Below are 44754 nucleotides of genomic sequence, written 5' to 3'. Positions count from 1 at the left end.
TCGGGGGGACGGTTACCACGGTGTGATTCATGACTGGGGTGAAGTCGTAACAAGGTAGCCGTAGGGGAACCTGCGGCTGGATCACCTCCTTAATCGACGACATCAGCTGCTCCATAAGTTCCCACACGAATTGCTTGATTCATTGAAGAAGACGAAAGAAGCAGCCCGAAATTGGGTCTGTAGCTCAGTTGGTTAGAGCGCACCCCTGATAAGGGTGAGGTCGGCAGTTCGAATCTGCCCAGACCCACCAATTTTGTGTGGGAAACGCCTGTAGAAATACGGGGCCATAGCTCAGCTGGGAGAGCGCCTGCCTTGCACGCAGGAGGTCAGCGGTTCGATCCCGCTTGGCTCCACCACTACTGCTTCTGAAGTAAGAGCTTAGAAATGAGCATTCCATCGTTGTGATGGTGAATGTTGATTTCTAGTCTTTGACTAGTTCGTTCTTTAAAAATTTGGGTATGTGATAGAAAGATAGACTGATGGCCACTTTCACTGGTGGTGATCAGGCTAAGGTAAAATTTGTGAGTTCTCTTAGTTGAGAAATTCGAATTTTCGGCGAATGTCGTCTTCACAGTATAACCAGATTGCTTGGGGTTATATGGTCAAGTGAAGAAGCGCATACGGTGGATGCCTTGGCAGTCAGAGGCGATGAAAGACGTGGTAGCCTGCGAAAAGCTTCGGGGAGTCGGCAAACAGACTTTGATCCGGAGATGTCTGAATGGGGGAACCCAGCCATCATAAGATGGTTATCTTGTACTGAATACATAGGTGCAAGAGGCGAACCAGGGGAACTGAAACATCTAAGTACCCTGAGGAAAAGAAATCAACCGAGATTCCCTTAGTAGTGGCGAGCGAACGGGGACTAGCCCTTAAGTGGCTTTGAGATTAGCGGAACGCTCTGGAAAGTGCGGCCATAGTGGGTGATAGCCCTGTACGCGAAAGTCTCTTAGTCATGAAATCGAGTAGGACGGAGCACGAGAAACTTTGTCTGAATATGGGGGGACCATCCTCCAAGGCTAAATACTACTGACTGACCGATAGTGAACTAGTACCGTGAGGGAAAGGCGAAAAGAACCCCGGAGAGGGGAGTGAAATAGATCCTGAAACCGTATGCGTACAAGCAGTGGGAGCAGACTTTGTTCTGTGACTGCGTACCTTTTGTATAATGGGTCAGCGACTTATTTTCAGTGGCGAGCTTAACCGAATAGGGGAGGCGTAGCGAAAGCGAGTCTTAATAGGGCGTCTAGTCGCTGGGAATAGACCCGAAACCGGGCGATCTATCCATGGGCAGGTTGAAGGTTAGGTAACACTGACTGGAGGACCGAACCGACTACCGTTGAAAAGTTAGCGGATGACCTGTGGATCGGAGTGAAAGGCTAATCAAGCTCGGAGATAGCTGGTTCTCCTCGAAAGCTATTTAGGTAGCGCCTCATGTATCACTGTAGGGGGTAGAGCACTGTTTCGGCTAGGGGGTCATCCCGACTTACCAAACCGATGCAAACTCCGAATACCTACAAGTGCCGAGCATGGGAGACACACGGCGGGTGCTAACGTCCGTCGTGAAAAGGGAAACAACCCAGACCGTCAGCTAAGGTCCCAAAGTTATGGTTAAGTGGGAAACGATGTGGGAAGGCTTAGACAGCTAGGAGGTTGGCTTAGAAGCAGCCACCCTTTAAAGAAAGCGTAATAGCTCACTAGTCGAGTCGGCCTGCGCGGAAGATGTAACGGGGCTCAAACCATACACCGAAGCTACGGGTATCACGTAAGTGATGCGGTAGAGGAGCGTTCTGTAAGCCTGTGAAGGTGAGTTGAGAAGCTTGCTGGAGGTATCAGAAGTGCGAATGCTGACATGAGTAACGACAATGGGTGTGAAAAACACCCACGCCGAAAGACCAAGGTTTCCTGCGCAACGTTAATCGACGCAGGGTTAGTCGGTCCCTAAGGCGAGGCTGAAAAGCGTAGTCGATGGAAAACAGGTTAATATTCCTGTACTTCTGGTTATTGCGATGGAGGGACGGAGAAGGCTAGGCCAGCTTGGCGTTGGTTGTCCAAGTTTAAGGTGGTAGGCTGAGATCTTAGGTAAATCCGGGATCTTAAGGCCGAGAGCTGATGACGAGTTGCCTTTAGGCGACGAAGTGGTTGATGCCATGCTTCCAAGAAAAGCTTCTAAGCTTCAGATAACCAGGAACCGTACCCCAAACCGACACAGGTGGTTGGGTAGAGAATACCAAGGCGCTTGAGAGAACTCGGGTGAAGGAACTAGGCAAAATGGCACCGTAACTTCGGGAGAAGGTGCGCCGGTGAGGGTGAAGCACTTGCTGCGTAAGCCCACGCCGGTCGAAGATACCAGGCCGCTGCGACTGTTTATTAAAAACACAGCACTCTGCAAACACGAAAGTGGACGTATAGGGTGTGACGCCTGCCCGGTGCCGGAAGGTTAATTGATGGGGTTAGCTAACGCGAAGCTCTTGATCGAAGCCCCGGTAAACGGCGGCCGTAACTATAACGGTCCTAAGGTAGCGAAATTCCTTGTCGGGTAAGTTCCGACCTGCACGAATGGCGTAACGATGGCGGCGCTGTCTCCACCCGAGACTCAGTGAAATTGAAATCGCTGTGAAGATGCAGTGTATCCGCGGCTAGACGGAAAGACCCCGTGAACCTTTACTATAGCTTTGCACTGGACTTTGAATTTGCTTGTGTAGGATAGGTGGGAGGCTTTGAAGCGTGGACGCCAGTTCGCGTGGAGCCATCCTTGAAATACCACCCTGGCAACTTTGAGGTTCTAACTCAGGTCCGTTATCCGGATCGAGGACAGTGTATGGTGGGTAGTTTGACTGGGGCGGTCTCCTCCTAAAGAGTAACGGAGGAGTACGAAGGTGCGCTCAGACCGGTCGGAAATCGGTCGTAGAGTATAAAGGCAAAAGCGCGCTTGACTGCGAGACAGACACGTCGAGCAGGTACGAAAGTAGGTCTTAGTGATCCGGTGGTTCTGTATGGAAGGGCCATCGCTCAACGGATAAAAGGTACTCCGGGGATAACAGGCTGATACCGCCCAAGAGTTCATATCGACGGCGGTGTTTGGCACCTCGATGTCGGCTCATCACATCCTGGGGCTGAAGCCGGTCCCAAGGGTATGGCTGTTCGCCATTTAAAGTGGTACGCGAGCTGGGTTTAGAACGTCGTGAGACAGTTCGGTCCCTATCTGCCGTGGACGTTTGAGATTTGAGAGGGGCTGCTCCTAGTACGAGAGGACCGGAGTGGACGAACCTCTGGTGTTCCGGTTGTCACGCCAGTGGCATTGCCGGGTAGCTATGTTCGGGAAAGATAACCGCTGAAAGCATCTAAGCGGGAAACTTGCCTCAAGATGAGATCTCACTGGAACCTTGAGTTCCCTGAAGGGCCGTCGAAGACTACGACGTTGATAGGTTGGGTGTGTAAGCGCTGTGAGGCGTTGAGCTAACCAATACTAATTGCCCGTGAGGCTTGACCATATAACACCCAAGCAATCTGTAGACTCGAAAGAGACCAGATTGCGGTGTGTGAAGACGAAAATGAACCGAAAGTTCGACGCTCACAAAACACCTAGCTGTCACATACCCAATTTGCTGAAGCGAGGCCATCTGGTCACGACTCAGTACCCGAATTTCTTGACGACCATAGAGCGTTGGAACCACCTGATCCCATCCCGAACTCAGAAGTGAAACGATGCATCGCCGATGGTAGTGTGGGGTTTCCCCATGTGAGAGTAGGTCATCGTCAAGATTAAATTCCGAAACCCCAATTGCGAAAGCAGTTGGGGTTTTGTTTTGCCCGCAGGAAAGTTTTTGCTCGCGTCAGCGAACAAATTTGCACAGTTATTTTCGAATCAGAACACTAGAATAGATCCCAACTTTTTCGGAGCCAGAGCCCTTATGTCAGATTCGGTTGACGCCCCAGGGCTGTCAGATTTACCGCTGGATGACTTGGTGGCCTGCCATGAGTGCGATCTGCTGATGCGCAAGCCCAAGCTTGCTCACGGCGAAAAAGCCCTCTGCCCACGCTGCGGTTACGAACTGTACGCTCACCGCCATAACGTGGTGCAGCGCAGCCTCGCCCTGGTCATTGCCGCGCTGTTGCTCTACGTGCCGGCGAACTTTTTACCCATCATGCAGCTCAATGTTCTCGGACAATCGTCGCAGGACACGGTCTGGAGCGGTGTGATCGGTCTGTTCAACACCGATATGCGCGGTGTTTCGGTTGTCGTATTCCTTTGCAGCATGGCGATTCCACTGTTGAAACTGCTGTGTCAGTTGATCGTATTGCTGACTATCCGTTTCAACATCGGACGCAGTTATGGCCTGCTGCTCTACCGCATTTATCACCACCTCAAAGACTGGGGCATGCTCGAGGTCTACCTCATGGGCGTCCTGGTCGCGATCGTCAAACTGGCGGACATGGCGGCTATCACCGTGGGCCTCGGTCTGGCGTGTTTCATCGGCTTGTTACTGGTTCAGGTCTGGCTCGAAGTGGTGATGTCGCCGCACCAGATCTGGCAGGCGTTATCAGGAGAAGATGCCCATGCGGGCGATTGATGCAGGCATTCTGATCTGTACCGAATGCCACGAACTGAACAGGCAGGATACCGACAGCGATGTGCAGACTTGCACCCGATGCGGCGCGCTGGTCCACGCCCGGCGCCCCAATAGCCTCGCGCGAACCTGGGCGCTGCTGATCACGGCCGCGATTATCTACATCCCGGCCAACGTACTGCCGATCATGACCGTCAGCTCTCTGGGCCAGGGTGACCCGAGCACGATCATGTCCGGCGTCATTCAGTTGGTGCAGCACGGCATGATTCCAATCGCCGCCGTGGTGTTCATCGCCAGCATCCTGGTGCCGACTTTCAAACTGGTGGGCATCGCGCTGTTGCTGTTTTCTGTACAGCGCCGCCAGCCGTTGTCCGCCCGTCAGCGGATCTGGATGTATCGGTTCATCGAGTTCATCGGCCGCTGGTCGATGCTCGATATTTTCGTGATCGCCATTCTGGTGGCGGTCGTCAACTTCGGCCGGCTTGCCAGTGTCGAAGCCAATCTTGGCGCCATCGCCTTCGCCAGTGTGGTGATTCTGACGATGCTCGCCGCTGTCACTTTCGATCCCCGACTGATTTGGGATAACACGGAGTCGGACGCCGACCATGACTGATTTGCCTGTAGCGAAAACCCGACCGGCTTCGAACTGGTCTGCCATCTGGGTGCTGCCCCTGATCGCCCTGATTATCGGCGGCTGGCTCGGCTGGCGTGCCTACACCGAAACCGGCATCGAGATTCAGGTGCGGTTTGAAAGCGGTGAAGGCATTCAGGCCAACAAGACCGAGGTGGTCTACAAAGGCATGCCGGTCGGCAAGGTGAAAGCCCTCAAGCTCGATGATGAAGGCAACTCCAAAGGTGTCATCGCGACCATCGAGATGAACAAGGATGTCGATCAGTACCTGAAGACCAGCACCCGTTTCTGGCTGGTCAAGCCGAGCGTGACCCTGGCCGGGATCACCGGCCTGGAAACCCTGGTATCGGGTAACTACGTGGCCATCAGTCCCGGTGAAGGCGAGCCGACCCGCAAGTTCAAGGCCCTGGCCGAAGAGCCGCCGCTATCGGATTCGAAGCCCGGTCTGCACTTGACGATCAAGGCCGATCGCCTCGGTTCGCTGAATCGCGGCAGCCCGGTGTTCTACAAGCAGATCAAAGTCGGGCAGATCAAAAGTTACGTGCTGTCGGAAGACCAGAGCACGGTCGAGCTCAAGGTGTTCATCGAACCGACCTACGCCAAACTGGTGCGCAAACACACCCGTTTCTGGAACGCCAGCGGCATCAGCATCGACGCCAACCTGTCCGGCGTGAAAGTGCGCAGCGAATCCCTGGCCAGTATCGTCGCCGGCGGTATTGCCTTCGCCACCCCGGAGAACCGCAAAGACAGCCCGCCCACCGATCCAAGTCTGCCGTTCCGTCTTTACGAAGACTTCGATGCGGCCGCCGCCGGCATCCGTGTGAAGGTCAAACTCAGCGATTTCGAAGGCCTGCAAGCCGGGCGTACCCCGGTGATGTACAAAGGCATTCAGGTCGGTAACCTGAAAGCGCTGAAGATCGATCCGGACCTGTCCAGCGCGACCGCCGAACTGACCCTCGATCCGCTGGCCGAAGACTATCTGGTGACCGGCACGCAATTCTGGGTGGTCAAACCATCGATCTCCCTGGCCGGCATCACCGGTCTGGAAGCGTTGGTAAAAGGTAACTACATCGCCGTGCGCCCGGGCGACAAGGGCGGTGCGCCACAGCGTGAATTCGAAGCCCGGCCAAAAGCCCCGCCGCTCGATCTGCGCGCACCCGGCCTGCACCTGGTGCTGTTCACCGACACCCTCGGCTCGATCGACGTCGGCAGTCCGATCCTCTACAAGCAGGTCAAGGTCGGTTCGGTGCAGAGCTATCAGTTCTCCAAGACACGCAAGCAACTGGTGATCGGCGTCCATATCGAGAAGGAATACGAAAACCTGGTCAACGCCTCGACCCGGTTCTGGAACGTCAGCGGCGTCACACTGACCGGCGGGTTGACCGGCGGTATTCAGGTCAAGAGTGAATCGTTGCAGACCCTGATGGCCGGCGGCATCGCCTTCGAAACGCCTCAAGCCAAGGCACCGCTGCAAAAGCGCATTCCGCGTTTCCGTCTGTTCGCCAACCATGATGAAGCGAATCAGAAAGGCGCCGTCGTCACCATCAAGGTCGATCGCGCGGACGGTCTGCGCAGCGGCACCCCGGTTCGCTTCAAGGGCCTGGATGTCGGCAAGATTGAAAGTGTCGACCTGACCGATGATCTGCAATCGGTAATCCTCACCGCGCGCATCACTGAAGTGCCGGAGAAGATCGCCCGGGTCGGCAGTCAGTTCTGGGTGGTCAAACCGGAGTTGGGTCTGATCAAGACCTCGAACCTGGAGACCCTGGTCACCGGCCAGTACATCGAAGTGCAACCGGCGGCCAAGAACCTCGGCCCGCAGAAGAACTTCGTGGCCCTGGCCAATGCGCCAGAGGTGACCAAGCAAGAGGCTGGCTTGAGTCTGGTACTGAGCGCTGCCCGTCGTGGCTCGCTGAAACCGGGCGTGCCGGTCACCTACCGTGAGATCACCGTAGGCAAAGTCACCGGTTACGAACTGGGCCAGACCGCGGATCGCGTACTGGTGCACATCCTGATCGAACCAAAATACGCGCCACTGGTGCGCAGCGGCAGTCGCTTCTGGAACACCAGCGGCGTCGGTTTCGACATCGGCCTGTTCAAAGGCGTGACCGTACGCACGGAGTCGCTTGAGACAGTGATTCAGGGCGGTATTGCCTTCGCCACACCGGACGGCGAGAAGATGGGCAACCCCGCGCGCGCCGAACAAACCTTCCCGCTGTTCGACAAATTCGAAGACGAGTGGCTGAACTGGGCGCCGAAAATTCCCCTCGGTAAATAATCGAGAGCCCATGAAAAAGGGCCGCGATCCAATGGATCGCGGCCCTTTTTTGTGCCCGTCAGTTACGCATCAAACCGCATCCAGCTCCGGCTCGTCCGCTTCGACATTGATCGTAGCCTTCACCACATCGTGGCGACGGATGTACTTCCAGTCCGCCTCGTCGATGTAGATACCGGCCGGGCCGCTGCCGCCTTCCAGGTCGATGGCGACACTGGCGCAGACCTGCGGCTTCACACTCGCCAGGATCGGCACGAAGCCCAGTTGCAGGCTGGTTTCCAGCAGAGCGGCCTGGTTCTTCTCGTCGATGTCCGCTGCCTCGTCGAGGTAGTACGGCAGACGCACGCGACCGGCCAGGTCGCGGTCCATCAAGTGCAGCAACAAGTACATGTTGGTCAGCGCCTTGATGGTCATCGTGGTGCCATTGGACGCCGCGCCATCGATGTCGGTGTGGATGACCGGCTGGCCATTGACCTTGGTGATCTCGAACGCCAGTTCGAACAAGTCCTTGAGGCCGAGCTGGTTGTGGTTCGCCGCCACCAGCCGCGCCAGGTATTCCTTGGCCTCTTCGTTCTTGTTGTCCTGTTCCGCACTTTGGCTCAGGTCGAACACCGACAGGGTTTCGCCTTCTTCGTACTGACCGGCGCTGTGGATGATCTGGTCGATGTGCTTGAGCGCTTCCTTGTTCGGTGCGAGTACGATGCGGAAGCTCTGCAGGTTGGACACCTGACGCTTGTTGATCTCGCGGTTGAACAGCGCCAGTTGGTGCTCGAGGCTGTCGTAGTCGCTGCGGATGTTGCGCAGGGTCCGCGCGATATCGGTCACGGCTGCACGACGGGCCTTGCCCAGGGTCAGGGCTTCGTCGGTACGGTGCGCGTAAGCGTTGATCAGCAACGACAGACGGCGCTCCATGTCGTCTTCACTGTCGAACTTGGCCACGCCTTTCAGGCGCACCTGCGCGTACAGCGCTTCGATCTGGCCGTCGGCGCGCAGCAGGCCTTGCCAGCTGTCCTGATAGTCGTTGAGCAGCGGCAGCAGGTTGTCCATCGAATCGTCGACCGGATCCATGAACGGCGTACCGAACGGCAGGTCTGCCGGCAACAGCTGACGACGACGCAGGGCATCGTCGAGGGTGCGTTGCTTGGCTTCCATGTCGGCAATCTGCCGGCCGACCAGTTGCAACTTGGCCGACAGTTGCTGGACGCGCTCGGTGAACGCATCGCTGGAACGCTTGAGTTCGTCCTGCGCGGCTTCCATCTGCGCCAGTTGTTCCAGCTTGTCGCCTTCTTCGGCGCTCAGGGTCTGGGTGCGGCGGAAATCTTCCAGCGCCTTCTGCGCATCCAGCACCTGCTGGTACAGCGCTTCGGTCTGGGTCTTGCTCGCGGCGCGGTCGGCGGCCACGGCTTGTTGGGTCTTGAGTTGCTTGAGCTCTTTTTCCAGACGCTCTTTCTGATCGCGCAACGCGGCACGGTCGGCCAAGGCCTGCAGAGCCGGCGGCTCGATGTGCGAGATGTCGATCGACAGGCCCGGCACTTCGAAACGCTCGCCCTTGAAGCCGTCGAGGATCAGCTCGACCGATTTCACCCATTCGCCATCGTCGTCGAGGGTGATGCCGTGTTCACCCAGCGGCAGGCTGAACAGCGCACTGTTGAACAGGCGCATCAGGCGCTCGACATCCTGCTGCGAGAACTCTTCGCGCAGACGTGCGTAGCTGTTGTTGTCGGCGTGATCGAGTTGCTGCTTCACCGACTTCAGGCGTTTTTCCAGATCGCGAAGACGTTCTTCCAGATCCTCGGCACTGAACTGACGGGACTGCGCCAGCGCACCGGCCAGTTCGTCGTGAGCGTCCTTGGCCGCCAGCAGTTGTTGCTCCAGAACCTTGACGTCATCGACCAGCGCGAAGCGGTTCTTCAGAACGGACAATTCGCCGAGCCAGCGCTGGATGCCGGAGATTTCCCGCTCCAGACGCATCAGTTCCTGAGTGCCGCCGCGCTGATCGTTTTGCAGATCGTCCTGCTCGCGACGGTAGTGCTCGGCCTGAATGGTCAGTTCTTCCTTGCGTGCCGTGGCGTAGTCCGACCAGGTGCCGAGCAACGAGTCGAGCAGCGGCGACAGGCGATGCAACTTGCCACGCAACACATCGCGCTGTTTCACGCCGTTGGCCAAGGCTTCGACCAACGGGCCGGCAGCCACCAGCGAGTTGTAGTCCTGTTCCATACGACGCACGTCGCGGAAGGCTTCTTCGCACGCCGCGATGTAATCGACGCTGCCGGAACGCAGGCTGTGTTCGAACGCATCGAGGAACAGCTGCTTCAGCTTGGCTGCGGTGATTTCACGCATGTGCAGCAGGTTGATGAATAGCGCGCGGAAAGTCTTCAGGCTCTGCTCGCTGGTGGAGCGCAGCGGGATCAGCGTCAGATCCAGCGGGATCGACGTGTGACCGCCAACCAGCAAACGACGCAGCTCATCCGGTTTCAGTTCGTAGGCTTTCAGGCCTTCTTTCTCAAGGTTGCTGAACAGCTCTTTCTGACGCAGGCAGGTGTCGTTCTTCTGGTAATGCGCCAGGTCGAGCTTGCCGGCATAGGCAAAGAACTGGTGACCGAAACCACCACCCGGGCCGCGACCGACCACGCCGATCACGTGCGGGCCGTGGGGCAGGTTCACTTCGACGAGGATGTAGCTGGTGTCGGAGGCAAAGTAGAAACGCCGGGATTGTTCCAGGCTGTACTTGCCGAAACTCATGTCCGACATGCGCGCCAGGATCGGGAACTGCAAGGCGTTGATCGAGGCGGATTTACCGAGGTTGTTCGCGCCGTAGACCGACAGCGGTTCTTCCAACGGGAACAGGCCAAGGCTGTAACCGGCGGTGTTCAAAAGGGCAAAGCGGCGGATGCCGTAGCGTTCCTGGCTCATGCGTCGGACTCCTGTTCTTCGGCAATGGCGCGGGCCAGTGCGTCTTCTTCGCTCTCTTCTTCAAACTCGGAAAGATCGAGCGGGTCGTCAGTGGCGAGGAATTTCGCCTCGGCGGCTTCGTCGATCAGCACCGGCGCCGGCAGCGGCAGAACGCTGTGCACGCTGGCCGCCAGATCGCGGTCTTGCTGAACCGACAGGCAGACGTCGAGGAAACGGTGCATCGGCGGCAGGAAACGGTACACGCCGTTTTCCTCGCTGGCGAAGCCGAGCTGAGTCATGCGGCGCATGATTTTTTCTTCGAGCTCTTCAACGGTCTGCACTTCGGCCTGGATGAACAGGTCGCGGTACTTTTCCAGCAGCGACGGCAGTTCTTCGCGGCCGAGGCTGCCGCCATCGAGCACGGCGATCGGATCGCGGCCCTGATCGGCCAGATGCTCGACGAGGATGAAGGTGAACAGCGCCAGACGCTGAGCAGTCTTGTTCACCGCCGCAGCGGCCATGTCTGGCACGAAGTAGTAGAAACCACGGGTGTCGCAGACCAGTTCGAAGCCCAGCGCCTTGAACAGCGTGCGGTACTGGTCCTGGAAGTTCGACAGTTGCGCGTACAGCTCCGGGTCGCGGCGGCTGACGTGGTAACCCTTGAACAGCTCGCGGAAGATCGGCGCGAGTTGCGACAGTTCGGATAGATCAAGATGCATTGGGGATGCTCGCAGAATCCTCGGCGGCGGTGTCGCCGGCCGAGAGCAGGGCGAAGGAGCGCAGGCTGACCTGGTGCTCGTGAGTGTGGTATTCGCGGCGTTCCAGACGCTCGCGCTTGAAGCGTTTTTCCCGCGACAGGCGCGAGAACCAGTAAAGCAATTCGTCGGTGGCGCCGTCCGGCTCCTGCTCCAGCAGCCAGGTCATCAGGTCCGGCATCGGCAGGGATTCTTCGCAGCGGTCGACCATCTCGCGCACGGTGCGCGGTGCGCGCGGGGCATCGCCAGTCTTCTGCGATTTGTGCGCCTTGGGGAAACGCGCCGGTTTCGGCTCGAAACGGGCCAGGGCGTAGACGTAGGCTTCAACCTGACTGGCGCTGCCAAGGAAGGTGCTTTGCGGCCGGGTGAACAGCGGCATCGCGGCTTGCGGCACGGCGTCGATTCCTTTGCGGCGGATCGCGGCCAGCGCCAGCGCAGCACCACGGGTCACGGCGTTGTGTCGGCGGGCTTCTTCACGTAGCGGCAGCAGCAATTCCCGAGCGTGACGCAAGGTCAGCTGGGCGCTGGTCTGCATTTCGAGGATGCGCGCGTGGGTGCGCAGCAGCATGTCGTCATCGACCAGATGGCCGAGGCGCTGCTGTTCGCTGAGCATCTTCAGCAGCACGGTTTCGACCTTGCGTACGCCTTGCTCGAAGGCGCCGTCGGCGTTCACCAGATCGATCATCGGCTCGACATATTCGTCCCACGTCGCCAGTACTTCGGCGTAACGCTGACGCAGCGGAATCTGCCGGTCGCTGGTCTTGGCCCGTTCGGCCACGGCCACCAGCGCCTGTTCGTCGTTGTCGAGTTTCTTCAGAACATCGCGCACGCGCATGTCGAGCAGGCGCAGCTGGCGGGCCAGATCATTGCCGTCACGGACGTCGAACGCATCCTGGATATAACCGGCCAGACGCTCGAGGTGACGCAGATAGGCTTCGATTTCCAGGCACAGGCCCAGACGGTGCTCGCGGCGCAGGTAGGCGAGGAAGTCGTGGATCTGCGCATTGAGCTCGAAACGGTTCGGGCTTTTCGCCACGGGAACCAGAATGTCGAGGCGGATCCACACGTCGAGCAGGCTGGTGATGTCCTGCGGCGTGCTGTCCAGTTGTTGGGCGGCCAGTTGCGTGCGCAGTTCGTTGAGGCTCAGGGTGCCCTGGTCGAAGTGCTCGCACAGTGGCTCCAGAAGTGCCCAGTGTTCAGCGAGGGCGCGCAAGACGCGCTTGGGTTCGATCATCGGAATGGCCGGCTGGTTGGCGATTAAAAGCCGCGATTGTACTGCATCACGAAGGATGCGATTCACTCTCGGGACGGGCTGTCGCTTTTCTTTGCGTCAAGGTATCGGTCAAGACTATCGATCAACAGCGCGCGATCTTGAGCGAAGGGCGGTAGAATCAGCGCACTTCAGTTATCCACAAGTGGCCGACCCTTGCTAATCGAGTCCCGCCGCCGCGCCTATTTGAACGCCATGCAGGTGGTCAACTGGCTGCCGCGCACCGAATTGCCCTTTGCCGCGCCGTCGCGGCCCGAGCTGCTGGACATGCCCGAGCCCGAGATTGCCGCACCGGTGATCCCGGCTACCCCGGCCGAAGCGCCGGAGCAGCCGGCCGCGCGTCCGGTCGAACGGCCGAAGATCGAGGTTCCGCGACCTTCGCTGGCCAGCACCCGCACGGGCGCCAAACCGGTCGAAGAAGTCGACGAAACACCTGTGGTGGCCAAGCCAGCGCCGGTGCCGCCACCGCGTTTTGCCCTGCAATTGCTGCGCGCCGGCCGTTGCCTGCTGCTGGTGGAGTTACCCACAGGCGAAGCCTTTCAGTCCCGCGATCCTGCTTATCTGTTGCTCAAGGACATGCTGCGTGCCGCCGGTCTGCCGGACGCGCCGCAGATTGTCGGTGAGCCGGTGCGCTGGCCATGGCTGAACCGCGGCACGATGGATCAGGGCCCGGAAGCGGCCCGGGATTTCGTCCAGGGTTTCCTGTCGGTGCAGATGGAGGCGGCGCCGTGCGCCTGCCTGTGGCTGATCGGCCTGCCGGCAGTGCGCTTTGCCGGTGAAGCGGATGCCGAAGCTTTCAACCGTGAATTGCAAATCGAGGGTCTTGGCCTGGCGTGGGCCGTGCCGGGGCTGGAATTGTTGATGGAAGAGCCACAGCGCAAGGCCGCCGTGTGGCAAGCCATGCGTCGGCTGATGGCGCGCTGGAAAGAATCGAATGAGTGACGCAGTATCGTTTCGCCCGATGACCGAGGCGGATCTGGACGCTGTGCTGAAGATTGAATTCGCCGCGTACAGCCATCCGTGGACCCGCGGGATTTTTCTCGACGGCCTGGGCAAGTACCAGATATGGCTGATGTTCGAAGGTGAGCAGCAAGTGGGACACGGGGTGGTGCAGATCATTCTCGATGAGGCGCACCTGCTCAACATCACGGTCAAGCCGGAAAACCAGGGCCGCGGGTTGGGGCTGACCCTGCTCGAATACCTGATGTCCCGCGCCTACGCCGCCGATGCCCGGGAATGTTTCCTGGAAGTGCGCGACAGCAACACCTCGGCTTTTCGCCTGTACGAGCGCTATGGCTTCAACGAGATCGGCCGGCGCCGGGATTACTACCCGGCGGTCGGCGGGCGTGAAGATGCCGTGGTCATGGCCTGCACGCTCGTCGACTGATCGCGGCAGGTGTCCTCAGCGCTTGCGATCCAGCGGATCGCGGCGCGCCAGTTCCGCTTCATCCAGCCCGTTGCCGCCGCCGATATCGTCCTCGTCGACCACGCTCAGATCCCAGTCGGCCTGATTGCCTTCTCCGAGTTCGTGGGCATCCCGGGCACCGTCCTCACGGATCAGGGTTTCCGGGCTCAGGTCATCGTCGGTAGGCTCGTGATCGGCGGTCGATGCCCCGGTGAAACCGGCTTCACGCACACGGTCACGGGGCATCAACTGTTCGCGCTCGCGCTCGGGCAGTTCATCGCCGATCTTCGCACTGGGCTGTTCGTCGTCGAAATCCAGCTCATGCACCGAACCCATGCGGTCTTCGTTATCATCGATGGGCTCCGGTTGCACCGCATCATATGGACGTCGTGAATCAGTCATGGCAATTCCTCATACTGTGGGCCTTACTGAGGTGGACTCACCGGGCGCACGAGAAATTCAAAGCAAATCACCCACGACCCCAGCGTGACCCCGACGGGCGGTCGACAGTCATACCAGCGCATCTTTCTTGAGGCCTTACAGCATGCACGACTTACAAGACCTGATTGATAACAACGAGCGTTGGGCTGACGCGATCACCAAGGAAGACCCGGATTTCTTCGCCAAGCTGGCCCGCCAGCAGACGCCTGAATATCTGTGGATCGGCTGCTCCGACGCACGGGTGCCGGCCAATGAAATCGTCGGCATGCTGCCGGGCGATCTGTTCGTTCACCGCAACGTTGCCAACGTGGTGCTGCACACTGACCTCAACTGCCTGTCGGTGATCCAGTACGCAGTGGACGTGCTCAAGGTCAAACATATCCTGGTGACCGGGCACTACGGTTGCGGCGGTGTACGGGCGTCGATGCAGGATCGTCAGTTCGGCCTGATCGACGGCTGGCTGCGTTCGATCCGCGACCTGTATTACGAAAAACGCGAAGAACTGGCCAAGCTGCCGACCGAAGAAGAGCAGGTCGACCGTCTGTGCGAGCTCAACGTGATCCAGCAAGTGGCCAACGTCGCCCACACCAGCATCATCCAGAACGCCTGGCATCGCGGGCAAAGCCTGTCGATCCACGGCTGTATCTACGGCATCAAGGATGGTCGCTGGAAGAGCCTGAACACCACGATCAGCGGTTTCGAGCAGTTGCCGCCGCAGTACCGCTTGCGTCCGGTCGGCGCGCCCTGATCGGTCGTTCAGCGTAAACCTTGCCGTCGCCGCCAGCTCAATAGATAGCGCTGGCCTTCGAGATTGGGTGATTCATCGTAACCGGTGATCCACCCTCGGCAGCGCGAGGATCCGCAACCGCAGGCGAACTGCCGCAGCAGTTTGTCTTCGGTGGCGGTGTAATCGATAGTCAGCCTTTCACCCTCCAGAATATCGCGCAGGGCCCACACCCATAACTCGCTCATGTCGAGAAAGGTGTTCGGGTCGCAGCAATGCTCGAACGCACCGCAAAAACGCGGATCGTAGAGGTGGATACCGGCCAGCAGTTGCCGGGTCTGCCGGCATCGATAGGGCAGAAGTTGGCCTGAAATCCGGCACATTCGGGTGATGCGCAGGAATGCCCGGCACGCTACGACAGCGGTGGCTACGCCCTCGGAATCGTGAACAATCTCGAAATCCTGCTTTGACGGAAATCCCATGCGCACGGGGAGCCCGGCAGAAGGATAAATGCCCTCGGTATCGCGTGCCGGTTTGCCCGGTAGTGCGTAAGTGTTCATAACGGTCCCTGTTGGCTCGTTGTCGCAATTTCCATCGACTGACATCCTGCCAGTCCTGCAACACGATCATTGGATCCAAGATCCCGCAAATCACACTAACGGTCTACTGTCAGATCTGACAGGCGAAATAGACGCTTTCCCGGGTCAGCCAAGGCTGACACGGGAAGAATGTCCGATTGATCAGAGGTGGGCGGCGGGCGCGGCCATGTCCGGCAATGGGCTTTTCAGCTGTTGCAGTTGGGATTTGACCGGTGCGGTCGAACAGGTTTTGTCCGCCTGTGCCACGGTCTCGTTGCGGATCGTGGTGTAGAACAGCTCGCAGGTCTTGGCTTTCTGCGTCACTTGCCAGGACTGGGTGCAGCTGTTGAGCAGTGTCTTCGGATCGGTGCCCGGTTTGCTGCCCATCCCGGCCTGCCAGCAGGCGGCGCTCAAGTCTTGCCCCATCACCTTCAGACCCGCCGCATCGGCCTTGGCCTGGGCATCGTCGCCGGTGTAGTTGCTCGGGTCGGCGGCGTACCAGATGTAGCTCGGGTGGTTGGATCCCAGCACCGGCACGTTTACGCCCGCGCTCGGGCTGATGGTCGCCAGGCCCAGTACATTCACGGTCGCACCGTATTGCTGCTTGATCCAGTTACGCACCGGCGCACCAAAGGCAACCATCGGCAGCACGGCGCCGCTGGCGTTCTGGCTGACCTGCTTGACCATGGTGGTCTGGTAATCCTTGAAGTAGTCGTACACGCCTTCCAGATCCTTGCCGGCGCTGGCGGGCGCGGCGATCGGGGCGATGTCGATGATGGTCTGGTAGGCCGGCGTCTGGTCGGCGGGGATGCCATTGTCGGTCAGCAGCGCGGCCCAGCGGTCGGTGGTGTTCGAGCGCAGGTAATCCTGGGCCTGGGTCAGCGAGTAATCCGGCGGAAAGTGCAGCAGCTCGACACTTTTGCGGTTTTCCAGGGCCATGCCCAGCGGCAGGAACAGGTACCAGCTGTACGCCCATTTGCCGTCGGCATTGAGTTTGCTGGCGCCGTTGTAGGCCAGATCGCCGGCGTCCAGCAGCGCGGTCAGCGGCTTGTCGTAGCCCGTCGGTACGCCGCTGATTTCGGCGTAGAGCTGATCGTTGTCGTTTTTCACCAGCACTTTGGCGTTGGTGTAGCCGTCGCGCTGCACGCTCTGGCTCAGGTAATGGGCGACGGTCTGCTCCAGCGTCCAGTTGCGAAAGCAGATCACGCTGCAATTGTTGGGGTAGGCGAAGAGGCGGGTGACGCGTTCGGTGCTGCCCAGTTTCAGGTCGACATCGGCGTGGGCCGCGGCGCTCAACGTGAGCGCCGCGAGGGTGAGGCCTGCGAGTTTCAACATGCTCAGATCCTTTTCAGCGAGGGTAAAACCTTGGTGGAGGGCAATCCGGCCCGCGTCTAGCCTAGCCGGGGAACAGGTGTTTCAGCGAATAACCAAGCTGACTGGCGAGAGTCACGCCGGTCATGACCACCAGAAACAGCAGCTGCAACGGGCTGAAATGCGCCCAGTGCAGTGCGGTCAGCCACGGGTGCTTGTCGCTGAACTCCGGATCGAGCGTGCCGATGCGCCGCTTGTGCCAGAGCCCGATCAGGATCACCCCGATATAGGTGAAGGCTCCCAGCCCACCGAGCATGACCGAGAACAGCAGGATCATGACGGCTTGCGGCACGCCATGGCGCAGCACGAGCCAGCGGGTATCAGGGTTCCATCGGCGCGGAATGATCCTTTCGGTCAACCACAGGTCCTGAACGATCAAATGGGCGCTGATCAGAAACCAGTAACTCAAGCCGATCCGGAAAAACCAGACAGGAACGCAGGCGAAGGCTAGGGGAATGACGATGCTCATCGCCGTGGTCTTGTGCTCGGCGGGCAGATAAAACAGCCACAGCGCCAGCGCAATCGCGGCCCATGAGCGCAACCAGGTTTCGGCGGCGATGTAGCGCGGCAGAAAGCGTCGCCAGTAGAAGACGTCGGCGTACGGCAAGCGGGCGAGCAGGTCGGGGAAGCGCCACTTGAGGGTTTCCGACAACTGCTGGCAGGCCTGCCAGTCCGCCGGAATGAACCGGGCGGTCATGTCTTTCTGCTGTCGCGGCTTCATCGGGCTGATCAGCATCCGCGCGGCCAGAGCGTCGGGCGACCCGTTGCGCTGATCTTCGGCCCGGGCACACAGGGTGTCGTAGAGGCTTTCCTGGTTGCAGCGCTCGATCAGCGCCTGCCAGAGCCAGTCCGGTTGCGGATGAATGCCCTTGGTGTCGTCCCAGCCAAATAATTGGGAGATACGGTCGAACAGCGGCACGCTCCACTCTGTGTCCTGCAGCAATTGCAGAATGATCTGCTGCCAGTGTTCCCGACGGTCGAACACCTGGAGCCAGGGTTGGGCCGTGTAAGACTTGAGCAGCGCGAGAAATTCGCGCTCGTTTTGCGAGGCGAGCAGCGTTTCCAGCGATTGCCGGTAATCCGTCAGCAATTCATTGGCGAGAATGCTGCGCTGCCCGTCGCCGATGACGATCTCCTGCCATGGGCCCAGCCAGCCGAGGTGCTGCACCGCCCAACGGGCAATCGAAAGGCGCAGCGCGGGATGATCGAAGCACAACGTCAGCAACAGTGTCTGGAACGCTTGCGCACAATTCTGTTGGCGCGCTTGCTCCCAGCGCTCGTCCAGATTGGTGTCCGAGAGGCCGTTCAGCAATTGCGATGCGGCTTCAATGGCCGGGTCGGCAGTCGGTTCCACGGGCTGCGGGTTCAGGGGCTGTACCCGCAAGGTCTGCGACTCGAGCGGTGCTTCGGGCGCGGCCGGGGTCACTGGTTCGAATAGCGCCGTAGGGTAATCCCACGCGTCGGTCCCGGTCTTCTGCAGCGGCTGAGCCATGGACTGCTCTTGCACCGCCAGCGCGGCGATCCCCGGAGCCAGCATGACGTCGCCGTGCTCCTCGGTCTCTTCGTTTTCCAGGCGCCATTGGGCAATCGACAGTGCCCGCTCATAGGCCTCGCGCAGGCGCTGGAAGCCTGCGGCATCTTCATCGGGGCGGAAGACTTTCAGCAGGCGCGCATAACTGCGCTTGATATCACGCAGCCCGGCGTCTTCGGGCAGTTGCAGGACAGACCAGCATTCCATGTCGTGCTTCCTTACTGCCAAGGGTTACGGTCGAGGGCGCTCAACTGCTTGCTCAGTTCGGTACGGGTTTCACGGATCTGCCGCTCGTCCTGGGAATCCAGCGCCTGCTGGAATTGCTTGGCCCAGTAGCCGATCTGATCGCGCAGGTCGCCCAGGCTTTCCTGATACAGACGTTCCAGCCGTGCACTGAGCAGGGTGTTCACCTGTTGCTCGCGCGGATGGATCTTCAATTGCTCCAGGGCTTGCAGACGTTGCTGGATTTCCTCGGGCGTCAGTACACCGGGGTTGTTTTCGATGACCAGCGAATGTTGCTGACCGGTCAGGGGAATGCTGACCTGGGCTTCCAGCAAACCGTTGTTGTCGTAGGTGAAGCGCACATCCAGCTCGACTTCGCCGGCCTTGCGCTTGGGCACCTTGATGTCCAGTTGGCCGAGCGCCACGTTGTCTTTAACCAGGCGACTTTCGCCCTGAAAGATTTTCACGACGACCTGTTCCTGATTGTCGTGAAGGGTCTGCACGGTTTTCACCCGGCTGACCGGGACGATGCTGTTGCGTTCGATGATCGGCAGGTAGTGGCCGCTTTCATACTGGCGACCGACCTGAGTGGAGGTCTCGATCCCCAGGGTGTAGGAGCAGACATCGGTGAGCACCACTTCTTCCAGCGCGGCCGAACGGGCCTTGAGCGCTGCCTGAATGGCGGCGCCTTGAGCGACCACTTGATCCGGATCGAGACTGATCGACGGGAAGCGGCCGAACAGCCCTGCAGCCAGTTTGCGCACCAATGGCATGCGAGTCGTGCCGCCGACCAGCAGGATTTCATCAAGGTCGCTGACGCGGATACGTGCGTCACGCAGGGCCCGCTCGATCGGCGCGCGCAGGCGTTCGAGCAGCGGCATGTACAGCGTCGCCATCTGCGCTTGGGTGATGGTCTGGGTCCATTGCTTTTCGCCGACCTGCAATCTGAATTCGGCGCTGGCGTCCTGGCCCAGTGCACGGCGCACACGCTCGGCTTCGCGGCGCAGCGGCTGGAGGATGGTGGAGCGCTCGGGGAAGTCCGACACGTTGCGATGCTGATCGATAAAGTGCTCGAGCAGCACGTTGTCGAAATCCTCGCCGCCGAGGAAGTTGTCACCGGCGCTGGCACGCACTTCCATGACGCCTTCGAAGAGTTCGAGAATCGACACGTCGAACGTACCGCCGCCCAGATCGAACACCAGAAACGACGTTTCCTTGTCCCGTTGGTGCAGGCCGTAGGCGAGTGCGGCGGCGGTGGGTTCGTTGATCAGCTTTTCGACTTTCAGGCCCGCCAGTTCACCGGCGATGCGCGTGGCCTTGCGCTGGGCGTCGCTGAAATAGGCCGGAACGCTGATCACGGCTTCCGTGACGGTCTGGCCGTAGGTGCGCTCGACGTCTTCTTTCAGGCTCTTGAGCACCAGCGCCGACAGCTCTTCAGGACGGAATTTTTTATCACCGAGGTAGACCTCCGTCGCACTGCCCATATGGCGCTTGAACAGCGACGCGGTCAGACGCGGATGCGTGTGCAGGCGTTCGCGGGCAGCTTGCCCGACCAGAATCCGGCCCTGATCGTCCAGACCCACCACGCTGGGTGTCAGGAACTGCCCCAGGGCGTTAGGCACCAACTCAGTGGCATCGCCGCGCCATACGGCAACAAGGCTGTTGGTGGTTCCCAGGTCAATCCCGACGATCATTGCAACGAACTCCCTTTGCGCTCAGACAAAAAATGAAACAGATATTGGGCGCGCAAGAATATTACCGAGGCAGTGGCGCGGTAAAGAAAGATGATGGCTCTGAGCCATTATTTAAGACAGGCAACCGCAGGAAGGATCGTTCGGGTCGCTTTTTGTCGAAGGGAAAGACAGGGCGCCGGAGCCGGCGCCCTGTCGTCATCGTTTAAGGCATGACGGGCGGCAGATACGAAAGCGTCGTACCCAGCGCCCACAGCAGCACCAGCACCAGCGGCGTGTGCACCAGCAATTGCACGAACGAGAAACCGATCAGATCCCGCGCCTTCAGCCCCAGCACGCCCAGCAGCGGCAGCATGTAGAACGGGTTGATCAGGTTCGGCAGGGCTTCGGCGGCGTTGTAGATCTGCACCGCCCAGCCGAGGTGATAGTTGAGATCGTTGGCCACCTGCATCACGTACGGCGCCTCGATGATCCACTTGCCGCCGCCGGACGGAATGAAGAAACCGAGAATCGCCGAGTACACGCCCATCAGCAGCGCATAGGTGTCGTGGGAAGCGATGCTGACAAAGAAGGTCGAGATGTGATGGGCCAGGGTCTGGGCGTCAGTGCCCTTGACCGTGGTCATCAGCGCGGCGATCGAGCCGTACAGCGGGAATTGGATCAGCACCCCGGTGGTGGTCGGCACGGCGCGCGACACTGCATCAAGGAAACTGCGCGGGCGCCAGTGCAGCAACGCGCCGAGCATGATGAACAGGAAGTTGTAGGTGTTGAGCCCGGAAATCGCGGTGATCGCAGGTTTGGTCGAGAACTCGTGGAACAGCCATCCGGCCGCCAGCAGCACCAGCAGGATGATCAGCAGCGGGCTGTGTTCCAGCCATTCGCCTGGACGGGTGCGCGGTTGCAGCGGTGGCAGGTTGAAGGCCGGGTCGATGCCGCAGGCCTTGGCATCACGCGCCGAGTTCGGGCCGGGCGCGGTGGCGTAGGCGATGATGATCGAAATCACGATCAGCGCCAGCAGCATCACTCCCGACTGCCAGAGGAAAATCGTCTGGGTGAACGGAATCACCCCGGTGATCGACAGAATCGACGGCGGCAGGCTGGCCGGGTTGGCCTGCAACTGCGCGGCGGACGACGACAGGCCCAGCGCCCACACGGCGCCGAGGCCAAGGTAGGCGGCGGCACCAGCGGCGCGGTAGTCCATTTTCAGATCGGTGCGGCGCGCGAGGGCGCGTACCAGCAGACCGCCGAACACCAGCGACAGACCCCAGTTGAGCAAGGACGCGACCATCGAGATCAGCGCGACCCACGCCACGGCCGAGCGGCCGTTCTTCGGGATCCGCGCCAGGCGATCGATCAGCTTTACGGCGGGCGGCGAACTGGCCACGACATAACCACCGATCACCACGAAGGCCATCTGCATGGTGAACGGGATCAGGCTCCAGAACCCGTCACCGAAGGCCATGGCGGCGTCGGTGGGTTTGGCGCCCATGGCCAGGGTCGCCAGCGCGACGATGATCACCGCCAGCGCGGCGAATACCCAGGAGTCGGGAAACCAGCGTTCGGCGAAACTTGAACAGCGCAAGGCAAAGCGCGCAGAGCGGCTATCTTCGATATCAACGGCCACGGGAATACCTCGGATTTTTATGTTTATTGTGGTCTTCGGGGCTTGGCCGGCCCGTCTGGACAGGTGCCAACAGTAAATCAACCGGCGGATTTTTGTGACCGTGTTTTGCCGAATCAGACTATGGTCTAACGGGTTGTCCGGCGGCCCGTTTGCGTAGACCATGGGCGCCTTGGTTTTTTGCCTGCCAGAGTTCTTTGCCATGACTGCCCATTCCACTGCCCGACCGGCGCCGTTCAGCCGTTCCGACTACAAGACCCTCGGCCTTGCGGCCCTGGGCGGGGCGCTGGAGATCTACGATTTCATCATTTTCGTGTTCTTCGCCCTGACCCTCAGCCAGCTGTTCTTCCCGCCGGAAATGCCCGAGTGGCTGCGTCTGCTACAAAGCTTCGGGATCTTCGTCACCGGCTATCTGGCGCGCCCGCTGGGCGGAATCCTGATGGCGCATTTCGCCGACCGGTTGGGGCGCAAGAAGGTCTTCAGCCTGAGCATCCTGATGATGGCGCTGCCGTGCCTGCTGATCGGGATCATGCCGACCTACGCGCAGATCGGCTATTTCGCACCGCTGTTGCTGCTGGCGCTGCGCATCCTGCAAGGCGCGGCGGTGGGCGGTGAAGTGCCGAGCGCCTGGGTGTTCGTGGCCGAGCACGCGCCGGCCGGCCATCGCGGTTATGCGTTGGGCTTTCTGCAGGCCGGGCTGACCTTCGGTTACCTGATCGGCGCGTTGACCGCGACCTTCCTGGCGCAAGTGTTCACCCCGGCCGAAGTGCTGGATTACGCCTGGCGTTATCCGTTTCTGCTCGGCGGCGTGTTCGGTGTGATCGGCGTCTGGTTGCGCCGCTGGCTGAGCGAAACCCCGGTGTTCATGGCGATGGAAGCGCAGCGCGAGGCGCGGGTCGAACTGCCGCTGCGCACCGTGCTGCGCGATCATCGTCTGGCCATGTTGCCGGCGATGCTCCTGACCTGCGTGCTGACCTCGGCGGTGGTGGTGTTCGTGGTCATCACCCCGACCATGATGCAAAAAACCTTCGGCATGACTGCCGGCCACACCTTCGCGTTGAGCGCGCTGGGCATTGTTTTCCTGAACATCGGCTGCGTGATCGCCGGCCGGCTGGTCGATCGCATCGGCGCCTGGCGTACGGTCATGCTCTACAGCCTGCTGCTGCCGCTGGGCATCGGCCTGCTTTATACCTGCCTGATCAGCGGCGGGGATTGGATCGGTCTGGCCTATGCCATCGCCGGTTTGTGCTGTGGCGTGGTCGGTGCGGTGCCGTCGGTGATGGTCAGCCTGTTCCCGGCGCGGATCCGCGTTTCCGGGATCTCCTTCACCTACAACATTGCCTACGCCGCCTGGGCCAGTGTCACACCGTTGCTGCTGATCGGTCTGATGCCGTGGAGTCCGTGGATCTGCGTGATGTTCTGCGCGGTGATGGGGGCGGTGGGCGTCGTCAGCGCGGCGTATTTCGGCTCGCGCATGCCGCGCGCAGAACAGTGTCCGGTGGCCGGCACCGCCTGAATTGTCGAGGCGTAACTATTTTTGTAGGACAAGCCTCAAGCGCTCTTCAGAAAAGATTTCCAAGGCCGATGGTTAGGCTGCATACCCGCTCTCCATCCAGTCCATCGGTGCTTTCCCATGTTCAACAAACGCCTGAAGCAAGAGCTGGCGGCTCTTCGTGAAGAACTCTCCAGCCTTCTGCAAGTGAAGGAGAGCCTGGAAAGCGAGATGCTGGTGCTCACCCTTGAGCCCGACGGACGGATTCAGTCGGTCAACCAGAATTTCCTCAGCGAAATGCTCTACAAGAACCACGACCTGATCGGCCGCGCCATCGAAGACATCGTGCCGGCCCATGTGAAGTCCGACGAGTTTCATCACCGCTTCAAGGCCGCTCTGACCCGTGGCGAGCATTTCGCTGGCGCTGTGCGACTTTCACGCGGTAATGGCGAAGAGGCGTGGCTGCGTTCGATCGTGCAGCCGATTCGCTCTTCGGATGGCCGGATCAAGCACTTCTCGATTTTCTCCAGCGACCTGACCCGCACCATCGAGGCCTCCCGCGAACACGAAAACCTGATCGGCGCGCTGGTGCGTTCGACCGCCGTGATCGAGTTCGACCTCAGCGGAAACGTGCTGAGTGCCAACGAACGGTTCCTGCAAGGCATGGGTTACAGCCTCGCGCAGATCAAGGGCAAACATCACCGCCAGTTCTGCGAGCCGGAGGAGTACAACAGCGCCGAGTACCAGAACTTCTGGCGTCGCCTGAACAACGGCGAATTTGTCGCCGGCCGTTTCAAGCGGATCGACAGCCATGGTCGTGTCGTCTGGCTGGAGGCGTCTTACAACCCGGTGCTCGATGCCAACGAAAAACTCTACAAAGTGGTGAAGTTCGCCACGGTGATCACCGATCAGGTCAATCAGGAACAGGCCGTCGCCGACGCCGCCAACATTGCTTACAGCACGTCCCTGCAAACCGACAGCACCGCCCAGCGCGGCACTCGTGTGGTGACCGAAGCGGTCAATGTGATGCGCGATCTGTCGAAGCACATGCAGACTGCCGGCGAAGGCATCGAGGCGCTGAACGAGCAATCCCAGGTGATCGGCACCATCGTCAAGACCATCAGCGGCATTGCCGAACAAACCAACCTGCTGGCGCTCAACGCAGCCATCGAAGCCGCTCGCGCGGGTGAGCAGGGCCGAGGCTTTGCGGTGGTGGCCGACGAAGTGCGGCAACTGGCTTCGCGCACCAGCCAGGCGACCGAGGAAATCGTCGGCGTGGTGCGCCAGAACCAGGACATGGCGCGCAACGCCGTGGCCCTGATGACCGACGGCAAGCAACAGGCCGAACAAGGGCTGGCGCTGGCGGCGGAGGCCGGTACGGTGATCGTCGAGATCCAGGACGGCGCGCAGAAAGTGGTGGATGCAGTCGGCCAGTTCGCCAACCAGCTATCCAACTGATGCGTGCAAGGCGAAGGGATGGTCGACGGCCATCCCTTCGTTGTTTTTATCCCGCTACAATCGGCTCTTTTTCCCGGAGCAGATCCCATGAGCGAGTCCTTCCGTCGCCCGGTTCCCCTGAACAAAGCCTACCGCCTGCTCAATCACGGGCCGACCGTGCTGGTCAGCGCCGCCCATGACGGGCAGCGCAACATCATGGCCGCTGCGTGGGCCATGCCGCTGGATTTCGAACCGCCGAAAGTCGCGGTGGTCCTCGACAAATCCACCTGGACCCGGCAACTGCTCGAGGCGTCGGGCACCTTCGTTCTCAACGTTCCTTGTGTGAATCAGGCAGACATCGTGCAGACCGTCGGCTCGACGTCGGGCCTGGAAATCAATCGCGATCAAGGTCAGGACAAGTTTCAGGCGTTCGGCTTGCAGAGCTTCGCTGGCGAGCAGGTCGAGGCACCGATGCTCGGCGGTTGCGTGGCCTGGCTCGAATGCCGGTTGCTGCCGGAGCCGCGCAATCACGAACAGTACGATCTGTTCCTCGCCGAGGTGATCGCGGCGCAGGCTGATTCGCGGGTGTTCAGCGATGGACGCTGGCATTTTGAAGGGCACGATGAGCTGCGCACGCTGCATCACGTGGCCGGTGGCAACTTTCTGAAGATCGGTGATCCGGTGGTTGGTAAAAGTCTGGATGCCTGACGGTTATTAATGTTTTGCAGCAATTAATTATTGTTATTCGATAATTTTAATCGTTAGGGTGGCGCTCACATTCATTCTTGTGAGGCTTTCCCATGACCACCTACGGGCTCGTGCAATTCAGTCGGCGCATGGCGACGGTGACGTTGATCCTGATCGTCGTGATGCTGCTGCTCAATGCTGTCATTTGGGTTTACCCACCGTTGGCGGAAAAGGAAAGCTGGGGGCTGGGGTTTGCGCTGACCGAGCGCCAGCTGTCACAAATGGCCGACACCGCCACGCTGTTTCCGTGGTGGCAGAAGCTGGGCGGGATCGTGCTGTCGAGCATTCCCCTGCTGGCGTTGGCGTCGGGCCTGAACCATTTGCGCCGGCTGTTTCAGAGTTACGCGCGAGGTGAGTATTTCGCCCGGGAAACAGCGGAGCATCTGGGCAAGGTCGGACGAGCCGTGGCGATCTGGGTGCTGCTGGATTTCCTCTGTGAGCCGATGCTCAGCCTGTGGGTCACCCAGAACGCGCCGGTCGGTGAGCGGCTGTTGACCCTGAGCATCACGGCTGCCTCATTCGTCGCGTTGTTTCTGGCCGCGTGCATTTCGATCATCGCGCGGATTCTGGCGCAGGCCAGTGAAGTGGATCGGGAAAACCGTACGTTTATTTGAGGTCCTCATGCCTATCGTGATTCAACTGGATGTGATGCTCGCGCTGCGCAAGGTCAAATCCAAAGACCTTGCAGCCGCCATTGGCATCACCGAGGCCAACCTGTCGCTGCTCAAACAGGGCAAGGTCAAAGGGCTGCGCCTGGCGACACTGGATGCCATCTGCGAGTACCTCAACTGTCAGCCCGGGGATCTGCTGGTCCGGGTGGCGGGGGAGGAGGGTGACGCCTGAGGGTTTCGGTTGCTGGCGAATTGGATTCATGGACCTACAAAAAAGGCTTACCTCTCGGTAAGCCTTTTTCAGTTGGCAGTGCTGATTCAATCCCCCAACGCTACCCCTTCACGCCGAGGATCTGCCCCACCTGCCAGCGTTGTCTTCTCCTGAGCATCCTTGACCCGCACGATGGCCTGGATGCCGCTGGTCATGTCGATTTCGTTGACGGTGTGGCCTTTGTCCTTGAGCGCCTGGATCAGCGTCGGGCTGAACTGGCCCTGTTCCAGTTCCGTCGGGCCGTTGCGGCTGCCGAAGTTGGGCAGGCTGATGGCGCTTTGCGGGTCGAGGTTCCAGTCGAGCAGGCCGACGGTGGTTTTGGCCACGTATTCGATGATCTGCGAGCCGCCGGGAGAACCAACGGTGGCGACGAACTCGCCGCTGTTGCGGTCGAAGATCAGGGTCGGCGCCATCGACGAGCGCGGGCGTTTGCCGGGCTCCACGCGGTTGGCGACTTTCTGTCCGTTTTCTTCGGGGATGAACGAGAAGTCGGTCATCTGGTTGTTGAGCAAGAAGCCCTGAACCATCAGGTGCGAGCCGAACGCTGCTTCGATGGTGGTGGTCATCGACACGGCGCCACCGAAGTCATCGACCGCCACTACTTGTGAGGTGGAAATGCGCAGCGGCGAGCGATCCGGCGCGTAGGCAACCTGCACGCCCGGCGGTGTGCCGGGTTTGGCGGTGCCCATGCTGCGTTCGCCGATCAGGCTGGCGCGGCTGGCCAGGTAACCCGGATCGACCAGGCCCTTGACCGGCACCGGCACGAAGTCGGTATCGGCCACGTATTGTGCGCGGTCGGCGTAGGCCAGGCGCTCGGCTTCGGCGATCAGGTGCACGGCTTGCGGCGCAGGTTCGATGCCGGCGGGTTTATCGGTTTTCACTGGCTTGAGCGGCGTCAGAGCCAGGCGCGGATCGCGGGTTTCCAGCGCCTGCAACGTACCGAGGATTTGCGCCACCGCGATCCCGCCCGATGATGGCGGCGGCATCCCGCAAACCTGCCAGCGTTTGTAGTCGGTGCACAGGGGCGCGCGCTCCTTGGCCTGATAGCGCTGAAGGTCGTTCAGCGACAGGCTGCCGGGGTTGGCGTGGCCCTGAACCTTGGCCACGATTTCTTCGGCGATCGGGCCTTTGTACAGTGCGTCCGCACCTTCGTTGGCGATACGTTTGAGAACGGCGGCCAGCGCCGGGTTCTGCAAGCGAGTGCCGATGGCTTTGACGCTGCCATCGCTGTTCAGAAAATACCTGGCCATGTCCGGCGAACGGCGAATCACCGGGTCGGATTCCAGCAGCGAATGCAGGCGCGGGGAGATCGCAAAACCCTGCTCGGCCAGTTTGATCGCCGGCTCGAACAATGTCGCCCACGGCAAGCGGCCGTGCTTTTTGTGCGCCAGCTCCAATGCACGCATTACCCCCGGGGTGCCGACGGAGCGTCCGCCGATCTGCGCCTGCGGGAACGGCATCGGTTTTCCATCGGCCTGCAGGAACAGCTTCTCGGTCGCGCCGGCCGGTGCGGTTTCGCGGCCGTCGTAGGTGCGCACCTGCTTGCCATCCCACAGCACGATCATCGCGCCACCACCGATCCCGGAGGATTGTGGTTCGACCAGGGTCAACACGGCTTGCATTGCGATGGCGGCATCGATGGCTGAACCACCCTGACGCAACATCTCGCGACCTGCCTCGGCGGCCAGCGGATTGGCAGCGGCGGCCATGTGTTTCTCGGCGTGGCTGGCTTGCAGGCCGGTGCGATAGCCGGAGGCGGCTTCCGGTGCCAGCGGCAGGGTCGAGGAGGGCGGGGCGTTGCAGGCCGTGAGGGCGATGGCGCTGACGATCAGCGTCAGGGCGGGCAGGCGAAAACGGTTCAGGGGCAGGGCTGGAAACACGCGGGGCTCTCCGTCCGTGGGATAAAAGTCTGACGGACTGTATCGACCGACCGTGTACGACGCAAACCGGAGGTATCTTTGTCCTTCATGCCTTGGCGGATTTTCTGTAGGGTCATGGGCAAACGTGAAGCCAGAACAATCAACAAGAGGCCGCCATGCACAACGAGTTTCCGACCCAGCCCAGCTATCGCGAACAGCGCGAGCGCTTTCTTGCCGCCGCGAAGGTGGCGGGTGCAACGCTCTCTTCGTACGCGCATCCGCTCAATGGGCCGTTTGGCGAGTCTTTGAGTACCGATGTCGCGGTGCTGGGAGATCCAGCGGCCAAACGGCGCCTGGTGGCGCTCAGCGGCACCCATGGAGTTGAGGGTTATTACGGCTCGGAGTGTCAGATCGATTGGCTGAAGCATTTCACGCCGGAGTCGCTGCCGAAGGATGTCGCGGTGGTAATGGTTCACCTGATCAACCCGTGGGGCACGGCGTGGCTGCGGCGGGTCAACGAAGACAACATCGACCTCAACCGCAATCACCTGGATTTCAACCGACCGCTTCCGGACAACCGCGCTTACGCGGCGCTCCATGAAATTTACGCCTGCACCGATTTGAATGGCCCCGAGCGACAAAAAGCTGATGCGTTGCTGGATGCGCAAATTGCCGAGCATGGCTGGCCGGCCGTCATGTCGATTGTCGAGGGTGGGCAGCACAGTCATCCCGACGGATTGTTCTTTGGCGGACTCGCGCCGAGCTGGTCGAATCGCACGCTGCATTCCATCATCGAGAATCATCTGGCCGGTGCTGAAACCGTGATGTGTTTCGACCTGCACACCGGCGCCGGCGAGTACGGGCATCCGATGCTGCTGACGATTACCCAGGCGCCGTATCCGGCACTGACCCAGGCGCAGTCGATTTACGGTCCGTGGCTCTACACGCTGCACACCGGCGCCGAAACCTTGAGTGAAACCGGCGTTGCCGCGACCGCCACCGGCTACACCTCGCAGGCACTGCTCAATGCGCTGCCGAATGTGCAACTGATGCCGTTCGTGATCGAGTGCGGCACTTATCCGGGGCCGGACGTGCATCGTTACCTGCGCGACGATCACTGGCTGCATCTGCATGGTGATCCGCTGGGTGCGACCGGGCGCGAGATCAAATTGAATCTGCTGGAGCAGTTCTATCCCGCCGATCCGGACTGGCGGGCGATGGTCGGTTTGCGCACGCGGCAGATCTGGACGAAAGGGCTGTCGGCACTGGCCGGATAAAAGAAAATGCCGGCTGACGATGGCCGGCACTTTTCTCGAGGCATAAAAAAACGGCCTACCTTTCGGTAAGCCGTTTTTAGTACTTGGTGGCTACACAGGGACTTGAACCCCGGACCCCAGCATTATGAATGCTATGCTCTAACCAACTGAGCTATGTAGCCAAGTGGCGCGCATTATTCCCCTGAAATGGAAAAGCGTCAAGCGTAAATTCAAAATATTTCTTCTTATTTTCAACCGCTTATCCTCCCGCGCCGAAAATCGGGGCGGGAGGGGCTTTCAACGCAGCTGAAATCTTCCGGTGTTGGCACTCAAGGCATGGCTGCCCTGGCTCAAGGTGTCCGCCGCGAGGTTCACGGCCCGCGCGCCTTCGAGCAGACGAACCGCCGCTTGATCGACCTGCTGGATATTGCCGCTGACCTCATCGGCGGTGCTCGCCTGTTCTTCTACCGCCGTGGCGATTTGCGCGAGGGTGTCGGTGACACTCTGCACGGCGCTGGCGATTTCCCCCAGGCGTTCGCCAAGTCCCGTGACCGCTTCCGCGTCCGATTGCGCTTGGTCGCAGGCAGCCTCCATCAGGCTCACGGCTTCATTGACCGTATTGCGCAGGCTGTCGACCGTGCCGGCGATCTGCGCCGTGGACGATTGCGTACGTTGCGACAGGCTGCGCACCTCGTCGGCCACCACGGCAAAACCGCGACCTTGCTCCCCGGCCCGCGCGGCTTCGATGGCGGCATTGAGTGCCAGCAGGTTGGTCTGCTCGGCGACGCCACGAATGGTGTCGACCACTAGTTGAATTTGCTGCCCTTGCTCGCTGACCCGACCGAGCGCTGCTGCAGTTTCGTTCAGGCGCTGATTGAGTTGCTGAATGCTCGCCGTGGTCCGTTGACTGTCACGGCTGCTGTCGGCAGCGATGCGCCGGGTGTGCTGGGCGCTGCCGGAAGCCTGTTCACAACTCTGCGCCACGCCTTGAGACGTCGCCGCCAGTTGCGTGGCCGCTGCGGCGATCTGGCTGATCTGCAATTGCTGCGCTTCGACTTCGCTGAGAGCGCCGCTGGAGTGATCGTTGAGGCTGCGCACCGCGTTGCTCAGTTGCGAAGTCTCGTGATCGACACCCAGCAGGCTGGTGCGCAATTGCACCACCGCCACGTTGAGTGCGGTGCTGATCGAAGCCAGTTCATCGCGGCCCACGACCGGCACTTGCAGGCTCAGATTACCGTCGCGCAGAGCCTCGGCCAGTAGCGTGATGCCGCTGGCGCTGCGACGGATCGAGGCTTGCAGGCAAACGAACAGATACAGCGCCGCCAGCAACAGGAAACCGAACACAGCCGCGACAATGATGAACTGACGAATCGCCGATCCGTGGTAGTCATCCAGCCGCTGATCCAGCGACACCAGCGATTGCTGGCGCAGCGTGGCGAGGTTGCCGAGCAGGGCATCGAGAGTGCGCTCGAATTCTTCAGGCTTGAGATTGATGCTGCCGCCGAACACGCCGTCATCCAGCACTTTCAGACCGGCATCCAGCTGCTTGAGGCTATCGTGATATTGCCCGGCCCAGCCTTGCAGGGCCGGCGGCAGACGCGCTTCGAGCAGGCTCGCGGTTTTCACCAACTGCTCACGGGCATCGCCGATGCGGCTGCGCAGGTCACGCAGTTGCAGACGGCTTTGCAGGGTGAACTGGCCGGATACCACCGACGCCTGGCCGACGGCTGCCAGTCGGCCGACACGTTCGATCAGGTCCGGTGCGTGCTGGGTGGAAATCTGCGTCAGCAGATAGGTTTCCAGCCACGGTGCGAGGATCAGGCGATTGTCCATCGCAATTTGTTCGCGCAACGCTTGCAGGGCGCTGAGTGCATTGGTGAAACGGTCGTAACCGTCCGGCCACCAACCGACACCGGAAAGGCTTTTCGAGTCCAGACCATTGAGCGCGGCTTGCAGGGCCTGATAGCGAGTCAGGGTTTCACCTTCCGCGCCTTCGGCTTGCAAGGCATTGCCCAGCTCCAGCGTGGCCTGAACTACGGCAGGTTGCACGCCATCGAAGGCGGCCATGGCGGCGAGGGTCGCTGGCGTCGGTTGACGGTTGGTTTCCGTGGCGCGCCAGCGGGCGGCGCGGTCGCGCTGGGCGGCGAGCAGGTTGTCGAGTGCATCGAGGGCGAGCAACTGCCGCACACCGGCACGTTCACCGGCGATCAGGTTGAGTTTGTCGCGATAGTCCTGGCCGATCATCAACAGGCTGCCGGCCAATGGCAGGATAAACAGCAGAAACAACAACTGGAATTTACGCGCGAAGCCAAACCGCCCCAGCAACCTGATCCCCGGTGATAAAAAAGCCTGCATGCCCCATGACTCCTCTGGACACCACGCACCATCGGCGTGCATCGCGGTCGTTGCGACCGGGATTGGTGCCCTGCTAAAAGGCCTCGAAAGTTCACCCTTGCCCGCTCTGTAGGCCGGCTCTGTAGCGAAACTTCCCATTCTCGATGCCCTTTGTAAGGGCGCCGCGTTCAAGCGGATAAGCAAGGCAAGATTCAGACCATGGCGTTGCGCTATCACTTGTGGCGCGACGACTGAATAGTTCGTTAGCTGGCTAAGGGGATGGCGCTGGCGCACCGAAAAATGGCACATTGACGCACCTGCCCGCGTGCACCCATCTGCAGTCCGGAAACTCCCATGGCTATCAGCAACGTTCAGACCGCCGCTGCCTCGGCGTCCGCTCCTCCACAAAGCAGCCCTTTGGTGATGCGCATCATCGGCGCGGTGGCGCTGGCGCATTTGATCAACGACCTTATCCAGTCAGTGCTGCCGTCGATCTATCCGATGCTCAAGGCCAACTATGGCCTGAGTTTCACCCAGGTCGGCCTGATCACTTTGACGTTTCAACTGACCGCTTCGCTGTTGCAGCCGTGGGTCGGTTATCACACCGATCGGTACCCGAAACCGTGGCTGTTGCCGGCAGGTTCCGTGTGCACGCTGATCGGCATTGTGATGATGTCGATGGTTGGCAGTTTCCCTCTTATCTTGCTGGCGGCGGCGCTGATCGGTATCGGCTCTTCGACCTTCCACCCTGAAGCTTCTCGTATCGCGCGGCTGGCGTCGGGCGGGCGCTTCGGTCTGGCGCAATCGACGTTCCAGGTCGGTGGTAACGCCGGTTCGGCTTTCGGCCCGTTGCTGGCGGCGGCGATCATCATTCCTTTCGGCCAGGGCAACGTGGCCTGGTTCGGGCTGTTCGCGGTGTTTGCGCTGTTCGTGCTCTATCGCATCAGCCGCTGGTACGCCCATCACCTGAACCTGTTCAAGCTCAAGGCCGGCCAGGCCGCCACGCATGGACTGTCGAAGGGCAGGGTGACCAGCGCGCTGGTGGTGCTCGGGTTGCTGGTGTTCTCCAAGTATTTCTACATGGCCAGCCTGACCAGTTACTTCACGTTCTACCTGATCGAGAAGTTCGACCTGTCGGTGGCCAGTTCACAGCTGCATCTGTTCCTGTTCCTCGGCGCGGTGGCGGCGGGCACGTTCTTCGGCGGGCCGATTGGCGACAAGATCGGGCGTAAGGCGGTGATCTGGTTCTCGATCCTTGGCGTGGCTCCGTTCACGCTGCTGATGCCGCATGTCGACCTGTTTTGGACCAGCGTCCTGAGCGTGGTGATCGGTTTCATCCTCGCTTCGGCGTTCTCGGCGATCGTGGTGTACGCGCAGGAACTGGTGCCGGGCAATGTCGGAATGATTGCCGGGGTGTTCTTTGGTCTGATGTTCGGCTTTGGCGGGATTGGTGCGGCGTTGCTCGGGCATCTGGCGGACATTCACGGCATCGAATACGTGTACTTCCTGTGCTCGTTCCTGCCGCTGTTCGGGGTGCTGGCGATCTTCCTGCCGAGAACCAAAAAGGCCTGACGGGCCGAATTTCAGGCACAAAAAAGCCGCGTATCAAACGCGGCTTTTTCATGGGTGCAGCTTTTACACGTTGAAGCGGAAGTGCATCACGTCGCCATCCTTGACGATGTAGTCCTTGCCTTCCAGACGCCATTTACCGGCTTCCTTGGTGCCGGCTTCGCCCTTGTACTGGATGAAGTCGTTGTAGGCGATCACTTCGGCGCGGATGAAGCCTTTTTCGAAGTCGGTGTGGATCACGCCGGCGGCTTGTGGTGCGGTGGCACCGACGCGGACGGTCCAGGCGCGGACTTCTTCGACACCGGCGGTGAAGTAGGTCTGCAGGTGCAGCATTTCGTAGCCGGCGCGGATTACGCGGTTCAGGCCAGGCTCTTCCAGACCCAGGGCCTCGAGGAACATGTCTTTCTCTTCGCCGTCGTCCAGCTCGGCGATTTCCGCTTCGATCTTGTTGCAGACCGGAACAACCATCGCGCCTTCTTCTTCGGCGATGGCCTTGACCACGTCCAGGTGCGGGTTGTTCTCGAAACCGTCTTCAGCGACGTTGGCGATGTACATGACCGGCTTGGTGGTCAGCAGGTGGAAGCCCTTGATGATCGCTTTTTCGTCGGCGCTCATGTTCTTCATCAGGCTGCGCGCAGGCTTGGCTTCGGTGAAGTGAGCGATCAGTTGCTCCAGCAGGGCCTTCTGCGCCACTGCGTCCTTGTCACCACCCTTGGCGTTGCGTGCGACTTTCTGCAGTTGCTTCTCGCAGCTGTCGAGGTCGGCGAAAATCAGTTCCAGGTCGATGATTTCGATGTCGCGCTTCGGGTCGACGCTGTTGGAAACGTGGATCACGTTCTCGTCTTCGAAGCAGCGCACGACGTGAGCGATCGCGTCGGTTTCGCGGATGTTGGCCAGGAACTTGTTGCCCAGGCCTTCACCTTTCGAGGCGCCGGCAACCAGGCCTGCGATGTCGACGAATTCCATGGTGGTCGGCAGGATGCGCTTCGGATTGACGATGGCCGCCAGAGCGTCCAGACGCGGATCCGGCATCGGCACGATGCCGCTGTTCGGCTCGATGGTGCAGAAGGGGAAGTTCTCGGCCGCGATCCCGGATTTGGTCAGGGCGTTGAACAGGGTGGACTTGCCGACGTTAGGCAGGCCGACGATGCCGCAATTGAATCCCATGGTGTTTCCCCTCGGATTAGAGTCAGGCCTTCTGGCTGTGCAGGTTTTTCATCGCGCGGTTCCATTCACCGGCGAGGATATCCGGCAGCACGCCGAGGGCAAAGTCGATGCTGGCATCGAGTTTTTCCTGTTCGGCGCGTGGCGCACGACCCAGGACGAAATTTGAAACCATACTGGCGACGCCCGGGTGGCCGATGCCGAGCCGCAGGCGGTGGAACGTATTCTGATTGCCCAATTGCGCAATGATGTCGCGCAACCCGTTGTGACCGCCATGGCCGCCGCCGACTTTGAGTTTGGCGACGCCCGGAGGCAGATCGAGTTCGTCGTGCGCAACCAGGATTTCTTCAGGCTTGATGCGGAAGAAACCGGCGAGTGCCGCCACGGCCTGGCCGCTGCGGTTCATGTAGGTGGTGGGAATCAGCAGACGAACATCCTGACCCTGATGCGAGAAGCGCCCGGTCAGGCCGAAATACTTGCGATCGGCCACGAGATTCACGTTCTGTGCGTGGGCGATGCGCTCAACAAAAAGGGCCCCTGCGTTATGCCGGGTCTGCTCGTATTCAGCGCCTGGATTTCCCAGGCCAACGATCAGTTTGATGGCAGTCACGATAGGGGCCCTTCCTTTGAGTGGTGGATAACATCGCCGCGATCAGGGAAGGCGGCGAAAGTGGACGAAAAATGCTCATTTACCATGGATGTAAACTCCGCGTTCCCGCCCGCTTTCTCGCTACGTTCCAGTCCGCGATGTTACCTGCTCACTCAGGCATGACAGAGTGAATTACTCTGCTGCGCCTTCTTCGGTAGCTTCTGGAGCAACACGTGGAGCGTGGACGTTGGCAACAGCCTTGTCATCGCCGTGTGCCAGAGCAACGAACTCGACACCTTTAGGAGCTTTGAGGTCCGACAGGTGAACGATGGTGCCGATTTCAGCGTTAGCCAGGTCGACTTCGATGAACTCAGGCAGATCTTTTGGCAGGCAGGAAACTTCGATCTCGGCAACAACGTGCGAGATTTCGCCGCCTTTCTTCACTGGAGCAGCTTCGTTGATGAAGTGCACAGGAACGATAGCGGTCAGTTTCTGGCCAGCTACAACGCGTACGAAGTCAGCGTGCATCACGTGGCCTTTGGCCGGGTGACGTTGCAGAGCCTTGATGATCACGTTTTGCTTGGTGCCACCAACGTTCAGTTCGATAACGTGGCTGTAGGCAGCTTCGTTTTCGAGCAGTTTGGCAACTTCTTTGGCCAGCATGCTGATGGATTCAGGGGCTTTGTCGCCACCGTAAACAACAGCTGGAACCAGGGCGGCGAGACGACGCAGGCGGCGGCTCGCACCTTTCCCCAGGTCGGAACGCGCTTCAGCATTCAGAGTAAAATCGTTCATTTTGTATCTCCAAAATAGCCATGACCGAGTGGCGTTTGCGACCAGCGCCGAACACGGTATGGGCAAAAAAGCCCCGCCCCGGCAGGAATGCCGGGGCGGGGCGCTTTTCGTCAACGAGACATTTCGAGAAGGGCAGGGCCCTTAACGGAACATCGCGCTGATCGATTCTTCGTTGCTGATGCGGCGAACCGCTTCGGCAACAACCGGTGCGATATCCAGTTGACGGATACGTGCACAGGCTTGTGCTGCAGCGGACAGCGGGATGGTGTTAGTGACCACCAACTCGTCCAGCACGGAATTTTCGATATTCTCGATGGCCCGACCCGACAGCACAGGGTGTGTGCAGTAGGCAAAGACCTTGGCTGCGCCATGCTCTTTCAGGGCCTTGGCCGCGTGGCACAGAGTGCCGGCGGTATCGACCATGTCATCGACCAGAATGCAGGTACGCCCTTCGACATCACCGATGATATGCATCACTTCAGAGTGATTGGCTTTCTCACGGCGTTTGTCGATGATCCCGAGATCCACGCCCAGGGATTTGGCAACGGCACGTGCACGCACGACGCCACCAATGTCCGGGGACACGATCATCAGGTTCTCGAAGCGCTGATCTTCGATGTCATCCACCAGAACCGGGGAGCCGTAGATGTTATCTACCGGAATATCGAAGAAACCCTGAATCTGGTCAGCATGCAGATCAACCGTGAGAACACGGTCGATGCCGACTACAGTGAGCATGTCAGCAACGACTTTCGCGCTGATAGCCACACGTGCGGAACGCGGACGGCGATCCTGACGGGCATAACCAAAATAAGGAATAACAGCAGTGATACGAGTAGCCGAGGAGCGGCGGAAGGCATCAGCCATCACTACCAGTTCCATCAGGTTATCGTTGGTCGGAGCGCAAGTCGGCTGAATAATGAAGACGTCTTTACCGCGAACGTTTTCATTGATCTCGGCTGTAATTTCGCCGTCGGAGAATTTACCGACAGAGATGTCACCGAGAGGGATATGCAGCTGACGTACGACACGCCGAGCCAGATCGGGGTTAGCGTTCCCCGTAAAGACCATCATCTTGGACACGCGCAGTACCTGAAGGCTGAGGGTATACCTGGATGAGTATAGGAAAATGGCAGGGGCGGCTGGATTCGAACCAACGCATGGCAGGATCAAAACCTGCTGCCTTACCGCTTGGCGACGCCCCTGTATCTGTTGCTTGCAAGTGCCGGGCACTTGGTTCCTTTAGAGCAGACTTTGCAGCTTGCGATGCAACATCGAAACGTTGCTTCCTTTCGCTACAAACCCTGTAAGGGTCTCTGTCAGAAGGGCCGAGACTTTATCAGCTTCAGCTTTGCTTGGGAAGCCCCCAAACACACAACTTCCAGTTCCGGTGAGTTTTGCTTCGGTAAAATTACCTAACAAATTCAATGCGTTACGTACTTCTGGATAACGCCTCGATACCACCGGTAAGCAGTCATTTCGACTGTTTCCCTCGGGAACGGGGCGCACTTTAATGGGCGGCGTGTTACGTGTCAACAATGGATCTGAAAAAATTTCTGCCGTACTAACAGAGACTTGCGGAACGAGCACGACATACCACGGTTCGGCGGGCTCGACCGGGGTCAGTTTCTCGCCGACACCTTCGGCGAAAGCCGCATGGCCCCGCACGAACACCGGCACGTCGGCGCCCAGTGTCAGGCCCAGTGCAGCCAGGCGATCTTCATCCCAACCCAGTTGCCACAAATGATTGAGGCCGAGCAGGGTGGTGGCCGCGTTCGAACTGCCGCCACCGATGCCGCCGCCCATCGGCAGGATCTTGTCGATCCAGATGTCGATGCCGAGCGAGCAGCCGGATTGTTCCTGCAGTTTCTTCGCCGCGCGCACGATCAGGTTGCTGTCGTGGGGCACTCCGTCGAATTCGGTGTGCAGGCGGATCACGCCATCGTCACGCACGGCGAAAGTGATTTCGTCGCCGTAGTCGAGGAACTGAAAAAGCGTTTGCAACTCGTGATAACCGTCTTCACGACGACCGAGAATGTGCAGCATCAGATTGAGTTTGGCCGGCGATGGCAGCGTCAGGCGTGGAGCGGTCATGCGTTATTGCCCCAATTTGCGCGGTTGCCAGGTCTTGATGACCAGCGTCACGTCCAGATCGGTGCCGTGCAGTTTGATTCGCTCGGGCAGCCAGTAACCGTTCTGTTCGGCATAGCTGAGGTATTCGACCTGCCAGCCATCCTGATCCAGATTGGCCAAACGGCTGTTGCCGTCCAGGGTCAGACGGCTTTTGCTGTCAGGTGCCGGGAGGCCGCGAACCCACCAGGCCAGATGCGAGACCGGCAATTTCCAGCCCAGTTGCTCTTCGACCAGTGCTTCCGGAGTCGGCGCTTCATAGCGGCCCTGATTCGCCACTTCCAGCGACACCGCACCCGGACGACCGGTCAGCCGCGCCGCGCCACGACCCAGCGGGCCGGACAGACGGATGTCGTAGTAATCCTGACGTTGCAGCCAGAACAGCGTGCCGCTGCCCGAATCTTTCGGGGCGCGAATGCCGATCTTGCCGTCGATCTGCCAGCCGTCGAGGCCGGTCAGGTGTTGTTTGTTCGCGGCCCACTCTGCCGGATTGCCGTGGCCCTCGACCGATTCGCGGGCGCCGAAGCCCGCGCAACCGGCGAGCAGGGCGATGAAACTGAAAACTATGACGTGGCGCAAAAACATGAGTTAAAGAGTCTCGGATCCGGTCAGGCGCTTGATGGTGCTGCGCAGGATGGTGCTGTCAGGCTGGTCCTTGAGGAACTTGCCCCAGATTTGTTTCGCTTCGCGCTGCTTGCCCTTGGCCCACAGCACTTCGCCCAGGTGCGCCGCGACTTCGTGATCGGGGAAGCGCTCGAGGGCCTGACGCAGGTATTTCTCGGCGTCTTCCAGATTGCCCATGCGGAAATTCACCCAGCCGAGGCTGTCGAGAACCGCCGGGTCTTCCGGGTTGATCTGGTGCGCCTGCTCGATCAGCGCCTTGGCTTCGGCGTAGCGGGTGGTGCGGTCGGACAGGGTGTAGCCGAGGGCGTTGAGGGCCATGGCGTTGTCCGGATCGCGCTTGATGATCAGGCGCAGGTCTTTCTCCATCTGCGCCAGGTCATTGCGTTTTTCCGCCTGCATCGCGCGGGTATAAAGCAGGTTCAGATCGTCCGGGTACTGCTGCAACGCTTGTTGCAGGACTTTCCAGGCCTTGTCGCCCTGATTGTTGGCGGACAGGGTTTCGGCTTCGATCAGGTACAACTGGATCGCGTAATCCGGCTGCTCGTCACGCTCGGCGGCCAGTTTGCTCTGGGCTTCGGCGGTCTTGCCGTTGTTCATCAGAATATCGGCCTGACGCAGTTGCGCCGGCAGATAATCGTTGCCCGGGCCGACCTGGGCGTACTCGATGAGCGCGCCTTGCGGGTCGTTGCGTTCTTCGGCAATGCGCCCCAGGTTCAGGTGTGCCGAGTCGATATGGCTTTCCCGGGCGATCAGGTCTTCCAGATAACCCTTGGCCTCGTCCCAGGCCTTGGCTTCCAGGCAGACCAGCGCCAGCGAGTAACGCAGTTCGTCGTCTTCCGGGTATTGCTGAACCAGGGTGGAGAACTCGACCTTGGCGTCATCCATCCGGTCCTGTTCCACCAGCATCCGCGCGTAGGTCAGGCGCAGGCGCTTGTCGTCTGGGTATTTCTTGATGCTTTTCTGCAGCAATGGCAGTGCTTCGTCGCCACGGTTCAGACCTTGCAGAAGACGTGCGCGCAGCAGAATCGGCGCGATCTCGCCGTCTTCCGGCGGGTTGTCTTCGAGCAGGGCAAGCGCACCTTTGGTGTCGCCATCCTGCTGCATCAGCAGGGCCTTGCCGAAAATCAGCTGATTGTTGTTCGGGTGACGCTGCAACAGGCGGTCAAAACTTTTCATCAGGCCGTTGCGGGTTTCCTGATCGGTGTCGGCGGCCGACAGCGCGAGGAAGTCGAAATGGGTGTCGCCCTTGCCCTGCAGGACTTTCTCCATGTAAACCATCGAGTCGTCATAACGCCCGGCACGAGCCAGTTGCACGGCGGCGGCGCGTTGCGCTTCGAGGTCGTCCGGGGCGTTTTTCGCCCAGATCAGCGCGGTATCGAGGGCCGGCTGGTCGGCGCCCAGGTACTCGGCGATGCGGAAGGCGCGCTCGGAAACGCCCGGATCCTGGGTGTTGATGGCCTGGGTCACGTAGTTGTCCAGGGCAATGTCGAAACGATTGCGCTGGCCAGCGAGTTCGGCGCTCAGCAGGCTGAACACCGTTTCCTGGCTGAACGAGCTGTAAACCTTGGGCTTTTCAGGGGCCGGCGTGGTGTCTTCGACCGGTGAGGCACCGTCCTGCGAAACGGGGGCCAAGGCCTGGCAGCCGCTGAGGAAGACAAAAGCGAGGAGCAACGCGGAAGATCTATTCATATAGGAAGAGGACGACTAACCTGCGGTCGGATCATCATGACACAAGCCTTCGGCCAAACATAACCGAGTCTCGATTGTGGCCATTATAGGGGCCGGCAATTGGGACAATAGTCAGCGGTAGTTGTTCTGAATCTGACGAAGTAGGACAATTGCCGGCTTCACGTCACCATCAGCGACCTTGAATGGCCTTCCTTGCACTCGGTATCAACCACAAGACTGCTTCAGTAGACGTCCGCGAGCGCGTGGCCTTTACCCCTGAGCAGCTGGTGGAGGCCTTGCAGCAGCTCTGCCGACTCACCGACAGCCGCGAAGCTGCGATCCTCTCCACCTGCAATCGCAGTGAGCTGTATATAGAACAGGATCAGCTTTCGGCCGATATCGTGCTGCGCTGGCTGGCCGACTATCACCATTTAAGCCTCGATGAGCTGCGCGCGAGTGCTTATGTGCATGAAGATGATGCGGCAGTTCGTCACATGATGCGCGTCGCCTCCGGGCTCGACTCGCTGGTGCTGGGCGAACCGCAGATTCTCGGCCAGATGAAATCGGCCTACGCCGTGGCCCGCGAGGCCGGCACCATCGGGCCGCTGCTCGGGCGACTGTTCCAGGCGACCTTCAATGCCGCCAAGCAAGTGCGTACCGACACAGCCATCGGCGAAAACCCGGTGTCCGTGGCGTTTGCCGCCGTCAGCCTGGCCAAACAGATTTTCAGTGACTTGCAACGCAGCCAGGCGCTGTTGATCGGCGCCGGCGAGACCATCACTCTGGTCGCCCGTCATTTGCATGAACTCGGGGTCAAGCGCATCGTGGTCGCCAACCGGACGCTGGAGCGCGCCAGCCTGCTGGCCGAGCAGTTCGGTGCCCACGCGGTGTTGCTCTCGGATATTCCGGCCGAACTGGTACGCAGCGACATCGTCATCAGTTCTACCGCCAGTCAGTTGCCGATCCTCGGTAAAGGCGCGGTGGAAAGCGCGCTGAAGCTGCGCAAGCACAAGCCGATCTTCATGGTCGACATCGCCGTTCCCCGTGACATCGAGCCAGAAGTCGGCGAACTCGACGACGTTTACCTCTATAGCGTCGACGATCTGCACGAAGTGGTCGCCGAAAACCTCAAGAGCCGTCAGGGTGCAGCGCAGGCGGCCGAAGAGATGGTCTCGGTCGGCGCCGACGATTTCATGGTGCGCCTGCGCGAGCTGGCGGCGGTCGATGTGCTCAAGGCCTATCGTCAACAGAGCGAACGCCTGCGCGACGAAGAACTGCAAAAGGCCTTGCGCCTGCTGGCCAATGGCGGCAACGCCGAAGACGTGCTCGGGCAACTGGCCCGCGGCCTGACCAACAAACTCCTGCACGCCCCGAGCGTGCAGTTGAAAAAGCTTTCTGCCGAAGGCCGCCTCGATGCGCTGGCCATGGCTCAGGAACTCTTTGCCCTCGAGGGCTCACCGGATAGCTTTTCGGATAAAAAACCGCAATGAAAGCGTCACTGCTCAATAAGCTGGACATTCTCCAGGACCGTTTCGAGGAACTGACCGCGCTGCTCGGCGACGGCGAAGTCATTTCCGACCAGACCAAATTCCGCGCCTATTCCAAGGAATACGCCGAACTTGAGCCGGTGGTACAAGGCTATAAAAAGCTGCTCGGCGTACAAAGTGATCTTGAAGGCGCGCAGGCGCTGCTCAAGGACAGCGACCCGGACATGCGTGAAATGGCCGTGGAAGAAGTCCGCGAAGCCAAGGAGTTGCTGATCACGCTGGAATCCGACCTGCAACGCATGTTGCTGCCCAAGGATCCCAACGACGGGCGCAACGTGTTTCTCGAAATCCGCGCCGGCACCGGTGGCGACGAGGCGGCGATCTTCTCCGGCGACCTGTTCCGCATGTACTCGCGTTACGCCGAACGCCGTGGCTGGCGCGTGGAAATCCTCTCGGAAAACGAAGGCGAACACGGCGGCTATAAAGAAGTCATCGCCCGCATCGAAGGCGACAACGTTTACGGCAAGCTGAAATTCGAATCCGGCGCGCACCGCGTTCAGCGTGTACCCGCCACCGAATCCCAGGGCCGTATCCACACCTCGGCCTGCACCGTGGCGGTATTGCCCGAGCCGGACGAGCGTGAAGCCATCGAGATCAACCCGGCGGATTTGCGCGTCGACACTTACCGTTCCTCCGGGGCCGGTGGTCAGCACGTCAACACCACCGACTCGGCGATCCGTATCACCCACATCCCGACCGGCACCGTTGTCGAGTGCCAGGAAGAACGTTCCCAGCACAAGAACCGTGCCCGGGCGATGGCCTGGTTGGCGGCCAAGCTCAACGACCAGCAGACGGCTGCAGCGGCCAACGCCATCGCCAGCGAACGTAAATTGCTGGTGGGTTCCGGTGACCGCTCCGAGCGTATCCGTACCTACAACTTTGCCCAGGGCCGGGTCACCGACCATCGCGTCAACCTGACTCTGTATTCCCTCGACGAAATTCTCGCCGGTGGCGTCGAAGCGGTGATCGAGCCGTTGCTGGCCGAATACCAGGCCGACCAGCTCGCAGCGATAGGTGAGTAAATGACCATCATCGCCAGCCTGTTGCGTGCCGCCGAATTGCCGGATTCGCCCACCGCGCGTCTGGATGCCGAATTGCTTCTGGCCGCCGCGCTGGGCAAGTCGCGCAGTTTTCTCCACACCTGGCCCGAGCGCATCGTGCCCAGCGAAGCCGCACTGGTCTTCGCCGAGTACCTGCAACGTCGTCGTAGCGGCGAGCCGGTCGCGTACATTCTGGGTCAGCAGGGTTTCTGGAAGCTGGATCTGGAAGTCGCGCCGCACACGCTGATCCCGCGTCCGGACACCGAACTGCTGGTGGAGGCCGCACTGGAATTGCTGCCGGCGACCCCGGCCAAAGTTCTCGATCTGGGCACCGGCAGCGGGGCGATTGCCCTGGCTCTGGCCAGCGAACGCCCGGCGTGGAAAGTCACCGCCGTGGATCGCGTGCTGGAAGCCGTGGCCCTGGCCGAGCGCAATCGCCAGCGCCTGCACTTGAACAACGCGACGGTGCTGAGCAGTCACTGGTTCAGCGCCCTCGAAGGCAAGCGTTTCGAGTTGATCATCAGTAACCCGCCGTACATTCGCGCCGCCGATCCGCATCTGGTGGAAGGCGATGTGCGTTTCGAGCCGGAAAGCGCCTTGGTGGCCGGCATCGACGGGCTCGACGATCTGCGTCTGATCATCGCCCAGGCGCCGGCTCATCTGGAGGCCGGAGGCTGGCTGATGCTCGAACACGGCTATGATCAAGCCGAAGCCGTGCGCGATCTGCTGCTGACGCAAGGTTTCGAAGAAGTCCACAGCCGCACCGATCTGGGCGGCCATCAACGGATCAGCCTGGGGCGCCTGCCGTGCTGAATGATCAGGAATTGTTGCGCTACAGTCGGCAGATCCTGCTGCAACACATCGACATCGATGGCCAGTTGAAGCTCAAGGACAGCCGGGTATTGATCGTCGGCCTCGGTGGTCTCGGTGCGCCGGTGGCGTTGTACCTGGCGGCGGCGGGTGTCGGTGAATTGCACCTGGCGGATTTCGACACGGTCGATTTGACCAACCTGCAACGCCAGATCATCCACGACACCGACAGCGTCGGCATGACCAAGGTCGACTCGGCGCTCAAGCGCCTGAGCGCGATCAATCCTGAAATCAAGCTGGTGCCCCATCGTCAGGCACTGGACGAGGATTCTCTCGCCGCAGCCGTGGCGGCGGTGGATCTGGTGCTCGACTGCTCGGACAATTTCTCCACCCGCGAAGCGGTCAACGCCGCGTGCGTGGCGGCGCGCAAGCCCTTGGTCAGCGGCGCCGCGATCCGCCTCGAAGGACAGCTTTCGGTGTTCGACCCGCGTCGTGCCGAGAGCCCGTGTTACCACTGCCTGTACGGTCACGGCAGCGAAGCCGAACTGACTTGCAGTGAAGCCGGCGTGGTCGGGCCGCTGGTCGGTCTGGTCGGCAGCCTGCAAGCGCTGGAAGCCCTGAAGTTGCTGGCGGGTTTTGGCGAGCCACTGGTGGGTCGTCTGCTGTTGATCGATGCGCTGGGCTCGCGATTCCGTGAGCTGCGGGTCAAGCGCGACCCGGGTTGCAGCGTCTGTGGTTCGCAGCATGCGTGAAGCGCCGATTGCCGTCTTCGATTCCGGCGTCGGCGGTCTGTCGGTGCTGGCGGAAATCCAGCAACTGCTACCGAATGAATCGCT

36 protein-coding genes, 4 tRNA genes, 3 rRNA genes and 1 pseudogene (2 of these 44 running past the window's edge) are annotated in these 44754 nt (G+C 60.3%); 24 read left to right on the top strand and 20 right to left on the bottom strand.

What is annotated here, in order from left to right:
- From AC0R79_RS25855 to AC0R79_RS25820, 8 genes are all read left to right on the top strand, one after another.
- Positions 1-92: ribosomal RNA gene (locus AC0R79_RS25855) — 16S ribosomal RNA — on the top strand (it extends 1445 nt beyond the left edge of the window).
- 81 nt (positions 93-173) lie between these two features.
- Positions 174-250: transfer RNA gene (locus AC0R79_RS25850), tRNA-Ile, on the top strand.
- Between the two features lie 30 nt (positions 251-280).
- Positions 281-356 (top strand) — tRNA-Ala (locus tag AC0R79_RS25845).
- Between the two features lie 244 nt (positions 357-600).
- Positions 601-3491 (top strand): 23S ribosomal RNA (locus AC0R79_RS25840).
- 155 nt (positions 3492-3646) lie between these two features.
- A 5S ribosomal RNA gene (rrf, locus tag AC0R79_RS25835) occupies positions 3647-3762 on the top strand.
- The 16S, 23S and 5S rRNA genes sit together here with 2 tRNA genes alongside, the layout of an rRNA operon.
- A gap of 149 nt (positions 3763-3911) precedes the next feature.
- Positions 3912-4571: a paraquat-inducible protein A gene (locus AC0R79_RS25830; RefSeq protein WP_007951772.1), complete on the top strand. Its 660-nt coding sequence runs from the start codon at positions 3912-3914 to the stop codon at positions 4569-4571.
- Positions 4558-5181, top strand: a complete 624-nt coding sequence (locus tag AC0R79_RS25825; RefSeq protein WP_007951771.1) for a paraquat-inducible protein A — start codon at positions 4558-4560, stop codon at positions 5179-5181. Before AC0R79_RS25830 ends, AC0R79_RS25825 begins: the two co-directional genes overlap by 14 nt.
- The gene (locus tag AC0R79_RS25820) at positions 5174-7477 is read left to right on the top strand and encodes a PqiB family protein (protein WP_474732219.1); all 2304 of its coding nucleotides are present in this window, start codon (positions 5174-5176) and stop codon (positions 7475-7477) included. Before AC0R79_RS25825 ends, AC0R79_RS25820 begins: the two co-directional genes overlap by 8 nt.
- A gap of 69 nt (positions 7478-7546) precedes the next feature.
- On the opposite strand, the gene mksF is transcribed toward AC0R79_RS25820, so the two are convergent.
- Genes mksF through mksB form a run of 3 tightly spaced genes read right to left on the bottom strand, consistent with a single transcriptional unit; the run spans position 7547 to position 12355 of the window.
- Complete coding sequence (gene mksF / locus AC0R79_RS25815) at positions 7547-10387, bottom strand: Mks condensin complex protein MksF (RefSeq protein WP_474732218.1); 2841 nt, start codon at positions 10385-10387, stop codon at positions 7547-7549.
- Complete coding sequence (gene mksE, locus AC0R79_RS25810) at positions 10384-11085, bottom strand: Mks condensin complex protein MksE (RefSeq protein WP_007951764.1); 702 nt, start codon at positions 11083-11085, stop codon at positions 10384-10386. Before mksE ends, mksF begins: the two co-directional genes overlap by 4 nt.
- Positions 11075-12355 (bottom strand): Mks condensin complex protein MksB, encoded by a 1281-nt coding sequence (gene mksB / locus AC0R79_RS25805; protein ID WP_162803847.1) that lies wholly within the window; start codon positions 12353-12355, stop codon positions 11075-11077. Before mksB ends, mksE begins: the two co-directional genes overlap by 11 nt.
- Before the next feature lie 231 nt (positions 12356-12586).
- Between mksB and AC0R79_RS25800 the strand changes: the two genes are divergently transcribed.
- Positions 12587-13333: a hypothetical protein gene (locus AC0R79_RS25800; RefSeq protein ID WP_007951760.1), complete on the top strand. Its 747-nt coding sequence runs from the start codon at positions 12587-12589 to the stop codon at positions 13331-13333.
- Positions 13326-13778: a ribosomal protein S18-alanine N-acetyltransferase gene (rimI, locus tag AC0R79_RS25795; protein WP_007951758.1), complete on the top strand. Its 453-nt coding sequence runs from the start codon at positions 13326-13328 to the stop codon at positions 13776-13778. The genes AC0R79_RS25800 and rimI overlap by 8 nt, the downstream gene beginning before the upstream one ends.
- 15 nt (positions 13779-13793) lie before the next feature.
- Here rimI and AC0R79_RS25790 read toward each other — a convergent pair whose 3' ends face one another.
- Positions 13794-14198: a serine kinase/phosphatase gene (locus AC0R79_RS25790; protein ID WP_221534790.1), complete on the bottom strand. Its 405-nt coding sequence runs from the start codon at positions 14196-14198 to the stop codon at positions 13794-13796.
- A gap of 142 nt (positions 14199-14340) precedes the next feature.
- On the opposite strand from AC0R79_RS25790, the gene can reads away from it, so the two are divergent.
- Entirely contained in the window at positions 14341-14985 is a 645-nt protein-coding gene (can, locus tag AC0R79_RS25785; RefSeq protein WP_007951756.1) for a carbonate dehydratase, read from the top strand.
- Positions 14986-14993: 8 nt separating this feature from the next.
- On the opposite strand, the gene AC0R79_RS25780 is transcribed toward can, so the two are convergent.
- The 5 genes from AC0R79_RS25780 to AC0R79_RS25760 form a co-directional block, all read right to left on the bottom strand.
- The gene (locus AC0R79_RS25780) at positions 14994-15521 is read right to left on the bottom strand and encodes an SET domain-containing protein (RefSeq protein ID WP_375747880.1); all 528 of its coding nucleotides are present in this window, start codon (positions 15519-15521) and stop codon (positions 14994-14996) included.
- Between the two features lie 180 nt (positions 15522-15701).
- Positions 15702-16874 carry a hypothetical protein gene (locus AC0R79_RS25775; RefSeq protein WP_474732209.1) on the bottom strand — a complete coding sequence of 391 codons (1173 nt, stop codon included), beginning with the start codon at positions 16872-16874 and terminating at the stop codon, positions 15702-15704.
- A gap of 61 nt (positions 16875-16935) precedes the next feature.
- Entirely contained in the window at positions 16936-18648 is a 1713-nt protein-coding gene (locus AC0R79_RS25770; RefSeq protein ID WP_474732206.1) for a J domain-containing protein, read from the bottom strand.
- 11 nt (positions 18649-18659) lie between these two features.
- On the bottom strand, positions 18660-20357 hold the full coding sequence (locus tag AC0R79_RS25765; protein ID WP_474732202.1) for a molecular chaperone HscC: 1698 nt from the start codon (positions 20355-20357) through the stop codon (positions 18660-18662).
- 202 nt (positions 20358-20559) lie between these two features.
- Positions 20560-21978 carry a short-chain fatty acid transporter gene (locus tag AC0R79_RS25760; RefSeq protein ID WP_007951749.1) on the bottom strand — a complete coding sequence of 473 codons (1419 nt, stop codon included), beginning with the start codon at positions 21976-21978 and terminating at the stop codon, positions 20560-20562.
- A 199-nt stretch (positions 21979-22177) separates the two neighbouring features.
- On the opposite strand from AC0R79_RS25760, the gene AC0R79_RS25755 reads away from it, so the two are divergent.
- The 6 genes and pseudogenes from AC0R79_RS25755 to AC0R79_RS25730 all read left to right on the top strand — a co-directional run bounded on the left by AC0R79_RS25755 (position 22178) and on the right by AC0R79_RS25730 (position 26494).
- Complete coding sequence (locus AC0R79_RS25755) at positions 22178-23491, top strand: MFS transporter (protein WP_474732199.1); 1314 nt, start codon at positions 22178-22180, stop codon at positions 23489-23491.
- Positions 23492-23608: 117 nt separating this feature from the next.
- Positions 23609-24337, top strand: a pseudogene (locus AC0R79_RS25750) (PAS domain-containing protein); the annotation flags it as partial.
- 156 nt (positions 24338-24493) lie between these two features.
- On the top strand, positions 24494-24925 hold the full coding sequence (locus AC0R79_RS25745; protein WP_236676451.1) for a methyl-accepting chemotaxis protein: 432 nt from the start codon (positions 24494-24496) through the stop codon (positions 24923-24925).
- An 87-nt stretch (positions 24926-25012) separates the two neighbouring features.
- On the top strand, positions 25013-25612 hold the full coding sequence (locus tag AC0R79_RS25740; RefSeq protein WP_127799910.1) for a flavin reductase family protein: 600 nt from the start codon (positions 25013-25015) through the stop codon (positions 25610-25612).
- A gap of 92 nt (positions 25613-25704) precedes the next feature.
- Positions 25705-26265 carry a DUF2975 domain-containing protein gene (locus tag AC0R79_RS25735; protein WP_127799909.1) on the top strand — a complete coding sequence of 187 codons (561 nt, stop codon included), beginning with the start codon at positions 25705-25707 and terminating at the stop codon, positions 26263-26265.
- A 7-nt stretch (positions 26266-26272) separates the two neighbouring features.
- Positions 26273-26494: a helix-turn-helix domain-containing protein gene (locus AC0R79_RS25730; RefSeq protein ID WP_007951734.1), complete on the top strand. Its 222-nt coding sequence runs from the start codon at positions 26273-26275 to the stop codon at positions 26492-26494.
- An 86-nt stretch (positions 26495-26580) separates the two neighbouring features.
- Here the strand turns inward: AC0R79_RS25730 and ggt are convergent, their stop codons facing one another.
- The gene (ggt, locus tag AC0R79_RS25725) at positions 26581-28413 is read right to left on the bottom strand and encodes a gamma-glutamyltransferase (RefSeq protein WP_474732195.1); all 1833 of its coding nucleotides are present in this window, start codon (positions 28411-28413) and stop codon (positions 26581-26583) included.
- 155 nt (positions 28414-28568) lie between these two features.
- Between ggt and AC0R79_RS25720 the strand changes: the two genes are divergently transcribed.
- Positions 28569-29669: a M14 family metallopeptidase gene (locus tag AC0R79_RS25720; RefSeq protein WP_474732193.1), complete on the top strand. Its 1101-nt coding sequence runs from the start codon at positions 28569-28571 to the stop codon at positions 29667-29669.
- An 84-nt stretch (positions 29670-29753) separates the two neighbouring features.
- Here the strand turns inward: AC0R79_RS25720 and AC0R79_RS25715 are convergent.
- Both AC0R79_RS25715 and AC0R79_RS25710 read right to left on the bottom strand, forming a co-directional pair.
- Positions 29754-29830 (bottom strand) — tRNA-Met (locus tag AC0R79_RS25715).
- A 115-nt stretch (positions 29831-29945) separates the two neighbouring features.
- Positions 29946-32003 carry a methyl-accepting chemotaxis protein gene (locus AC0R79_RS25710; protein WP_474732191.1) on the bottom strand — a complete coding sequence of 686 codons (2058 nt, stop codon included), beginning with the start codon at positions 32001-32003 and terminating at the stop codon, positions 29946-29948.
- 333 nt (positions 32004-32336) lie between these two features.
- Here AC0R79_RS25710 and AC0R79_RS25705 point away from each other — a divergent pair, with 333 nt between their 5' ends.
- Positions 32337-33554: an MFS transporter gene (locus AC0R79_RS25705; protein ID WP_474732189.1), complete on the top strand. Its 1218-nt coding sequence runs from the start codon at positions 32337-32339 to the stop codon at positions 33552-33554.
- Positions 33555-33617: 63 nt separating this feature from the next.
- Here AC0R79_RS25705 and ychF read toward each other — a convergent pair whose 3' ends face one another.
- The 8 genes from ychF to AC0R79_RS25665 form a co-directional block, all read right to left on the bottom strand.
- Complete coding sequence (gene ychF, locus AC0R79_RS25700) at positions 33618-34718, bottom strand: redox-regulated ATPase YchF (RefSeq protein ID WP_127799901.1); 1101 nt, start codon at positions 34716-34718, stop codon at positions 33618-33620.
- A 22-nt stretch (positions 34719-34740) separates the two neighbouring features.
- Positions 34741-35325 carry an aminoacyl-tRNA hydrolase gene (gene pth, locus AC0R79_RS25695; RefSeq protein ID WP_007951726.1) on the bottom strand — a complete coding sequence of 195 codons (585 nt, stop codon included), beginning with the start codon at positions 35323-35325 and terminating at the stop codon, positions 34741-34743.
- Positions 35326-35496: 171 nt separating this feature from the next.
- A complete protein-coding gene (locus AC0R79_RS25690; protein ID WP_007951725.1) occupies positions 35497-36099 on the bottom strand; it encodes a 50S ribosomal protein L25/general stress protein Ctc in 603 nt (200 codons plus the stop codon).
- A 141-nt stretch (positions 36100-36240) separates the two neighbouring features.
- On the bottom strand, positions 36241-37182 hold the full coding sequence (locus AC0R79_RS25685) for a ribose-phosphate pyrophosphokinase (protein ID WP_003171603.1): 942 nt from the start codon (positions 37180-37182) through the stop codon (positions 36241-36243).
- 47 nt (positions 37183-37229) lie between these two features.
- Positions 37230-37304, bottom strand: a tRNA-Gln gene (locus AC0R79_RS25680).
- Between the two features lie 37 nt (positions 37305-37341).
- Positions 37342-38193 carry a 4-(cytidine 5'-diphospho)-2-C-methyl-D-erythritol kinase gene (gene ispE, locus AC0R79_RS25675; protein WP_007951723.1) on the bottom strand — a complete coding sequence of 284 codons (852 nt, stop codon included), beginning with the start codon at positions 38191-38193 and terminating at the stop codon, positions 37342-37344.
- Between the two features lie 3 nt (positions 38194-38196).
- Positions 38197-38814: a lipoprotein insertase outer membrane protein LolB gene (lolB, locus tag AC0R79_RS25670; RefSeq protein ID WP_115079197.1), complete on the bottom strand. Its 618-nt coding sequence runs from the start codon at positions 38812-38814 to the stop codon at positions 38197-38199.
- A 3-nt stretch (positions 38815-38817) separates the two neighbouring features.
- Entirely contained in the window at positions 38818-40542 is a 1725-nt protein-coding gene (locus tag AC0R79_RS25665) for a tetratricopeptide repeat protein (protein WP_474732182.1), read from the bottom strand.
- A gap of 182 nt (positions 40543-40724) precedes the next feature.
- Here AC0R79_RS25665 and hemA point away from each other — a divergent pair, with 182 nt between their 5' ends.
- The 5 genes in view from hemA to murI are tightly spaced (each overlapping or abutting the next) and all read left to right on the top strand, a layout consistent with a single transcriptional unit that may run on beyond the window.
- On the top strand, positions 40725-42011 hold the full coding sequence (hemA, locus tag AC0R79_RS25660) for a glutamyl-tRNA reductase (RefSeq protein ID WP_007951716.1): 1287 nt from the start codon (positions 40725-40727) through the stop codon (positions 42009-42011).
- Positions 42008-43090, top strand: a complete 1083-nt coding sequence (gene prfA, locus AC0R79_RS25655; RefSeq protein WP_007951714.1) for a peptide chain release factor 1 — start codon at positions 42008-42010, stop codon at positions 43088-43090. The genes hemA and prfA overlap by 4 nt, the downstream gene beginning before the upstream one ends.
- Complete coding sequence (gene prmC, locus AC0R79_RS25650; RefSeq protein ID WP_007951712.1) at positions 43091-43921, top strand: peptide chain release factor N(5)-glutamine methyltransferase; 831 nt, start codon at positions 43091-43093, stop codon at positions 43919-43921.
- A complete protein-coding gene (locus tag AC0R79_RS25645) occupies positions 43915-44670 on the top strand; it encodes a molybdopterin-synthase adenylyltransferase MoeB (protein ID WP_007951711.1) in 756 nt (251 codons plus the stop codon). Before prmC ends, AC0R79_RS25645 begins: the two co-directional genes overlap by 7 nt.
- Positions 44663-44754, top strand: partial view of a glutamate racemase gene (gene murI, locus AC0R79_RS25640; RefSeq protein ID WP_474732178.1) — the 5' end (the start) only. The gene runs 700 nt beyond the window's last position; the window shows 92 of its 792 coding nt (coding positions 1-92); it begins with the start codon at positions 44663-44665; the stop codon falls past the right edge of the window. The genes AC0R79_RS25645 and murI overlap by 8 nt, the downstream gene beginning before the upstream one ends.

It is taken from the genome of Pseudomonas sp. HD57-3 (assembly GCF_056113135.1).
The sequence above is the reverse complement of the archived record's forward strand: the minus strand, read 5'-3'. Positions and strand labels throughout refer to the sequence as shown.

What these genes read in the sequence shown, in the direction of transcription:
- AC0R79_RS25830 (WP_007951772.1), top strand. Translation starts at nt 3,912, where the DNA reads ATGTCAGATTCGGTTGACGCCCCAGGGCTGTCAGATTTACCGCTGGAT.
- AC0R79_RS25825 (WP_007951771.1), top strand. Translation starts at nt 4,558, where the DNA reads ATGCGGGCGATTGATGCAGGCATTCTGATCTGTACCGAATGCCACGAA.
- AC0R79_RS25820 (WP_474732219.1), top strand. Translation starts at nt 5,174, where the DNA reads ATGACTGATTTGCCTGTAGCGAAAACCCGACCGGCTTCGAACTGGTCT.
- mksF (WP_474732218.1), bottom strand. Translation starts at nt 10,387, where the DNA reads ATGAGCCAGGAACGCTACGGCATCCGCCGCTTTGCCCTTTTGAACACC.
- mksE (WP_007951764.1), bottom strand. Translation starts at nt 11,085, where the DNA reads ATGCATCTTGATCTATCCGAACTGTCGCAACTCGCGCCGATCTTCCGC.
- mksB (WP_162803847.1), bottom strand. Translation starts at nt 12,355, where the DNA reads ATGATCGAACCCAAGCGCGTCTTGCGCGCCCTCGCTGAACACTGGGCA.
- AC0R79_RS25800 (WP_007951760.1), top strand. Translation starts at nt 12,587, where the DNA reads ATGCAGGTGGTCAACTGGCTGCCGCGCACCGAATTGCCCTTTGCCGCG.
- rimI (WP_007951758.1), top strand. Translation starts at nt 13,326, where the DNA reads ATGAGTGACGCAGTATCGTTTCGCCCGATGACCGAGGCGGATCTGGAC.
- AC0R79_RS25790 (WP_221534790.1), bottom strand. Translation starts at nt 14,198, where the DNA reads ATGACTGATTCACGACGTCCATATGATGCGGTGCAACCGGAGCCCATC.
- can (WP_007951756.1), top strand. Translation starts at nt 14,341, where the DNA reads ATGCACGACTTACAAGACCTGATTGATAACAACGAGCGTTGGGCTGAC.
- AC0R79_RS25780 (WP_375747880.1), bottom strand. Translation starts at nt 15,521, where the DNA reads ATGAACACTTACGCACTACCGGGCAAACCGGCACGCGATACCGAGGGC.
- AC0R79_RS25775 (WP_474732209.1), bottom strand. Translation starts at nt 16,874, where the DNA reads ATGTTGAAACTCGCAGGCCTCACCCTCGCGGCGCTCACGTTGAGCGCC.
- AC0R79_RS25770 (WP_474732206.1), bottom strand. Translation starts at nt 18,648, where the DNA reads ATGGAATGCTGGTCTGTCCTGCAACTGCCCGAAGACGCCGGGCTGCGT.
- AC0R79_RS25765 (WP_474732202.1), bottom strand. Translation starts at nt 20,357, where the DNA reads ATGATCGTCGGGATTGACCTGGGAACCACCAACAGCCTTGTTGCCGTA.
- AC0R79_RS25755 (WP_474732199.1), top strand. Translation starts at nt 22,178, where the DNA reads ATGACTGCCCATTCCACTGCCCGACCGGCGCCGTTCAGCCGTTCCGAC.
- AC0R79_RS25745 (WP_236676451.1), top strand. Translation starts at nt 24,494, where the DNA reads ATGCGCGATCTGTCGAAGCACATGCAGACTGCCGGCGAAGGCATCGAG.
- AC0R79_RS25740 (WP_127799910.1), top strand. Translation starts at nt 25,013, where the DNA reads ATGAGCGAGTCCTTCCGTCGCCCGGTTCCCCTGAACAAAGCCTACCGC.
- AC0R79_RS25735 (WP_127799909.1), top strand. Translation starts at nt 25,705, where the DNA reads ATGACCACCTACGGGCTCGTGCAATTCAGTCGGCGCATGGCGACGGTG.
- AC0R79_RS25730 (WP_007951734.1), top strand. Translation starts at nt 26,273, where the DNA reads ATGCCTATCGTGATTCAACTGGATGTGATGCTCGCGCTGCGCAAGGTC.
- AC0R79_RS25720 (WP_474732193.1), top strand. Translation starts at nt 28,569, where the DNA reads ATGCACAACGAGTTTCCGACCCAGCCCAGCTATCGCGAACAGCGCGAG.
- AC0R79_RS25710 (WP_474732191.1), bottom strand. Translation starts at nt 32,003, where the DNA reads ATGCAGGCTTTTTTATCACCGGGGATCAGGTTGCTGGGGCGGTTTGGC.
- AC0R79_RS25705 (WP_474732189.1), top strand. Translation starts at nt 32,337, where the DNA reads ATGGCTATCAGCAACGTTCAGACCGCCGCTGCCTCGGCGTCCGCTCCT.
- ychF (WP_127799901.1), bottom strand. Translation starts at nt 34,718, where the DNA reads ATGGGATTCAATTGCGGCATCGTCGGCCTGCCTAACGTCGGCAAGTCC.
- AC0R79_RS25690 (WP_007951725.1), bottom strand. Translation starts at nt 36,099, where the DNA reads ATGAACGATTTTACTCTGAATGCTGAAGCGCGTTCCGACCTGGGGAAA.
- ispE (WP_007951723.1), bottom strand. Translation starts at nt 38,193, where the DNA reads ATGACCGCTCCACGCCTGACGCTGCCATCGCCGGCCAAACTCAATCTG.
- lolB (WP_115079197.1), bottom strand. Translation starts at nt 38,814, where the DNA reads ATGTTTTTGCGCCACGTCATAGTTTTCAGTTTCATCGCCCTGCTCGCC.
- AC0R79_RS25665 (WP_474732182.1), bottom strand. Translation starts at nt 40,542, where the DNA reads ATGAATAGATCTTCCGCGTTGCTCCTCGCTTTTGTCTTCCTCAGCGGC.
- hemA (WP_007951716.1), top strand. Translation starts at nt 40,725, where the DNA reads ATGGCCTTCCTTGCACTCGGTATCAACCACAAGACTGCTTCAGTAGAC.
- prfA (WP_007951714.1), top strand. Translation starts at nt 42,008, where the DNA reads ATGAAAGCGTCACTGCTCAATAAGCTGGACATTCTCCAGGACCGTTTC.
- prmC (WP_007951712.1), top strand. Translation starts at nt 43,091, where the DNA reads ATGACCATCATCGCCAGCCTGTTGCGTGCCGCCGAATTGCCGGATTCG.